This window comes from Pleomorphochaeta sp. (assembly GCF_050031695.1).
GTDB lineage: Bacteria > Spirochaetota > Spirochaetia > Sphaerochaetales > Sphaerochaetaceae > Pleomorphochaeta.
The window spans coordinates 57,672-109,068 of sequence record NZ_JBNAIC010000061.1 but is presented as its reverse complement, the minus strand read 5'-3'; the positions used below and the strand labels follow the sequence as shown (position 1 = coordinate 109,068).

Below are 51,397 nucleotides of genomic sequence, written 5' to 3'. Positions count from 1 at the left end.
TAAAATTGATTCAATTAATTGGCATATTAGGCAATTAGAATCAAATATTGATTTTAGAGAATGTCCTGGTAAAGATTGCATAAGTTGTCCATTTAAACAAGATTGTAGATTTGCTTTAGATGATGAGATAAATGATTAAATATTTTTAGAACGTTAGTTTTTAGAAGATGGAAGGTATTAATTTTTACTTTTATGTGTTAACTCTACAGATGTAATTTTATTTGAATTTATAAAAGTTCTTGTAAATCAATTTGTGTTAATAGTATAAAAAAAATTGAATTATATATTTTAAAATATTCTAAAATTTGTGATTATGTATAAAAAGATGAGATTTATGTATTATTATAATAAATTTATTAAATTATATTTAGAAAAAATCGATACAGTAATTACAGAAATAACACTCATTATTTTTATCAAAATATCTAATGATGGTCCAACTGTATCTTTTAGTGGATCTCCAACAGTGTCCCCAATAATTGAAGCTTCATGAGCTTTGCTTGATTTTCCTCCATGGTGTCCTTTTTCAATATATTTTTTAGCATTATCCCAAGATCCACCTGAGTTTGCAGTAAAGATTGCTAGCATTATTGCTGAAAGAGTTGTCCCAATTAATAAGCCTCCTACAAATTTAGGCCCAAATATAAATCCTGAGAAAAGTGGAGCTAAGACTGATATAAGTGCTGGCTTTTTCATTTCATGAAGAGCTCCTTTTGTGGAAATTGAAATACATTTTTTATAATTTGGAGTATCTTTTCCTTCTAAAATTAAAGGGTTATTATTAAATTGCCTTCTTACTTCATCAACCATTTTTTTAGCAGTTTTTCCAACAGATTCAATTAAAATTCCTGAGAATAGATATGGTAGAGAAGCACCTACAATAGCTCCTGATAATACAAAAGTATCAATCATATTTATTATAAGATTTTCTGTTGTGCTCGACTCTCCCATTTGTGCATACAAATATGAAGCAAATAATGAAAGTGCAGCTAAAGAAGCAGATCCGATAGCAAAACCTTTTCCTATTGCTGCTGTTGTATTTCCAACTGCATCTAATTCATCAGTAATGTCTCTAACTTCTTTATCTAGTTCACACATTTGTGAAATACCACCAGCATTGTCGGCAATAGGACCATATGTATCAACACTAACAGTAACTGCAACAAAACTTAACATTCCGATTGCTGCCATTCCTACTCCATAAAGATTGGCAAATTTATACGCTAATATTATACAAAAGCTTATAATTAATATAGGGAAAAAAGTGCTTTTCATTCCATTCGCTAGCCCTTCAGTTATTACAATTGCACTACCTTCATTTGCAGAATTTGAAACTTTTAATGTAGGTTTAAAATTATAACTTGTAAAATATTCAGCAAATAGTCCTATTGTAATTCCACTGATTATTCCGAGAATAGCAGCAGCCCAAGTAGATAAAGCTCCATACTGAAAATTTATAAAGCTTGAGTTAAAATATAGCTTTGATATTAAAAATGTTGATATAATTGTTAAGGTAGCACTAAAATATGTTACAAAATTTAATTCTTTATGAGGATTTTTATAATTCTTTTTTCTAGAAAATATAAAAATAGAAAGGGTAGATGATAATAATCCTAAAGAGCAAAAAATTAAAGGATATAAAATTAAATGAATTAAGTTGTTATAAGATATTTCTAAACTAGTGTTATTATTTGAATATGCAGTATATATGGCAAGTACTATAGCACTAATTATTGATCCTACATAACTTTCTAGTAAGTCTGAACCAAGTCCTGCTACATCACCAACGTTATCACCAACATTATCTGCAATAGTAGCAGGATTTCTAGCATCATCTTCAGGAATTTTATATTCAGCTTTACCAACTAAATCGGCTCCCATATCTGCAGCTTTAGTATATATACCCCCACCGACACGATTAAACATTGCGATGATAGAACAGCCTAAAGCATAAGAGCTTACACTCATTGTAAAAGGAATATCACTGATTCCAATAAAGTTTGTATGAAATGTAAGATTATCAACAGCAAGTTGATTATATATTTTGCCAAATACAATATAAACAATAAATAATCCTAATAAAGCAAAGGCTGCTACGCTTAAACCCATAACAGAACCACCTTCAAAAGCAATTTTTAAAGTTTGTCCCTTATTTTTTGAAGTTCTTGCTTTATTAGCAACTCGTACATTAGTTATCGTAGCTGTTTTCATACCTACCCAAGCTGCAGTTGAACTTAAAAAAGCTCCTAATAAAAAACAAAATGCTGCACTAATTGAAACAATAAAACTTAAAATTATAAAAATAATCGATACAACTATAATAATGACTTTAAATTCTTGATATAAAAAAGTTTTTGCACCTTCATGAATATAAGAAGAAATTTCAATCATTTTTCTAGTACCAATTGATTGATGTTTTACAGAATAATAATTAAAAATAGCTAAAATAATTGCTAAAATAATTGAAATAGATAATATAAAAATCATAGATTTGCCTTCTTTCTATATTAATATTTTAATTGATTAATATAAAAAGTCAAATCGATGGAAATTTATTATAAGTATATTACTCTCTTTTGTTTTATTTTTTGATAAAGTCGATAAATTCTTTATCTGTCAAAGGTTTACTAAAATAGAATCCTTGAAAATAATCTACTTCTAAATTAGATAAGTATTTTACTTGAGATTTAGTTTCTACACCTTCTACTATGATTTCAAGGTTTAAATTCTTTATCATGCTAACTAATGAAGATAAAAGTACTTTATATTTTTCATTTTGTAATGCTAGGTTTAATAAGGTTTTATCGAATTTAGCTTTAGAAAAAGGTAATCGTAAAACTGAATCAAGATTCGCATAACCTGTTCCAAAATCATCCATTGAAAAAGTGATACCTTCTTTTGCTAGTTCAATCATTGTATTTTCTAGTTGAGGAGCTAAACTTGCTGTAGATTCTGTTATTTCAAAAGTAATAAGTTTTTTGTCTATATTATATTGATTTAATATACTTAAGATTTTTTTTTGTATTGTTGAATCTAAACAATCCATAACTGATAAGTTAATTGATATGTTTTTTAAGCATTTAGGTATTTCATTGGTGGATAGAAAAATACAAACTTTTTTTATCATTGCTAAAGTTAATAAACTAATAATTCCTTTATTTTCTGCATACCTAATAAATATTTCTGGGTTAATGTACCCAAACTCTTTTGTATATATTCTAGATAGAATTTCAGCTGAAGTACATTCTTTTCTTTTAGCATCATATATAGGTTGAAATCTAATTTCTATATTTTCATTTAATATTGCATCTGAAATAGCATTGTTTCTAGCTTTATTATATCTATATTCTTCAATATTTTGAGAGTTAAGTTTTTGAGGTGCACTTTGTTGTTTGGATTTATTACTAATGAAATTAATTAATTCAATGATATCTGAAATATCTAGATTTTCATATAATTTTTCTGAATAAGCCAAGTGTATTTTGATAGTTAATGTTAATTCTATATTTTCAACAAGAAGAGGAAAGTGCTCTTTAATAATTTCTAAATTGTGTAATTTATCTTTTTCATTAGTAAAAATTAAAACAAACTTATCACCTTCTAATCTAAAAACTAAACAATTATTAGTTATAAGTGATAATTCTGTTGCTATATATTTGATTACTTCATTACCATAATCTTCTGAAACTAAACTATTTATTTTTGATGTTTCAACAATATCTACTACTATGAAACTAAATGATTGTTTTTTTGCATTGATTGTATATATATATTCGTTTAATGCAACTCTATTATATAAATTAGTTAATGTATCAATATAGGCTGTTGGTTTTAATAGTGTAAAGTACATTAGATAGATTGATACACAAACAGATGCACTAATTATTGATATGTGAGGATATAATATTTGGAGTATTATTGAAGTAATATTTAAAGTAATAAAACTTGGTATAATTAAAAATTGACTAATTGATAAATGCTTTCTTTTTATTATGGTATATCCTACACCCCAAAGTAAGATGCTACTTTCAATAATAATTGAAACATTAAACAATGTTCCTCTCATATAAGTAAGATCTTCTGTAAAATAAAAAACATAATGTGTTATAGGACTTGATAGTAAAATAGAATAATTAATAATAAGTAAAATTAGTGGAAATACTTTTACAAAGTAGCTTGTTTTGAATTCTTGCTTTGTTAATACCATTACATATTTAAATAATAAATATGGAATCATCCATTGGGTAATAAATAAAGCAAAATTTATTATATAATTTAATTGAATATTTACTTTATTATTTATGCAAATAAAAGATAATACATCTAGAAAGACTGAAATTGTACCTTCAATTAATATAGCTGAAAATAACTTATTTGCTCTATTAGGAAATATTGGTGATACATTATAGTATACAGTTAAAATTAATATAAAAACGAATGCTGTAGCATTAAAAGCATAATTAAATATCATTTACAGCCTCCATTAATAAATTAAATTTAATATCATTTTAATCTATTTATGTTTATAAGTATATTATTAATTATATTTTTTTCATAAATGTTTTTGTAGAAATATATATATTTTTGAATAAATTATATTTTTCATCGTAATAATCATTTTCAAAATTATTAGGTATGTAAGTTGTTGCATTGATTTTCATATCATTAAATGCTTCATTAATATTGTTTGATTTATAAATATTTTTATAAGCCATAGTAGCTAATCCTAATAATTCTACAGACTTTGTTTTATATACAATAATTTTCTTTCCAAGAATATCACTTTTTAGTTGATAGTAAAAATTATTTTTTTCTTTATTTGTTGTTGTATGTATTTCTTCGATTGAACACCCTAAATTCTTAAATTCTTCAATAACTGATTTAAAAGAAAAAATAGTACCTTCAATAACAGCTCTTGCAATATCTTCTCTTTTTGAATTATTAGTAAGGTTAAAAAATGAAGCTGTTGCATTTGTATCCCAGATAGGTGCTCTTTCACCATTTAAATAAGGTAAAAATATAATATTATTTTTGGTAGATTTTTCTGCAAGGCTATAAATTGTATCAAAATCTAAATCTTCAATACCTAATATATTTCTAATCCAATTAATAGCTATTCCTGCATTTGTAATTACACCAGATAAATTATAATATCCTTGTAATGGATGTTCATAGCATAAAAATCTATTGTCATCGATATAATTTTTTACACAAAGATTAACGCCTTCACTTGTACCATTTATATCTGCTATTATATTTTCTTTAGTAATATTAGATCCTATTAATGAGTAATAAAAATCAGATCCCCCTGCTATGACTTGGATATTTTCATTTAAATCAAGAAATTTAGAAATAGATGAATCTATATTACCGATAATATTTCCACAATCGATAAAAGGTGGGAATTTTGTTTCATCTAAATCAAAATGTTTTAAACTATTATCATTCCAATAATATTTTTTTAATAAATTTGCATTATTTACTGTATAAGCTTTCTTTGTTAAAAAGTAATTTATAAAACCATCAATAGTAAAAAAATATTTTGAACCATCATAAGTGGCAAAATCTTCCTCTTTTATTGATAAAATAGAAGGAAGAAAGAAACTACCATCTATATATGTATTATAATATTTAGAAACAATTTTTGAATATTTTTTCCCACGTTTATCCATCCATAATCGTGTGTTTGATTGATTTGATATTATTTTATTATTTGTAATTTTGATATCTGAATATAATGATAATACACTAGGACCGTTACTTGAAATGATAATGGCTTCTATTAGTTTTCGGTCAATTTTTTTTAAATAATTAATTAAAAAATTAAGATATATGGAACTATTAACTTCTTGTATTTCATTTTTTGAAATAAGCGGAACTTGTTCACTATAGTAATTAAAGAAGTCTCCTTCTTTATTTATCAGTGCTGCTTTTAAGTTTGTGGTTCCATAATCTATTGTTAATATCATTACTTTTCCTCAATACGTTGTTTTTGTTTATTATAATAACTTATTGTAATCATAACAATTAATGTAAATACACTTGGAATCATTAATGCTATATCAGATGGAATATTATTAATACCTTGAACATAATTTGATAAAGCTTCACTTAATGCAAAAATTAGTGTAGCAGGAATTAAATACTTAATATTTGAATTACATAAAAATATAATAACTAATGCAAACCAACCTTTATTTGCACTCATTTGTGAAATAAAGACGCCCTGTCTTAATGATAAAGAGCTACCAGCAAGCGCTGCAAAAAAGCTAGAAGCTAATAATGCAATTGTATCAATTTTATTCTTTGATATACCATATGCATCTAAAACACTTGGATTATATCCACAAGCTTTTAATTTTATACCAAAAGGCATTTTTTCAATAATAAGATAAACCACAATATATAGAAGAAATGATATAGGTAAAAATGGATTTATTTTTCCAACAATTGGGAAATTGATAAATTGTAAAGTTTCTATATTTAATCGTAATAATCCTTTTGAATTAAAAAAAGAATATGTAATAATTAAAGTAAGTGCTGTTGCTAACATATTACTTGCTAAAGCTGTGATAAAAGGATTTGTCTTTAAATAAGAATTAGTTAGACTTATTATTGTAGCTAAGGATATAGAAGCAATTATACCGAATAATACTCCTAAAAATAATGAATTAGTAAGGTTTGCTCCAATTACTGCAAATAGTGCACTAATCAATATCAATCCTTCTAATGCTATGTTAATAGTTCCTGAAACAGATGTAATTAAACCACCAATAGAAATTAAAAATAATGGTGTAAAGAGATTTAATGTCGTATTAATTATTGTTATCATTTTTTTTCTCTCCTAATAATAATTTACTTGAAATAAGTAAAAATATTATCGCTTGAAATAATAATGCGACATCACTACTTATATCACTATTTTGCATCGCAATTATTGAACCCTGGTTAATTAGGGTAATAAAGAAAGCTATTGGTATAATTAGTAATGGTTTACTAAATGAAATCAGACAAATTGTAAGTGCACTGAAACCTAATCCTGATGAAAAACCTTTAAATACACTTTCATAATTACTAAATATATAAAGAGCTCCTGAAAAAGATAGTAAAGCACCACTAATACTAAAGCTTAGTAAATAGTTTTTGGAAAGAGAAATTCCTCCATATCTAGCAAATTCTTTGTTATATCCTATTATTTTAGTCTCATATCCAAATTTCGTGTAATTAAATATTAAATAAAAGATTAAGGCTATTATGATGGCATATATTATAGATGTAGATAATATAGATGGAGGTAATATTTTATTTAACATGTATGTTACTTTTCTTGTTGATTGTAAATTAGAATTTGGATCTTGAAATGGGCCAGTAATTAAATAAGAAGTAAAATATGTGAGTGCAATAGATATTAAATATGATGAAATTAGTTCTGATGTATCAAATTTAACTTTTAAATAAGCACTTATAAATGCAATCAAAGCACCGATTATGCTCGCTGCGATTAATCCTACAAATATGCTTAACTTGCCAATAGATACAAAATTAATTGCAATTATATTAGCAACCAAAGCACCCATATACATTTGCCCATCTCCACCTAAATTAATTAAATTAGTTCTATATGCTACAGCTATACCGACTGAACCAATTATTAAGGGTGCACAGTGTGAAATTGTGTTTCCAAAAAAATATGAAGAACTTAATGGCCCTAAAAATATTTGATAAAGGGAATATAATGGATCTTTACTCATCATAAATATAATAAGAATTAATGATATACTACTAATTAATAGTATTGATATAATGCCTTTAGCTCTTCTCATTTTTTATCTTTTCCTAACATGTAATGTCCTATTTGTTTTTTATTTATTGAGGTGTCGTTTAAAAAAGTTTTTCGAATACTTCCTTCAAAAATAACATTTATTGTATCTGATAATTTTATTATTTCATCTAAATCTGATGATAATAATATTATAGCTTTATTTTGTTTTTTTAGTTCTATTATTTTTGAATGTATAAAGGATGTTGAATTAAAATCTAGTCCCCAAGTTGGATTAGAAAATACTATATAATCATTCATATTATCTATTTCTCTAGCAATAATGGCTTTTTGTTTGTTTCCTCCACTAAGTGTCCCCATCTTTTGATGAGCTAAAGCTGTTATATTGTATTTAGATATAAAGTTTTTTGTGATTTTTGATTTTTCTTTTAACTTATCTCTTTTATTGATTATCATGTTTTCACTTAATGATGCTTTACTTGCTGAACCATAATGATTCCTATCAGAGGGGACAAAAGCCAATCCCATTTTTCTTAAATCTGGAGCACTATAATGAGAAATATCACTACCATGATAATATATTTTTCCTGAAGATATTTTCATCATTCCTCCAAGAACTGCTTCAAGAACACCTTTACCGTTTCCACTTACAGCACAAAATCCTAATATCTCTCCCTTGTGTAATGAAAAACTTATATCGTTTAATAAGGGTTTGTTTTGGAAATGTTTTTTTAATACTATATTTTTAAATTCAAGAACTTTTTCACCTTTTGTTTTTTGATGAATAATTAAATCCTCTTTCTTTGTCTCATGACCAATTATATATTTAGTTAGTAAATTTTGGTTTAATGAAGTTGTTAAATATTCTCCTATTAAATTACCTTGTCTAAGAACAATTACTTTATCACTTATTTTTAATATTTCTTTTATTTTATGTGTAATTATAATAATACATTTATTATCACTTTTTAACTGTTTAATTGTTTTAAATAATCGTTTAGCTTCTGTTTCACTTAAAACGGCAGTAGGTTCATCAAAAATTAAAATCTCAGATTTTTTATATAGCATTTTTAATATTTCAACAATTTGTTTTTCACCTGTTGTTAATTCTTTAACTAACGAGTTAGAATTGATATTAAAATCATATTTATCAATTAAATGTTGGACTCTTTTGTTTATTTGTTTCTGGTTTGTGAAGAAGAAATTCTTTTTATCTTCATTACCTAAAGCTATATTTTGAGCAACTGTTAATTCTTCAACCAATTTAAAATGCTGAAAAACCATACCTAATTTATGGTTTATCGCATCTTGAGAATTATTTATGTTTATTGTTTTATTATCTAAAATTATTGATCCTTTATCAGGTTTTGTTATCCCGAAAAGAATTTTTACAAGTGTTGATTTTCCTGCTCCATTTTCTCCAGCAATTGCTGTTATTTCTCCACTTTTGAATGATGTAGAAATATTATTTAGTGCATGAATACCAACACTTGGATAAAATTTAGATATATTCTTTACTTCTAAATTGTTGCTCATTTTGAAATTGATATTTCACCTTTTCTAACTTTGTCTAACCAAGTAATAAATTCATCTCTTATATTAGATGGTAAATTTTCAATAAATAAAGGATCTTCACTGTAAAAATCAATAAATCCACTTTCTATTGATAAAATTTCAGCACTTCCCCAATTTATATTATCATTATATGCATCTTCTAGAATTTTGAAAGCTAAATCATCTTGTTTCATAGCACCACATCCTAAAACAACTTTAGGAGATTGTGAATATATATTATCGTTATGGAATACAATATAAGCTCCATTTTCTTTAGCACTATTTATAACACCTGTTGAAGCGCTACCACTAATAGTAGCAATTACATCACTATCATTATTTATTATAGCATTAGTTAATTCATTAGCTTTATCTGCATCATACCAGTTTCCAATTACTCTAGTATCTAATTCAAAAGCTTCATCAATACTATGTGCACCATCAAGATATCCAGGTAATATTTGTTCTGTTATTAATGGGTATACTTGAGATAATACAAATCCTAATTTATTTGTATTTCTAATACCATCCATATCGCTTCTAGCTATCATTGCAGCTAATCTGCCTAATATAAAGGATTGTTCATATTGATTAAATTCATATGTAGCTATATTTGAATTACCTTCAAAATAAGCATCAGTGATTAAGAATTTTTGATTAGGAAATTTTTGTGATATGTTATTACATATTTCAGGAAGAGAAGGGTTTGTTGTTAAAACAATATCATATTGGTTTGTTGCAACTAAACTTGTTAATTGTGATTCCCATTCAGCTTGATTATAACCTGCTTCGTATGTTTTTATTTTTACATTATCGTGTTTTTTTGCAAATTCTAATGCTCCATTATTTAGCTTTTGGTAAGGTGCACTTCCCGCTAAATTTCCACTGATAAATACCAAAATTGATAGGTTGTCATTCACCTCTTGAGTTTCTTTTGAACCACCAGCATAAATAGGTGATAATATTAATAATAAAAGTAATAGTGTTGTAAGTTTTTTCATTACATCCTCCATAAATGAAAATATTTATTGTAAAAAAAACTTACAAGTACAAGTTTTAAAAAATGAGATTTTTTTTCATATTTTATCTTACGTAATATAATTTACGTTAGCTTTTCTATATTGTATATTCTAAAAGTTCACAATTTTCCATCTGAAAAGTATTAAACTCATCGATTGTTTGTGATTTAAAATATGAGTTAATTAACTTAGAAGTTGTTTTATGGCTAACTATTAAAATAGTTTCATTTATATTAGATTTATTTATTAATTCATCTAAAAATGAATAAACTCTTGCAGCTGCAAGTAACATTGATTCTCCATTTGGGAAATGAATAAAAGGATCACTTCTTTTTTTTCTAAAATCAACATCATCAACAGCACAAGCTTCTTTGTCTCCAAAATTAAATTCTTTTAAACGATAGTCTACTTTTGCTTTTTTATTCAAATATTGTTCTATTGGTTGAGCTGTTTGTTTAGCTCTTTTTAATGGTGAAACATAAATTGTATCAAAAGTAAGTTCGTTTTTAATAATATTATCTCTTAAGTAGAGAGCTTGTTCTTTACCCTTTTCGTTTAAATCAATATCACTTAAACCACATACTTTGTTTTCTTTATTAAAGTCTGTTTGACCATGTCTTGTTATATAAATTTTCATATCGTGAGTATAAGAAAAAATGAACTTTTAGTCGATATAAAATAACCTTCTGTCTTAGAAAATGAAAGACAAAAGGTTATTGTTTTAAACTAAAGATTATTACTCCATAGTAAATATTATATTTACAGTAGTGGAAATAGTTAATTCACCACTAGGGGTTTCTGTTGAATATGATGAAGCTTCTGCCATCATCATTTTAGAATTTACTCTATCATATGAAACATAAGAAGAAGCTGAGCCTTCACTAATACTAATTGGAGTTAACAGTGTCATATTAGCAGCATTAGCAAGGGTTGTAGCTTTCTCTATTGCATTTTTAACAGCTAACTCTCTAGCTTTTGTATATGCTTCAGATTTATCATCTTTATCAAATTTAATAGAATATAGATTTATATTTTCAATCTGTCCGATTTCATCGATAATTTTACCAAGTTTATCTATATCTCTTAATTTGATTTTTAAGCTTTGGCTAGCATTTTGACCAATTAATAATTTTTTTCCATCTTCCCAATTATATTGAGGATAAAGATTGAGTGAATTTGTTGAAATATCTGTATCGTTAATACCATATCTATATAAAATTTCTAATACCTTGCTAATTTTTTTATTAGTTGTATTTAAAGCTTCACTTGTTGTTTTTTTAGTTTCATTAGCTTCAACATTAAAAGTTACAATATCTGGAGTAAGATTTACTTGCCCAATTGCAGAAATAGATATTATTTTTTGTTCCTTATTTATATCTTTAGAACTTAAACAAGATGTAAATAGTAAGGAAATAGCAAATAAACTGAAAATTATTAATTTGTTTTTTTTCATCGATAACGAACTCCTTAAAAATGTTCTTCTAATTTAGATAACACACGAGAAGAGTATAAGTGACAAAAAATCCCTACTGATTAAAGTAGGGATTATAAAGTTTATAAAAAATGCTATAGAGGTAATACTTCCATTGTTGGAACAACAGCTAATAAAACACCAGCTGCTACAGCAGAACCAATAACACCAGCTACGTTTGGACCCATAGCATGCATAAGTAGGAAGTTATGTGGGTCTTCTTCTTGACCAACTTTACTTGATACACGAGCAGCCATAGGTACAGCTGATACACCAGCAGAACCAATTAATGGGTTAATTGGGTTATTTTTATCTATCTTGTTCATTAATTTAGCAATTAATACACCAGTACCAGTACCAATTGAGAAAGCTACCATACCTAATAATAAAATACCTAAAGTATTTAAGTTTAAGAAGTGAGAAGCTTCCATCTTTGATCCAACAGCTAAACCTAAGAAAATTGTAACAATATTCATTAATGCATTTTGCATTGTGTCACTTAATCTTGTTGTAACACCACATTCTTTTGCTAAGTTACCAAATAGTAGAGCACCTAATAAAGGAGTTGCTGAAGGTAATAATAGAGCACATACAAATAGTACAGCAATAGGGAATATGATTTTTTCAACTTTTGATACAGGACGTAATTGTTTCATTTTAATTAAACGTTCTTCTTTTGTAGTTAAAGCTTTCATAATAGGTGGTTGAATAATAGGTACTAATGCCATGTATGAATAAGCAGCAACCGCAATTGAACCTAATAGTTCAGGTTTAAGTCTACTTGTTACATAAATAGCTGTAGGTCCATCAGCACCACCGATAATACCGATTGATGCAGCAGCATGTAAATCGAATGTAATACCAGGGATAAAAGCTAATGCTAAAGCACCTAATAAAGCAATAAAAATACCAAATTGAGCTGCAGCTCCTAAAATCAATGTTTTAGGATTTGCAATTAATGGTCCAAAGTCTGTCATTGCTCCAACACCCATAAAGATAAGTATAGGGAACAGACCTGTAGATAAACCACTATCAAATAATAATTTAATAAAACCAGAAGCACCATTGTTAGGGTCAATACCTGCAATGTATGCTAAAGGGATGTTACTTAATATACAACCAAAACCAATAGTAACTAGTAGTAAAGGTTCAAAGCCTCTTGCAATAGCAAGATATAATAGTAAGAAACCAATTAATATCATTGCTAAATTGCCAAGACCAAATTCGCTACCAGCCATTCCTAGAAAACCAACAATACCGGTTGTTTGCCATAATTGGGATAATCCTTGTCCAATCATATCTAATTATTCTCCTTAGCTGATAACCATTAATTCGTCATCTGCGTTAAGTTGGTCACCTTGACTTACACAAATCTTGCTTACTACACCATCACAAGGTGAGAAAATTTCATTTTCCATTTTCATAGCTTCCATTACCATAACACATTGGTTTTTCTTTACAGCTTCGCCTTCTTTAACATTGAAACGTAAAACTAAACCAGGCATTGGAGCTACAATAGATTCTCCGTTACCACTTGCTACAGGAGCAGCAGGTGTTGCGCTTGCACTTGGTGCTGAAGCTGCAGGTGCTGCACTACCAATAACAACTAAAACATCATCAGCTTGGCATTGGTCACCGTTTTCAGCTTTGATTTCTACAATTGTACCATCACAAGGAGCGAAAACTTCATTTTCCATTTTCATAGCTTCCATTACTAAGATACATTCATTTTTCTTAATTGTATCACCAACTTTTACATTAGTTCTTAAAATTAAACCAGGCATTGGAGCTACAACATTAACATTTTGAGTTGGAGCTGAAGATACGCTTGCACTTGGTGCTGCTTGAGCAATAGCTGCTTCATCAATACCGTCTTTAACTGAAAGAGGATAAGAAACACCATTAACTTTAGCATCGTTTTTACCAACTTTAACGCCATAAGCTTTTCCATTAACAGTAACTGTGAATTCGCCTTTTTTCTTAGCAGCTTCAGCAGCTCTATCAATTTTTCTAACACCGTTAGCTTTTGCTTTACCTGTTAGATATAAGATACCTTTTTCTTTACATGCTGAAGCAATAAAGATATTTTCTTCAGTTGTTTCAAGGTTTTCAGCTTTAAGCATTTTAATAGCAACATCACGACCTTTAGTAGGATCTGCATCATTGATATCAACTACTTTTTTAGTTGTAGGTTCAAGACCTAATTGTTCAGCTGCAATTTTAACAATTTCTGCATCTGGAGCAACAGGAGTTTTACCGAAGTAACCTAATACCATTTTACCGTAACCTTCAGCAATTTTTTTCCAAGGTCCAAACATAACGTTATTGAATGCTTGTTGGAAATAGAATTGAGATACAGGAGTTACAGAAGTACCGAAACCACCTTTTGCTACAGTTTCACCCATTGCATTAACAATAGCAGGATATTTATCCATTAAGTTATTGTCACGAAGCATTTGAGTGTTAGCTGTTAATGCACCACCAGGTAATGGTGAGAAAGGAATATTTGGGTTAACTTTTGAAGCTTCAGGTGGTGTGAAGTAATCTTTCATACATTCTTCAAATACACTTTCAGCTTTTTGAATTTTTGCAATATCAATACCTAAATCATAATCTGTTCCACGTAGAGCGTGCCACATTGTAATGATATCAGGTTGACAAGTACCACCAGAAACAGGAGACATTGATAAGTCAACTTGACTTGCACCAGCTTCAATAGCACTCATATATTGTTGAATTGAAACACCTGCTGTTTCATGACTGTGCATAACAATTTTAACGTCTTTACCTAGAATTTTTCTAGCTCTTTTAATTGTTTCAAAAATTACTTTAGGAGTTGATGTACCTGATGCATCTTTAAAACATACTGAATCAAATGGAATACCAGCATCTAGAATTTGTCTTAGAACTTTTTCATAGAAATCTGGATCGTGAGCACCAGTTGTATTTGGTGGTAGACTCATCATTGTAACTGTTACTTCGTGTTTTAGACCTGCTTCGTGAATAGCTTTACCACTATCAATTAAGTTGTTTACATCATTTAAAGCATCAAAGTTACGGATTCTTGAAATACCGTGCTTTTTAAACATTTGTGCATGTAATTTGATAATGTCACTAGATTGTGAATCTAAACCTACAACATTAACACCTCTTGAAAGTGTTTGTAAGTCAGCATCTGGTCCTGCAACGCGTCTAAATTCATCCATCATGTCAAAAGCATCTTCATTGCTATAGAAATAAAGTGATTGGAAACGAGCTCCACCACCTGCTTCGAAATGATCGATTCCAGCTTCTCTTGCTGCTGCTACAGCAGGCATGAAATCTTTTGTGAATACACGGGCACCGTATACTGATTGGAAACCGTCTCTAAAAGCGGTACACATAAAATCAACTTTCTTTTTCATTAACTTATTCCTTATTTATTCTCGGGACTTTGCAACAGCGGCTGCGATAGCGGCTGCAATTTCTGCGTCAGCACTTGTATTAGGGGTTGCTGCATTTACATTAGTGCCTCTAGTTGCTGTAGCGGTTGCAACTTGAGGTTTTTTTGCTTCAAATTTCTTAACAATAGCACTCATGGCTTTTGTTACGAAAATTAATACAACTAGGAACATTAATACTGTTCCCATACCTAATAGCATGAGTGTGACACCATTCATTAGCTGTTCGACGAGTTGGTCTTTTGGTAATTGTGTCAATAAAATCATACTAACTCCTGATTTATTTTGTATGTATAATAATGTATTTTCGTTAAAAAAATACTCATTAAGTATAATACTGATATGTGCCTATAGTTTCAAGGTATTTTTGCCCCAAAAGTTAATGAATAATTTATTGTATTTTTTTTTCTGATAAGAATATAAGTACTGCAACAAATTGCAACATAAATAGATTTAGATATACCTAAAAACAATACATAAACATTCAACAACGTTCAAAAATAAGCATATTTTAGATTGTAAAGGTTAATAAAAATACAAAAAGATATTATCCTTTTTTTTAGTAAATTGAATTTTTTTTTAATATAATAATCATAACTCTATTGTAGTGATAAAAATAAAAAATACATTTCATTAAATTATGCTATAATATTTTTATATATTCTTTATTAATGAAGTGGGTTATAAGTATGGAAAACAACAAAATGAATAAAAAAGAACTTCTTGATTTAAAAAAAAGAATCGATGAGTTAGAAACTTTAGTTGATGAATTAGTAAAAGAAAGAAATTCTAAAGAATTAACCATGTTGCCATGGATAGGTAATTTAGGACAATGGCAATGGTTAATTGAAAGTAATGAAGTTTTTTTTAATGATAAAAAGGTTACAAATTTAGGATATACTAAAGATGAAATTCCAAAAGATATTGGATTTGAGTTTTTTACGAATAAACTACATAAAGATGATTATGAATATGTAATGCAAAATATGAGAGATCATCTTATGGGGAAAAGAGATGCCTATGAGGTTGAATATAGAATAAAAGCCAAAGATGGAAATTATAAATGGTATTATGATAGAGGTAAAATTACTAAATACGATGAGAATCATAAACCTTTAATGTTAAGTGGTATTGTTTTTGATATTAGTAAGAACAAAAAGATTGAAGATGATTTAAAAATCGCAAATGCTCAACTAAAAGAAATATTAATACATGATGATTTAACAAACACATATAATAGAAGATATTTTAATGAAAGATTAACTACAATAAATAAAACGAAAACTTCTACTCTTGTATTATTAGATTTAGATTATTTTAAAAATATAAATGATGAATTTGGCCATGATGTTGGAGATAAAGTATTAGTAGAAGTTTGTTTAAAAATAAATAAAGTATTAGGTAATCAAGGTCAATTGTTTAGATGGGGTGGTGAAGAGTTTTTTATCTTGTTAGAAAATATTAAATTAAAACAGGCTATAGAAATAACAGAAAAAATCAGAATGTCTATACAAAAATGTCCTTTTAATAAATGTGAAAAAGTTACTGCAAGTTTTGGAATAGTTCAAATAACTGAGAAAGATGATATTAATAGTTTAGTTAGAAAGACTGATGATTTAATGTATAAAGCTAAAAAAGCAGGAAGAAATTGTATTAAGTTCTGAAATTAAAAGAAATAATTGTATTTTTTTTATTTTATAAAAGACAAATGTCAAAAATAACATTATATTTTATATTTGGTTTCTTGCCTTTATAATATATTTTTACTATTCTTTATTAAGAAATAAATTTAGGAGAAAATATAATGTCTCATGAAGGTACACCTGACGAACAAGCTATCCGTGAAGCAAAAATCAGAGAACGCTTAGATCGTATTGGTAGAAAGATAATTGTAATGAGTGGTAAAGGTGGTGTTGGAAAAACTACCGTTACTGTAAACTTAGCTAATGCATTAGTTGATGCTGGAAAAACTGTTGGTATCTTAGATACTGATTTACATGGTCCAAATGTTGCAAAAATGTTGGGATGCGAATCTGGTGCTCTAGAAAGTGCAGATGGGAATAACTTTTTACCTGTAAAAGTTAGAGATGGATTATATGTAGTAAGTCTTTCTTTTGCTCTAAATTCAAGTTCTGATCCTGTAATATGGAGAGGTCCTATGAAAATTGCAGTAATTAAACAATTTTTAGGGGATGTAGAATGGGGAAATTTAGACTATTTATTAATTGATTCACCTCCAGGAACTGGTGATGAACAATTAACAGCAATCCAAGCAATTCCAGAAATGACTGGATCAATTATTGTAACAACTCCACAAGACGTTGCTATATTAGATGCTAGAAAGAGTGTAAACTTCTCTAGAAAATTAAATGTTGCTGTTTTAGGTGTAATTGAAAACATGAGTGGATTAATTTGTCCTGATTGTGGTAAAGAAATTCCTATATTTGGTAAAGGTGGCGGAAAGAAAATGTGTGATGAGATGGATACTCCATATTTAGGAAGTGTTCCTTTAGAAATGCATTTAAGAGAATTTGAGGATGCAGGTCAAAGTACTTTATCTAATAGTCCTGATAGTAAAAGTTCTAAAGCAATTAGAGATATCGCTGCTTTCTTAGATGATAGAATCCAAATTTCAAATGTAACTACAGATTATAAAAATACATCAAAATGCTCTCCATCTTCTTGTGCTTCTTGTTCTAGTAATTGTAGTTCACGAAAAGAGAATTAATGAATATAGATAAATTTAAAATAGGAAATATTGAAGATTATAAACATTTAGTATGGAATGAGAAAAACCGTGATACGGTTATAAATACTCCTATATTTGATTTAATCGAAGTAAATAGAGAATCTAATGAAGGTGTAAATGCTAATTTTTACACCTTAGATTCCCCTGATTGGGTAACTATAATTCCATGGTATGTTAATGAAAATAATATACCATGTTTTGTTATGGTCCAACAGTTTAGACATGGTAGTGCAAAGGTAGTTAGAGAATTTCCAGCCGGTATGGTTGATAAAAATGAAAAAGCAATAGATAGTGCTTATAGAGAACTTCGTGAGGAAACAGCTCTAAGTGCAGATGAAATGAATTTTTTAGCACAAATTAACCCAAATCCTGCAATAATGTCTAATAAAGCAAATTTCTTTTTGGCAAAAAATGTATATAAAATATCAGAAAAACAACAATTAGATCTTACTGAACAGTTAGATGTAATATCTGTCCCTGTCAAAGATGTTATTGATAAAATGGGTAGTGATCCTTTGTATGATAATGGAGTTATGCTAATGGCTCTATCTTTATTTTTAAAAGAAACACAAAAAGATACATCATTGTTATAAAAATTCTATAATTTTCTTTGATAATAGAGTATTATATATATTATGATTGTTGCTATTCTAATTATTATTTTTATTATTATTTTATGGAGCTCAACTTTAGTTTTTTTTAAAGATAGAAATATCAATAATATTGATATTGATGAAACTAAAGTTTTTTCCTCAAAATGTCGAAGCATAATTTTAAAACATGAAATAAAAAAAGACACTGCTGTTTTAATGATTCATGGTTTCTTATCGACTCCAAATGTTTATCAATATAGTGCTCATTCTTTTTTTGAACATGGATATGATTCTTATGCTTATTTATTACCAGGTTTTGGAACTAGTATAGAACATTTTAAGAAAACTAATTTTTCACAATGGTTTAATTACATTTCTACTAGATATGAAGAACTCAAACAAGATTATTCTAATGTTATTATTGTAGGAATAAGTATGGGAGGAGCACTTACCTTAAAGCTTGGAGAAAAATATAGTAATACAGATTTAGAACCTTTAGCTATTGTACCAATTAGTGCTCCAGTTATTTATAATAGTCTTTTAAAAGATAGAAGAATAACAAAATTTAGTTTTTATTTTGCAAGGATTGTTAGTTTATTTAAAAGTTCTTTTAATGCTTCAATTTGTGATAGAACAGAAATTGAAGAAGAAGATGATAATAATAATAATTGGATAGGTTATAATGGTTTATTTTTAAAGCAATCTATGAGTTTAATTAAAGCAGAAAAAAAAATACGTAAGGATTTAAAAAAAATAACATGTCCTATGTTTGTTATCCATAATGTGAGTGATAAAACAGTCCCTTTTTTTAACTTTCCAATTATTGCAAAAGAAAATAATTCTAGATTTTTTGAATCAAAAATAATAAAAATGATTGGCTACAAACACACTATGCATGTATTATTATTATATTATTCAGTTAGAGAAGAATTAACAAACGATATTATTAATTATATAGAAGGATTATTTGATGAGTAAAAGAGAAGATTACATTAATTGGGATGAATATTTTATGGGACTTGCTGTTTTAAGTGGCATGCGAAGTAAAGATCCAAGTACTCAAGTTGGTGCGTGTATTGTTAATGAAAATAAAAAGATTGTAGGAATAGGTTATAATGGTTTTCCTATTGGGTGTAGTGATGATATTTTACCTTGGGATAGAAAAGGGGAATGGTTAGATACTAAATATCCTTATGTATGTCATGCTGAATTGAATGCTATTTTAAATAGCGTTAGTAGAGATTTATTGAATTGTACAATTTATGTTGCTCTTTTCCCATGTAATGAATGTGCTAAGGCTATAATACAAAGTGGTATAAAAAATGTTGTTTATCTAAGTGATAAATATGCTACAGCTGATAATACCATAGCATCAAAAAGAATGTTTGATGCCTCTAAAGTTGTATATCGAAAACTTAATCCTGAACATTTATCATTGTCGATTAATTTGGATGAAAAAAATATATAAAATAAGGATATATTTATGAGAAATAATATTGTTACTATTTTAATAGTTGTATTATTTTTGTTTGTTTCTTGTTCAAGTGTATCAGAAAATAATATGGATTATAAAGATGAATATTTAAATGTTGTTTGTAATATTGATTATGATGAGGGGAAACTATTTGATTTATTAATTTCAAATAAGAGCGATGAAGAAATTGTATTAGTTTTTGCTGAATCAAAAGTTTCAAACGCTGATGGGGATCTTGTTAATTTTATAAGTAAAGAAGAAGCTTTCTCCTCGAACAAAATAATAAATATAAATAACATAACATTAAACCCTAATGAGGGTTATAATAATCAGTATATGGCTTTGGGATATATAAGAAAACAAATATTAAAAAATGAAATTGTTTTAATTCCTTGGATAAATAAAGGTGAATTTTATTTAGAACTTCCTTATATTGTTAATGGTAAGAAACATTATATAAAGGTTAATAAATAATTAGTTTTAAATAAGATAAAAAAACTTGGGTCCTACATTATTAAAGAGCTAAGTTTTTTCATGAGAGTATTAAAAAAAAATTCCCTCTAAGTAATTTAGCAAAATTTATTTGTTTACTTTAGAGGGATTTTATATTTAATACTATTTATTAATTATATCTGTTTTTTTTTGCAGCCTTAATAAAACCATTAAAACAAGGATTTGTATTATTTGGTCTACTCTTAAACTCAGGATGGTATTGAACACCTAAGAAGAATGGGTGATCTTTTATTTCAACAGCTTCAACTAATGTGTTATCAGGGCTAATACCAGTAATTGTTAGTCCTGCATTAACAAGTTCTTCTTTAAAATTATTATTAAATTCATATCTATGTCTATGTCTTTCATAAATTATATCTTCATTATTATATAAATCTTTTAAAACTGTATTATCTATTAATTTACATGGGTAAGCACCAAGTCTCATTGTTCCACCCATATCAGATACACCGATTTGTTCTTCCATTAATGCAATTACAGGATATTTAGAATCTTTATTAAATTCTGTTGAATTTGCATCTTCCCAGTTAAGTACTTTTCTTGCAAAACTCATTACTGCTATTTGCATACCTAAACAAATACCAAAGTAAGGGATGTTTTTTTCTTGTGCATATGTTGCACTTAAAATCATTCCTTCAATACCACGTGTTCCAAATCCACCTGGTACGATAATTCCGTCACAATCTTTAAATACTTTTTCTAAATTATCTTTTGTTAATGTTTCAGAATCAACCCAAGATAAATTAACTGTACAACCAACTTCCCAAGCGCTGTGTTTTAAAGCTTCCATAACGGAAAGATAAGCATCATGAAGTTGTATATATTTTCCAACTAATGAAATATTGATTTCTTTATCAGCTTTATGAATTCTATCAATCATGTTATTCCATCTCTTTAAATCACATTCTCCACATTCTAGATCTAATTCTCTACATACAATTGTATCTAAATTTTCATCATGTAACATTAAAGGTGCTTCATATAATACTTCAAGAGTTTTATTTTCTATAACACAGTCTTTTTTTACATTACAGAATAATGCGATTTTATCTTTTATAGATTCTTCTAAAGGCATATCACTTCTTGTAACAATGATGTCAGGGAAAATACCTGTTGTCATTAGCTCTTTTACTGAGTGTTGTGTTGGTTTACTTTTATGTTCATTACTACCACTTAAATAAGGTACTAATGTAACATGGATGAATAAGCAATTTTTATGACCAACTTCGTGGCTGATTTGTCTAATAGCTTCTAAAAAAGGTTGAGATTCGATATCACCTGTTGTACCACCAATTTCAGTGATAACTACATCTGCATTAGCTTTTTTTTCAACTGAATAGATGAAATTTTTAATTTCATTAGTAACATGAGGAATAATTTGAACAGTAGAACCTAAATAATCACCACGTCTTTCTTTTTCAAGAACATTAAAATAACATCTTCCACTTGTAAGGTTCGAAAATTTATTAAGGTTTTCATCTATAAATCTTTCATAGTGTCCTAAGTCTAAGTCTGTTTCTGCTCCATCTTCAGTTACATAAACTTCTCCATGTTGAAAAGGACTCATGGTTCCTGGGTCGACGTTCATATATGGATCTAATTTTTGAGCAGTAACTTTAAGACCACGATTTTTTAAAAGTCTCCCTAGTGAAGCCGCAGTAATACCCTTACCAAGGCCTGAAACTACTCCTCCAGTCACAAAAATATGCTTAGCCATTTCTTACTCCTAATATATAATTATTGTTGATATGTTTTTAGAATTTCTATAGCAATCTCGCCTTTGCTTCTTCTTTGATCCATAGCTCTTTTTTCAATATATCTATGGGCCTGTTGTTCATTAAATTTAAGGCGTTCAATTAATAGAAATTTTGCTCTATTTACTATTTTTATTTCATCTAATCTTTTTCTTAATTTTTTATTCTCATCAGCAACTCCTCTTAACTTAATAGAAAGAGAATTCGCTAGAACAAGACTTTGGAATAATAATAAAGAATTTAGGGGTTTGCCTAGTACTAAAGTGCCATATTTATAAACTCTTGATGCAATATCTCCGAGATATCTTTCAGCAACCAATAAAAAAACTGTAGAATTAGTATCTTTTGAAAGGCTTATTGCTAAATCAATACCATTTTCATCATTTAACGGAGTGTCAATTATTACTATATCAAAATCTTTAGATAATGTTTCTTGTCTTGCTTTACTGCATGAAAAACAAGAGGTCATTGAACCTTTCACTCCATTATTTGTAAGAAGTGATTTTAAATTCATATGACCTTTTCCATTTGATGATACTAATAAAATTTTTTCAAATTCAAACACTATTAATGTTCCTTATTATTTAATAAATAGGGAAATACTTTTCCTCGGTTATTTTTTTAGTTTCTTTGCTTTCTGTATATTCTTTAAGCTCTTTTTCCTTAATCTTTATATAAGTATATAAAAGGTTATTAGGTAAAATTTCTTTTAAGAAGGTACTTTTTTTTGCTAATTCAATTGCTTCTTGCATTGATAAAGGAAGAGTTTCTCCAAGTATTTTATCAAATGCATTTCTTTTTATTTCAGCTGGGGGTTCAATTTTATTTTGAATACCTTTAAGAGCTGCTTCACAAATTAAAGTAAAAGCTAAATATGGGTTTGCAGTAGGATCCGGAGTTCTAACTTCTAATCTACTATATCTTCCTTTAGCTTTTGGTATTCTAATCGTTGTTGATCTGTTCCCAAAGCCCCAACCAATTTGAATTGGCGATTCAAACTGTCCTAATCGGTTATATGAGTTATATATAGGAGATGTGAAAATTGTCATCTCTTTTAGATATTTTAATATACCTCCTATCATATAATCTCTTATTTTTTCATTCTGCAATTCATTATTAACCTTAACACTCATATTTACATGCATTCCATTACCACTTTTATTTTCAAGTGGTTTTGGTAAGAATGAGGCAAATAAACCATTCAATGTAGCAGTGGATTTAACAACACTTTTAAATGTGATTAAATTGTCCGCTGAATTAAGTAATTCTCCATATGAAAAATCAATTTCCATTTGGCCTGGACCACTTTCATGATGAGATCTTTCAGTATGAAAATTCATTTCCTGTAGTGTTAAGCATATTTCTCTTCTAATGTTTTCACCTTTATCATTAGGTGCTATATCTAGATATCCACCTCTATCTAAAGGTTTAAATGTAGGCTCTCCATTATCATCTAATTTAAATAAGTAAAACTCACATTCACTCCCTATTCTAAAAGTGTATCCTAAATTTAGAGATTTTTTTTCAAAATTTTTAATTAATGCTCTAGCATCATTTTCAAAAGGTGTATTGTCTGGATATTTTATATCACAAAACATCATAACAACTTTTCCGCTAGAAGGACGCCATGGTAAAACTTGAAGAGTATTAGGATCTGGGAAAAGTAATAAATCACTCTCTTCAACATTTAAAAAACCTTTTACAGAAGAAGCATCAAAAGAAATACCAGTTGTAAATGCTCTATCTAATTCATCGCTACTAATGGATATATTTTTTAAATTACCTAATAAGTCACAAAAAGCTAATCTAATAAATTTTACATTATTTTCTTCTATAAAGTTTGAAATTTCATATTGCATATTAGCCATGGGCCCTCCCTTTTTCTAAACAGTTGTATAGTGCTGTTTATATGGTAGTGTAGAATTCGGTTCTAATATATAGAAGTTTGCATTAAATACGTCCTCTTTGTCAAATGAAAACTCTTTGCAAAATTGATTAATATCTGCTTTTATAAGCTCTAAATCTTTTTTCTTTGCTTTTCTTGTAACAACTTGTTTTGGTAAATCTTTTGGTAATTCATTAGTTCTTAAATAAATTTTTCCTCCATGCATACCTGTTCCACAAAAATTTCCCACAGGGCATTTCCCTTTTTGATTAAGTCCTAAAACGATGATTTTACCACCTGCTAAATATTCTCCTAAGAAACTTCCAGCTTTATCTCCAATAATGATAGTAGGTTGTTCCTCTTTATATGCTTTCATATGAATACCAGCTCTATAACCAGCTGATTCTTTAATGAAAAGTTTACCACCTCTCATTGAATATCCTGCTGTATCTCCACAGTTACCATGAACTATTATTTCACCTTTATTCATGGTATCTCCTGTTGCATCTTGGCAATCATTTTCTACATAGATTTTACTACCAGAATCAAGACATGCGCCTAGTGCATTACCAGGAATACCTTTAATGTTTATTTTTTTGTTTTTCATTCCTGCAGCGATAAATCGCTGACCATGTACATCTTCTAATTCAAAATCATTTTCATTCTCGTTTCTAATTAGTTGGTTAAGTTGTTTAAAACTCATATGATTAACTGTTATTTTTTGCATAATATCTCCTGATTGTTAAAAGCTATTCGCCTGCATGTTGGATTCCTAGAATTTCTAGTTCCTTTTCACTTAATCCAATTCCTCTAAGCATAAGTCTATTACCTTTTAATGCTTCAATTGAATTAATTCCCATACCACCCATCATTTCTTTGATTTCTCTTTTCCAAGCTGTAATTAGGTTAACTAAGTTCTTACATCCTTCTTCTGGGTCCAATCTATCTGATAACTCTTTTACTTGAGTCGCAATACCCCAGTTACATTTACCTAAGTGACAGCTTCTACATAAATGACAGCCAAGTGCTATTAATGCACTAGTTGAAATGTATACAGCATCAGCACCTAATGCTAAAGCTTTAATTACATCTGCAGAAGATCTAATAGTACCACTTGCAACTAAACTTACTTCATTTCTAATCCCTTCTTCTCTAAGTCTTTTATCTACAGAAGCTAGGGCTAATTCAATCGGGATACCTACGTTATCTCTTATTCTAAGTGGTGCAGCTCCTGTACCACCTCTAAATCCATCTATAGCAATTATATCTGCACCACAGCGTGCAATTCCACTAGCAATAGCACCAACATTATGAACAGCGGCGATTTTAACAATAATTGGTTTTTCATAATTTGTTGTTTCTTTTAGCATATAAACCAATTGTCTTAAATCTTCAATTGAATAGATATCATGGTGAGGAGCTGGGGATATAGCAGCACTTCCTTCAGGAATCATTCTTGTTTTTGAAACTTCTTTAGTAATTTTTCTTCCAGGTAGGTGTCCACCAATACCAGGTTTAGCACCTTGTCCCATCTTTATTTCAATTGCTTTACCAGCTTTAAGATAATCTGGATGAACTCCAAATCTACCTGAAGCTACTTGAACTATAGTGTTTTCTCCATAAACATAGAAATCTTCATGTAATCCACCTTCACCAGTGTTATAAAAAATTCCTAATTCTTTAGCAGCACAAGCTAATGATTTGTGGGCATTATAACTAATGGAGCCATAACTCATACCACCAAACATTATAGGAATACTTAATTCCATTTGTGGTTTAGTGTCAGTAATAATATTATTGTTTTCATCAAATTCAATGTCTAGTTTTTTCTTTCCTAAGAAAGTTCTAGTTTCCATTGGTTCTCTAAGTGGATCAATAGATGGGTTAGTAACTTGAGAAGCATTAATTAAAATTTTGTCCCAATATACTGGATATTCTTTTGGTGTTCCCATCGATGAAAGTAATACTCCACCAGTTTGCGCTTGACGATAAATATTAGTTATATCATGTTGGCTCCAGTTGGAATTTGTCTTAAAACAATGATCTGATTTTACTATTTTAAGTGCATGTGTTGGGCATACTGCAACACATCTATGGCAGTTAACACATTTAGATTCATCACTTAACATTACTTTAAGTTTTTCATCATAGTAGTTAACTCCGTTTGAACATTGTTTTTCACACAATCTACAATTTATACATCTATTTTGATCTCTTATTACTTCATATTCACTTTGAATTAAATTTACTTTCATAATTTATTGTACCTCCTTTTCTAGTTCAACAATGTAAGGTTCCCCACCTTTAGGGAAATATATTGAATCTAGATCTGGAGCTATAACTCTAATAGCTTCTTCTTCACTAGCCATGTAAACCATGTCATCTTTTTCACCAACAACAAGAGATCTAAGTTTTAATCTATCATTTAGAGCCATAAGACCATTTTCATATCCTACAATAATCGAAAAAGGTCCAGTAACTAGAAAGCTTTCATAGTTATTTCTTAAATATTTATATTCTGCTTTTTGTTGTTCATCCATTCTTTCTATTGTACTCCAGAATGGAGCTGCTAAAATATGAGCTACTCTTTTTAAATCAATTTTCTTTTTTCTGTTTAAGAAATCAATCATATAAGTGATTACTTCTGTATCTGTTTGAAGAGTACATTTATAGCCAAACATTTCTATGTAACGTCTATTTGCATCATAACTAGAAATTTCACCGTTATGTACTACTGAATAATTTAGTAGAGAAAATGGGTGAGCGCCTCCCCACCAACCAGGAGTATTAGTTGGGTATCTACCATGAGCTGTCCAGCTGTATCCACTATATTCTTCAAGCTTATAAAATTCTCCAACATCTTCAGGATAACCTTGAGCTTTAAATACCCCCATGTTTTTCCCGGATGAAACAATATATGCTCCTTTGATTCTTGAGTTTACTTTTATTGTGCATCTTGCAACATATTCATCTTCTTTTAATTGGCTTTCTGCAAGCTTAGTTGGAAGAGGAGCTAAGAAATATCTCCAAATCATTGGTTCATCTGTGATAGAAGGAATTTTTCTTGTTGGTATTTTTGATAAGTTAATCATATCAAAATGTTCTTCTAAAAAATCCATGCATTCTTTTTTTGCAATAGAATCCATGTAGAAAATATGGAAAGCATAATATTCTTTATATTCAGGATAAATTCCATAACCTGCAAATCCACCACCTAATCCATTTGATCTATTATGCATTACTCTTATAGAATCAATAGCAGTTTGACCTGAAAATCTCTTTCCCTGTTTTGAGAAAATACCACTAATTGCACAACCAGAGGGTATTCTTATTTCTCCTTCTTTTTTAATTCGGTCCATTACTTTTCTCCTTCTATGATTTATTATCAAAAGGCCTAAAATGAAAAAACGTCCGCAGTATCCCTATACTACGAACGTCTTTGTTCAATCTTTTTTTATATTTTAATTTTTAATTCATGCTTATTAAGACCTCATTGTCTTGTTTTGATATTATTAATTTAAGGTGATTTTGTCTAGCATTTTAGATATATTTATAAATAAAATATGTAAATTTATGCATAAAATGTATATTTAAAAAAATACTTTTTATTTTAATTTGTTTTATTATAATGAATTAATAAAATAATCTATATCTTTTTTATTTAAATAAATCTATTTTAGGTTGACAAAAATATTTTAATGTTGTATTTCTTAGATAACAGCAAAGGCGCTGTAGTTCAATTAGAGCTACAGTGTCTTTTTTTTATTTTAATCGTACGGTTGGAAAAAATTATAAAAAAATTGAGAGAGGTGCACAGGATATGCAAAAAATAACTGATTATTATGGATCAATGGTTTTTGGCGATGATGCTATGAGAGATAGATTGCCAAAAGATGTTTATAAAGCTTTAAAAACAACAATCAGAGAAGGTAAAGAAATAGACTTAAATATTGCAAATTCCGTTGCACATGCAATGAAAGAATGGGCTTTAGAAAAAGGCGCAACACACTTTACTCACTGGTTCCAACCAATGACAGGAATTACTGCTGAAAAACATGATTCTTTTATTACACCTACTAAAGATGGTAAAATGATTTTATCATTTTCAGGTAAAAATTTAATTTCAGGTGAACCTGATGCTTCTTCATTCCCTTCAGGTGGTTTAAGAGCTACTTTTGAAGCTAGAGGTTATACTGCATGGGATCCAACAAGTTACGCTTTTATTAAGGAAGAAACTTTATGTATTCCAACAGCATTCTGTTCTTACAGTGGTGCTGTACTAGATAAAAAAACTCCTTTATTAAGAAGTATGGAAGCTATTGATAAAGAAGCAAAAAGAATTTTAAAATTATTTGGACATGAAGTAGGTAGAGTACAAACTACTGTTGGTCCTGAACAAGAATATTTCTTAGTTGATAAAGAAGTATATAACAAGAGAATTGACTTGAAATATACAGGTAGAACTCTTTTAGGTGCTAGACCTCCAAAAGGTCAAGAATTAGATGATCATTATTTTGGATCATTAAAACCTAGAGTAAGTGCATTCATGCAAGAGTTAGATAAAGAATTATGGAAACTTGGTATCTATGCTAAGACTCGTCATAATGAAGTTTCTCCAGCACAACATGAATTAGCTCCTGTATTTACAACTACTAATGTAGCTTGTGACCATAACCAATTAACAATGGAAATCATGAAAAAGGTTGCAGATAAACATGGTATGGTTTGTTTATTCCATGAAAAACCTTTTGCAGGTTTAAATGGTTCAGGTAAGCATAATAACTGGTCAATTTCTACTGATACAAATATGAACTTATTAGAACCAGGTGTTAATCCAAAAGATAATGCTCAATTCTTACTATTTTTAGTAGCAGTAATCAAAGCAGTTGATGAATATCAAAACTTATTAAGAGCTAGTGTGGCATCTCCGGGCAACGACCACCGTTTAGGTGCAAATGAAGCTCCTCCTGCAATTGTAAGTATGTTTATTGGAACAGATTTACATGAAATCTTAGAAGCAATTGCATCAGGAAAAGAACTTGATAAGATGAAGAAAGAAAATATGATTCTTGGTGTTGATGTATTACCTGACTTTGTAAAAGATACTACTGATAGAAATAGAACATCACCTTTTGCTTTTACTGGTAATAAGTTTGAACTTAGAATGTTAGGAAGTTCTGCTAGTGTATCAACTCCTAATACTGTATTAAATACAGCTGTTGCTAAAGTATTAAAAGGTTTTGCAGATGAATTAGAAGGTGCAGATGATTTTACAACTTCTTTAGATGCTTTAATTAAGAGAACTTATAAAGAACATAAGAGAATCGTATTTAATGGAAATAACTATAGCAGTGAGTGGGTTACTATGGCTGAGGAGAGAGGCCTAAGTAATTTAAAAACTACTGTTGAAGCTGTTGGAGCATATACAGAAAAGAAAAATATTGATCTATTTGAAGAGTTTAAAGTATTAAGCTCAGCAGAATTGTATAGTAGAGCTAATATTTTATTTGAAAATTATGCTAAGACGATTAACATTGAGGCTTTGACTTTGATTGACATGGTTAGAAAGATGATTATTCCAGCTTGTAATAAATATTTAAATAATCTTGCTGATGAAGTATCTAAGGTAAAATCAGTTTTACCAACCATAGATCTTAAATCACAGTTGAGCTTAATGGAATCGATCGCTCAATTAGTAAATTGCTTGAGTGATAAATTAATGTTATTAGATGATGTATTGATTAATGCAAGATCTGTCGAGGATGAAAAAGAACAAGCTATTTTATTCCAAGATAAAGTATTTACATTAATGAATGAAATCAGATCTTTTGCTGACGAATTAGAACTTATCGTCGATAAAGAATGTTGGCCAATGCCAACTTATGGAGAGCTTTTATATTCGGTATAATACTTGTTGTATTATTAGTGAATATGTTCAATTTTTTTAGTTTTTGGTTGCTGCACTGTTAGTGCAGCAACCTTCTAGATTTTTAGACAAACAAATAAGATAATAGTATTTTTACTATTGAGGAGAACAAATTATGTGTGGTTTTGTTGGAATGTTTGATATAGAAGATGATTCTTCTTTATACCGTGAAAAAGTGTTAAAGATGTCTAAGAAGATTAGACATAGAGGACCGGATTGGTCTGGTATATATCAAGGTGAAAAAGTTATTTTATCTCATGAACGTTTAAGTATTGTTGACCCTTTATCTGGACAACAACCTTTATATTCTAAAGATAAAAAGATTATATTAGCTGCTAATGGTGAAATTTATAACCATTTAGAGTTAAGAGAAAAATATTGTAAAGATTATGAGTTTTTAACTGATAGTGATTGTGAAATTATTCTTGCTTTATATACTTTAAAAGGTAAGGATTTTATTGAAGACTTAAATGGTATATTTGCTTTTGCTTTATATGATAGTGAAAAAGATTTTTATCTTGTTGCTAGAGACCATATGGGTATTATTCCTTTATATCAAGGTTGGGACACAGAAAATCATTATTATGTTGCAAGCGAATTAAAAGCTTTAGAAAAAGCTTGTCCTTCTGTTTGTACTTTCCCACCTGCAAGTGTTTACGATAGTGAATCAAAAGAATTGGTTACTTGGTATAAACGGGATTGGATGGAATATGACAATGTTAAAGATAATGGTGGAAGCCCTCAAACAATTAGAGTTGCTTTAGAAGAAGCAGTAAAAAGACAGCTAATGTGTGATGTACCTTATGGTGTATTACTTTCAGGTGGTCTTGATAGTACTATTGTATCTGCCATTGTTGCAAAATACTCAGAAGCTAGAGTTGAATCTAAAGATACAGAATCTGCTTGGTGGCCAAGATTGCATAGTTTTGCAATTGGATTAGAAGGCTCTCCAGATTTAGCAGCAGCACAAATTGCAGCAGATTATTTAGGTACTGTACACCATGAAGTTCACTTTACTATAGAAGAGGCATTAGATGCAGTTGAAGATGTAATTTATCATTTAGAGACTTATGATATTACAACTGTTAGAGCTGCTACTCCTATGTATTTATTAGCTAGAGTTATTAAATCTATGGGTATAAAAATGGTTCTTTCTGGTGAAGGTAGTGATGAGTTATTTGGTGGTTATTTATATTTCCATAAAGCTCCAAACAAAAAAGAATTCCATGAAGAAACAGTTAGAAAATTAAGTAAATTACATTTATATGATTGTTTAAGAGCTAATAAATCTTTAGCAGCCTGGGGTGTTGAAGGTAGAGTCCCTTTCTTAGATAAAGAGTTTATGGATGCTGCAATGAGAATTAATCCTGAACTAAAATTATGTAATGATAGAATAGAAAAATGGGTATTAAGAGAAGCTTTTAAAGATATAGTTCCTGAAGAAGTATGTTGGAGACAAAAAGAACAATTCTCTGATGGAGTTGGTTATTCTTGGATTGATAGTTTAAAAGAACTAACAGATAGAGTAATAACAGACGTTCAGTTTGCAAATATCAAAAACAGATTCCCAATTAATACACCTGCAACTAAAGAGGAAGCTTATTATAGAATTCTATTTAATAGACATTTTAAGAGTGAAGGTGCTGCTTATACAGTTCCTCATGAAGCATCCGTTGCATGTTCAACAGCTACAGCCCTTGAATGGGATGAAAGCTTTAAATTGATGAATGAGCCTAGCGGTAGAGCTGTTAAAACAGTTCACGAAAAAGCTTATACATAAAATCTTATTTGTTCTCTTGTCCTTTTATTATCTATTAATAAAAGGGCATTTTTTTGTCTTTATATTTATAATTTTAGATTGATAAGTAGAAAAAGAAAAAAAATAATTAATATGATATAATACTAGAAAAGAAGAAATGAATTGATGAAAATTAAACGAATACTACTTATTTTTATTATTATTTTATATGCTACTCAGAATTTATTTTCTTATGAGTATTATTATCAAAATTTAAACAAAGAAGAACAAGAAACTTATAAAGTTATACTCAATGCGATTAAAAACAAAAAGAATGATATAAGTATTGATATTTTTGATTTTGATGAAGTTAGTAATATTTATTATTCTGTTTTAAATGATAATCCTGAGTTATTCTATGTTACTAATAAGTTTAATCTTTCAACTAACTCTATAAATAATAATATAGTTTCTGCTAAAATAATTGTTGATTATAAAGAAAGCATATTAAATGATTTAGATAATATTGATGGAAAATTAAATCAAATAAAATATGATTTGTATTTTAAGACTTTGGGATTTAGTGAATTTGAAATTGTTAAATATTGTTTTGAATATTTGTGTAATAAATCAACTTATAATATAAATTATGATGATCAATCCTTAATCGGTGTTATGCTAGAAAATAGAGGTGTTTGTGCATCTTATGCTAAATCTTTTAAATATTTGATGGATTTTTTTGATATTCCTTGCTATATAGTAGAAGGCTTTTTTATTTCATCGAATGAAAATCATGCTTGGAATATGGTTGAAATAGATGAAAATTGGTATCACATAGATGTAACTCAAGCAGATTCAAATGATATATTCATAGATTATTCTTATCTATGTATTTTAGATGAGCAAATAAGAAAAGATCATATAATTAGTTCACAAGTTAATAAAACTAAAAGTATAGATTATTTCTATCTTAATAATATAGGTTGTTATTTTAATCAATTTAATGAAAATGTAATAAAACAAATTCTTCTTAATAAGGTAATAAATTATAAAACACCATTAATTTTTACTTTTAAAAACAATATCGACTTTAATAAGTGTAAATCTTTTTTATTGGATAAAGAAAATCTTTTTAATATTTTGATAAATGAAGGATATATAGTAAATAATATTAATTATTATATTAACGATTTAACTGATACAGTAGTTTTTTTATTAGATGAAGTTGAAAAAGAGGATGATATAATTTTTATAAACACAGTTAGTAAAGAAGTATTATCTACTTTAATAAATCAAAAATATAATAAACAAATTAATACTTTTAAATTATTATTTTCTAATAAAGGTGATTTTGAAAAGGCAAAAAAAATATTATTAGAGGAACAATATATTTTTGAAATTATAGAAAATAATGAAACTATAGAAGTTATATATTATGATAATATTTATAGATTTGATATCTTAATATAAAAAAATCTCCAAACACTTTTCAGTGCTTGGAGATATAGAATTATCTTCTATTATTTTAATCGTCTTGAAGAGCATCATAGCCTTCTTCACCTGTTCTAACTTTAATAACGTTATCAACATTGTATATAAACATTTTACCATCGCCATAGTGACCTGTATAAAGTGTTTTCTTAACAGTATCAACAACAGTTGAAACAGGAACTTTAGAAACTACAACTTCAACTTTGATCTTAGGGAGTAGAGTCATATCAACAGGGGTACCTCTATACATTTCAGTAACACCTTTTTGCATTCCACATCCCATTACATTAGTTAAAGTTAATCCTGTAACTTCTATATCATGTAAAGCTTTCTTAAGTTCAGGGAATTTACTTCTCTTAGTAACAATAACAACTTTTGTAAGAGCAGAAGTTTTAGAATCACGCTTATCAACAACTTTAACAGCTTTGCTAGCATCAGCTGTTGGAGCACCTTCTTCATCAAGATCTAATGGAACCCCTGCGCCAGTTACAATTGGCATAAAGTCAGCATAAGCATTGTCTAATCCATGTTCTTCTAAGTCTAAACCTGCGATTTCTTCTTTTTCTGTTACACGTAAACCAACAGTCTTTTTAATTACTAAGAAAACTATAGTCATTGTAATAGTAACCCAAATTATTACGCTAACTACGCCTAAAGCTTGAATTCCTAATAAAGCAGTTCCACCACCGTAGAATAATCCACCATCTGTAGCAAATAAACCAACTAATAAAGTACCTAAAGCACCACAAACACCATGTACTGAGAAAGCACCAACAGGATCATCGATTTTAAATTTCTTTTCAACAATTTCAACTGCATATACTACAGCGATACCACAAACTAAGCCGATTATGATTGCTCCCATTGGGGATACAGCATCACATCCTGCAGTAATACCAACTAAACCTGCTAAAGCTCCATTTAAAGTCATTGATACGTCAGGTTTTTTATATTTAATCCAAGTAAGAGCCATTGAAGCTGTTGCAGCAACTGCAGCTGCTAAGTTAGTAGTAATAAAAATTTTAGAAGCACTAAGGATTGTATCATCACCAGATAAACTTACAGTAGAACCACCATTAAAACCAAACCAACAGAACCATAAAATAAATACACCTAAAGCACCTAATGTTAAACTATGACCTGGGATAGCTTTTGCTTTTCCATTTTCGTCATATTTACCAATTCTAGGTCCTAAAATTTTTGCTCCAATAATAGCAGCAACACCACCTACCATGTGAACAGCAGTTGATCCAGCAAAATCATGGAATCCAAGTTCTGCTAACCATCCTCCACCCCAAATCCAGTGTCCGCTAATTGGATAAACTAAAGCACTGATAATTACAGAATAGATACAGTAAGAAGAGAATTTAGTTCTTTCTGCCATAGCTCCTGAAACTATTGTAGCAGCAGTAGCACAGAAAACTGTTTGGAAAATTAAGAAAGCATAAGTTGGATAAGTTGAAGAATAATCTCCTTTAACAAAGAAATCTAATTGTCCAACAAATTTGCCACTACCGAACATCAAACCAAAACCAATAATATAAAAAACAATAGTACCTAATGAAAAGTCCATTAAGTTCTTCATAATTATATTTCCACTGTTTTTAGCTCTAGTAAATCCTGTTTCGACCATCGCGAAACCCGCTTGCATAAAAAATACAAGAACAGCACCGAGTAGTACCCATAATGTGTCAACTGAAGAATACATTTTTTCCTCCTGGTAATAAAAAAGGCGCGTGATCCTTATAATGGATCACACGCCATTGTGTGGTTTTTTCGAATGCATCGAAAAACTAACTGATAAAAAAAGATTTTTTTATAGGTGCAATAAAAAAATAAAAAAAGACAATGCAAAATAAATTTGCATCGCCTTTGATGTATGTTCTATTTTTATTATTTTTATGATTTTTTGTCAATATAAAAAATTAAAAAAAATAAGAAAAAATATTTTTTATAAAAATAATTGTTTACAATAGAAAGAAATATAATGTAATAAAAAATTTATAAGTTAAATTAATTTACATTTATTAATGTATCTATATTTTCTTTTAGCATATTAAAAAGTGCATCATCTGTATTAACATTAGGGAAATTCCTCCAAACTATTTTAGTAGCATTTGGATTAACTTCTTCTAATGGAGAGGCCAATTGATTGTGAACATTATCAATAATTAGAACGTTATCTAATTTTGAAACTTCTTCAATATTTTTTGTGCTAACTGAGTTTGGACCAAAGGATCCTACAACATTTAAACCAAGAGATTTAGCAAAAGCAACTTGATGAAAATGAACATAAGAATTTTTTTTATCCAATCCTTTTTTCTTTATTTCTTCTTTCGCATAGGCGTATAAATCTTCAATTTCCTGAACCCTAAAATTACTCTTTTCTTGTGTACCGTATTTTTCGCTAATAGCTTTTGCTTGGACTTTAATATTGTCTAAAGTATTTACAGTTTGAATTTGTAACTTTATATCTTCATCGATAATATTTTTACTTAAAGTGTCCATCATTACTTCGTAACCAGCAAAAATAAAAGCCTTACTTTTTTGTATTTTTTTTATGTCACTTGGTAATATTTCATATTCAGGTGGATGGACTAAATCTGCAGGTGCAATACTAATTACATTATCTAATCCTCCTACATATGCATAAGATGCTGTCCAACTTGTGCTTGCAACATAATTTGATTCAATTTCTTTTGTCCCTTGTGAAAAAAGCATTGAGCTGACACTTAATAATATTAAACTAATTGATAATATTTTTTTCATTTTTACCTCTGTTTATTTTATATTTTAATATTGAAATTACTGAATAAATTAATACTGCGATTATTGCTATTGTTGCACTTAGTGGAAAATCAGTGTAAAGAGTTGTAAAAAAGCCTGAAAGTGCTAAAATAAGACCCGTAATCGAAGATAATATAAATAATGATTTAGTACCTTTACATAATCTACTAGCTATTAATACTGGTAATATTAATAAAGCATCAATTAATAATGCTCCAATTAATCTCATTGCTAAAGCAACACATAAAGCAATGATTACTATCATAAAATTATAATAGAAATCGACATTAATTCCTAAACTTGTAGCAATAGACTTATCAAAAAAAATAGATAAGACTTTGTTGAAATTGAAATAAAGAAAAACTAAGATTGAAATTGTTAATACAGCTAAAGTAATAATATCAAAATAGCTTAATGCAAATGGAGATCCCCAAAGTAATTGTAGAGAATCTTTTGATGGTACATTACAAGTATGCATCAATAAAGACGCTAATCCCATAGAAAAAACCATTGCTGCAGCTGAGGAGAAAGAGTTTGTTGTAGGTATTTTTATTATTAAAAAAACTATAAATAAATTTACTAATATTATTACTAGTAAAGGGGAAAAATTTAGAGCTAGAGCAATTGCTCCTCCTAAAATAACACCATGCATTAATGCATACCTTAATGGGACTAAATCTAACCTAAGAATCATTACACCACAAAGTGGAAATGAAATACCAGATAAAATAAGTGCGATAAAAGCTTTAAAAATTGGAGCTAATGATAACAAACTAAGCATTTTTCTTCTCCATTTTATAAATATTCCAGTTAAGCTGTTCTCTTAATTCTTTATCATGCGTTATTAATAAAATAGTTGGCATTTCACTAATACTTAGTGATTTTAGCAAAGTGATTAGTTGAATTTTACTTTCTTTATCTAGAAAAGAGGTAGGTTCATCAAGAATCAATATTTTAGCTTTTTGACACAAACATCTTGCAAGAGATACTTTTTGCTTTTCTCCACCGGATAGTGAATAATAATTTCTATTTATTAAGTTAATAGCTTTACATTTTCTAAGACTAGTATCTAATAAATAGTTTTTTTCAGTTTTACTAAGTTTATTACTAATTCCCATAGAAACAACTTCTTTAACACTTATTGGAAAATCTTGATTTTCTTTTTCTTGTTTTATATATCCAATTGTTTTTGGAGGTAATTTATTAATAGGTTCATTATTTATTAAAATATTTCCTTCAATTGGTGCTATTTCTTGTAGAAGAGTTTTTATAAATGTAGTTTTTCCAATTCCATTATCTCCTTCAATTAATAATGTGTCCCCCCCCTCGATATGGAAATTATTAAAAGTGTATATAGCTTTATTATTATAACCTATAGTTAAGTTTTTAATACTTATAGATAATCCTTGAGTTTTTTTTGCTTTTATTTTTATTTTGGAATATATTCTATCTATTTCATTATCATTTTCTAAAATTTCTTCTGTTTTACATTGTAATTTATCAACTAATTCAGTGTAAGTTGTTAAGACTTTATAATCTTCAAATAAGGCTTTTGCACTTTCACTTAGCAAATTAAAATTAACTTTTTTTATATTAAATTTTATCATTAATGCAGCAGCAGCTTTTCCACCTGCTGTATCATGTGCACTTAAATTATTATACTTTTTACTTGAATTTAATAGAAAACTTTCAAATTCAAATAAAGGGTAAAGCCAGTTGCTTGAAGACTTAAAAATCAATTCATTATCGTTAAAGACGTTGAGTGTAGTTCCTTCAATAAGTGGTTTTAAATATTGTTCCATCATTTACTCCAAAAAAAAAATAGCTAGGAAGCTTTAAATATAAAAATATCTAAGCCTTCCTGGCTATCTTAATTTTAATAATTAGTGGTGCCTTCTTGACACCTTTTTAGTTAAAATAAACGTTAAATCTTTTTATGTCAATTTGTTTTATTAAATTATTTTTTTAATTGAATCAATAATATCATTAATTAATATATCTAGTCCCAATTTACTAGTTCCTGCAATAGTCAAATTACATCTTGAAATAGGAATAAATATTTTATGTGCTTTGCTTTGACCAACTGCTACAGCCATCTTTGGTGTAATTTCACCATGGAGAGCATCCGCTATTACTATACCAACAGGTCCAATTATTATATCAGCATCTCGTGCTGCTACAATGACAGGATTCTCACCTGTTGCTATACCATCTGCACCACTTTGAAGCATAGATGAAGTAGCTATGCTATTAGTTCCTATAGCAATAACTTCAATGTTAGGATAATTTTCTTTTATTTTTTTTACTAAGACCTTACCAAGACTTCCACCTTGTCCGTCTATAACAGTTATTTTTTTCTTTTTACTCATATTTTAATTATAGAGTATTTTTCCCATAGTGTAAAAACTAATAGTAATATTTTTAATTTTTTCTATATCTTATTACTGTGTAAGAACTTTATTATTAACTATATCTATAAAAATATATTGACAAGAGTTATTTAGGTATGGGATTATATATGTAGCGTTGTATCACAGACTTAACCAATCGTTAAACTAAGCGACACGCAGATTTTCACGCACAACGTGCAAACCGGGAGGAACGCTGTGCATACTTTCAGCGTTAATGGTAGACAAATATCAACGGATGTAGACAAATCTTTATTAAGATTTTTAAGAGAGAATCTTAATCTCTATGGAACTAAAGATGGATGTAGTGAAGGCGCATGTGGTACTTGTACTGTAATTATTGATGGTAAAGCCACAAAAGCTTGTTTAGTTAAGACTTCAAAGTTAGAAGGTAAATCAATTATCACTATTGAAGGTCTTAGCCAAAGAGAAGAAGAAGTTTACGGATTTTGCTTTGCAAATGCAGGTGCTGTACAATGTGGTTTTTGTACACCTGGGATGATTTTAGCTGCAAAAGCTTTAATTGATGTTAATAATAATCCAACCCCAACAGAAGTTAAAAAAGCTATTAGGGGTAATATTTGCAGATGTACAGGCTATGTTAAAATCGAGGCAGCAATTCTAGATTGTGCTCGATATTTTAGAGAGAACCTTTCTGTTTTAAAAAATGATGTAGAAGCTAAACTTGGCAATAGGTTAATTAGACCAGATGCAGTGGAAAAAGCTTTAGGACGAGGTGTATTCGCCGATGATATAAATATTGACGGTATGTTACACTTAAAGGTCTTAAGAAGCGCTTATCCTCGTGCTAAAGTTGTAAAATTAGATTTATCTAAAGCGGAAGCTCACCCTAAATGTGTAAGAATAGCTACAGAAAAAGATGTTCCTGAAAATAAATTAGGACATTTAGTACATGATTGGGATGTATTAATTAAAGAAGGAGATATGACTCGTTATATCGGAGATGGTATAGCAGTTGTTGCAGCTACTGAAATTGATGCATTAGATGAAATCTTATCTTTAATCGAAATTGAATATGAAGTATATCCTGCTATAACTGATGTACATGAAGCTATGAAGGAAACAACACCTAAAATTCATGAAGGTGGTAATATTCTTCAAGTTGAACATATCACTAGAGGTGATGTAGATACGGCTATCAAAAATAGTGCACATGTAGTAAGAAATACTTATAAAACACCATATACTGAACATGCTTTTATGGAAGTTGAGTGTTCGGTTGCTTTCCCACAAGGAAATGGTGTAAAACTTTATACTTCTTCACAATCAATTTATGATGATCAACGAGAAGTTGCTAGAATGCTAAAGCTTCCTCTAGAAGATGTAGAGGTTGAAGCTGCTTTAGTTGGTGGTGGTTTTGGTGGTAAAGAAGATATGAGTGTTCAACACCATGCAGCATTAATGGCATATTTAACTCAAAAGCCAGTTAAGTTACATTTATCACGTCAAGAAAGTTTAATGGTTCATCCAAAAAGACATCCAATGGAAATGGATATTACAACAGCATGTGATGAAAATGGTAAAATTACTGCTATGAGGGCCGAAATTATTGCAAATACTGGAGCTTATGCTTCTTTAGGTGGCCCTGTACTACAAAGAGCTTGTACTCATGCTTCAGGACCATATAATTATCAAAATATTGATATTGTTGGAAAAGCTGTATATACAAATAATGTTCCAGGTGGTGCTTTTAGAGGTTTTGGAGTTACTCAAAGTTGTTTTGCAATTGAAGCTAATCTTAATTTATTAGCAAAAGAAGTAAACATGGATCCTTTTGAATTTAAATATTTAAATGCATTAAGGGTTGGTGATGTAATGCCAAATGGACAAATTACTTCTGAAGATTGTGGAATTGTGGAATGTATGGATGAGGCTAGAGAAATTTATTATAAAAATCCTGGTAAGATAGGATTTGCAAATTCATTTAAAAACTCTGGTATTGGTGTAGGTTTTCCAGACTCTGGTAGATGTATTTTATCAATTGAAGATTCAATTGTTCATATTAGAACTTCAGCAGCATGTATGGGACAAGGCATTGCAACTATGGCTACTCAGATGTTAGGTGAAACTTGTGATATTAATAAAGAAAAAATATTAGTTGAACCTCCAAATACTAAAAGAACACCTGATTCTGGTTGTAGTACTGCAAGTAGACAAACAGCTTTTACTGGTGAAGCTATAAAAAGAGCTGCTGAAAAGTTAAGAGATGCTTTGAAAACTAATAGTTTAGAAGAGTTAGAAGGCAAAGAATTTCATGGTGAATTCACTTTTTATTCAGATCCAATAACTTCAGAGAAAAAACATCCTGTAAGCCATTTAGCATATAGTTATGCAACTCAACTAGTTGAATTAGATGATGATGGAAAATTAAAGAAAGTTTATGCAATAAGTGATGTTGGAACTCCTGTTAACTTAACAACTTTAGAAGGACAGGTTGAAGGTGGAGTTGTAATGGGCTTAGGTTATGGATTGAAGGAAGATTTTCCAACATATGGTGGCTATTTGAAAGTTAAATATGGAACTCTTGGTTTATTTAGAAGTACTGAAGTCCCTGAACTTGATGTAAGATTTGTTACAGGACCTGGTAAAACTAAATATTCATATGGTGCTAAAGGAATTGGTGAATTAAGCACTATAGCAACAGCGCCTGCTTGCCAAATGGCATATCAATTATATGATGGAATATTTAGGAAAGAGTTACCATTAGGTGGGACTCCTTACAAAAAGAAAAAAGAAGCTAAATAAAAGACATAATAAAAAAAATATGGTATCCTCTCAAATAAATGAGAGGATATTTTTACTTTGGAGGCTTAAATGAAAATAAGTAAGGTTAGCGTTATTGGCTTTGGTGCTGTAGGAGCTTTATATGGTGATAAAATTTCTTCAGTTGTTGATTCTTTTGAAGTAATTGTAAATGGAGAGAGAAAAGAAAGATATCAAAGAAATGGAATTATTATTAATGGTGTTAAAAAATCTTATAATTTTGTAGATTCTAAAAATGCTAGTAAGCCTCAGTTATTAATCATTGCCACAAAAAACAATCATTTGAATCAGGTGATAAATGATATAAAACACATTGTAGATGAAAATACTATAATTTTATCTTTATTAAATGGAATTGTTTCTGAGCGTATTTTAGAAACAGAATTTCCTAAATCAACAATTCTATATAGTTTTGCAGTAGGGTTAAGTAGTGAAAATTTGGTTCAACAAATTAATTATTCAACAGAAGGTAAAATTGTTTTTGGAAGCAAAAATAATGAATTAACTGATGAAGTTTTAGCAGTTGAATCTTTATTAAAATTAGCAAAAGTGGATTATTTAATCCCAAAAAATATACTTCATGATTTATGGAATAAATTCATGATGAATACTTGTTATAATACTATATCTTCAATATTGAGAGGTGGATATGGCATCTTTAAAAGTGAAGATGTTAAAAATTTATTATATAAAGTAGCTAAAGAAGTTCAATTAGTAGCTTTGAAAGAAGATATTATTATAACTGATGAAGATATAGATAGTAATCAAGCTTTGATAGTTACCCTCGATATCTATGGTAAGACATCAATGTGTCAAGACATTGAAGCTTCAAGAACTACTGAGAATAAATACTTTAGCAAAACAGTTATTGATTTAGCTCAAAAGCATGGATTAACAGTCCCATATTGTGAATCAATTTACTATTTAGCACAAGGGGCAGAATATAAAAATGAAATGATGAAGCAAAAGGTGAATTAACCTTTTGCTCTAATTTCTTTTTTAGCATCTTCTATAGCTTTTTTCATTAATGGATAAAGCATTCTTTCTATTTTATAATTTTTATTTTTTATAGTTTCTTTTAGTTTTGCTTCATCTTGATAAACTGATAAAAGAGTAACTAATTTCTTTTTTTCTAATATTCTCACAGCTGGAACATTCATTTTTTTAGCTACAATATCTCTTGCAATAAAAAAATGTTTTAAATAAATTTTATTCTCTTTACTTAGTCTTTTCCAATTAGTTATTTTTATCCAACCTGGTTTTGGCTCTTTAGTTATTATTCCTGCACGTTTCATTTTTCTCATTGATTGATTATAGGTATCTTCTTTTTTTGAAAGTTCAATTAAAACTTTTTTAAGTTGGTGAAGATATGCAACATCTTCAAGAGCATATTGAATTTGTGTATCTCTTAAAGGTCTTTTTAGCCAATTTGTCATTTGATTTTTTTTCTTTGAAGATTTATTTCCAATGTTTATATTCAAATATTTGTCAACACAGGCACTATATCCTTTATCAAAATCTAGATCTAAAGCGAGTATTCTTACATCAAAGATATTTTTTATTTGTATATTAAATTGTTTTTTTACTAATGATGAATCACTATCACAACTAAACATGATTTTCTCTATTTTTTTATTCTCTAAAAATAGTTTTAATTTTTCTTGTGAAACTTCAAATGGATCAATAATATAATAATCTTTTGTATCAAATAATTGAATTAAACAAAGATGTTCTCCGTATATGTGAAGATTAAATTCTCCTTCAAAATCCATAGCAATAGTAGTTAGTTTATTATTAATGAAGTAATTAATTAATTCTTCAAGTTTTGTATCACTGTCAATTAGTATATATTCATGCATATGATAACAATATACATTTTTTAATAAATAATAAAGACAAAAATAAGGGCTTACTTGAAGTAAGCCCAATATAGTTAAAATATAATTATACTAAATATAAGTTTGATCTGGATTTGCTTCAGGTAGTATTAAATTTAAGATAATACCTACTAATGTTGCTAAAGCTACACCACCTAAAGCGAAAGTAAGATTTTCATTAATATTGAAAGATATCATACCACCACCAATACCAATTACTAATATTACACTACTTATTGTAAGGTTTCTTTTGTTTTGGTAATTTACTCCACTTTCAACTAATGTTCTAAGTCCACTAGAAGCAATAATACCAAATAGTAACATTGAAATACCACCTAAAACAGGGGTCGGAATAGTTTGTATTAATGCTCCAAATTTACCAAAGAATGATAATAAAGTTGCTAATATTGCAGCACCACCAATAACCCAAACACTGTAAACTTTAGTAATAGCAAGAACTCCTATGTTTTCTCCATAAGTTGTGTTTGGAGGACCGCCCCAAAGTGAAGCCCAAGCAGTTGCAACACCATCCCCTAACAATGTTCTGTGTAAACCTGGTTTTTCATAAAAGTTTTCTCCAACAACATTACTTAATACAAGAATATCTCCAAGATGTTCACACATTGTAGCGAAAGATACAATGATAAATGAGAGTATAGCAACTAAATTAAATTTAGGAAAAGCGAAAGAAGGTAAGCTAATCCAAGCAGCTTCTTTGATGTGAGAGTAATCTATGATGTGGAAAGCAGGGAAGAAAGAGCCCATAATTAATGTGAATATATATCCACTAGTTAGACCAATTAAAATAGGAATTAAAGCCCAAAATCTTTTAAAGAATATATTTGCAATAATTGTAATAGATAGAGTGACTAAAGCTATTGTTAAGGAGGTCATGCTATATACACCTGATGCGTCATTCATTGCCATGCTCATTGCAGTTGGAGCTAAATTTAAACCGATTACAATAATTACAGAACCTATAACCACTGGAGGTAATGCTTTATCTAACCATTTATGTCCTGCTACTTTAATTATTGCAGCAACAATTGCATAAAAAATACCAGCACAAAAAGCTCCACCTAAAGCGTAAGGTAAACCAAAAGTTGCTGATACCATAATAATTGGTGGTATAAAGGCAAATGAACTACCTAAAAATGCAGGTACTTTTGCTTTTGTTAATACTATGTAAATTAATGTTCCTGTACCTGCACTGAATAAAGCAGCGCTAGGATTTAGTCCTGTTAATATTGGAACTAAGATAGTAGCACCAAACATAGCGAATACGTGTTGAATACTTAAAAAAATCCACTCTCCGACGGGTGGTTTTTCACTCGGGCCATAAACAGCACCTGAAATAAATTTATCCGACATAAAAACTCCTAAGAAATTGTTGGTTGTTAATTTTTATGACTTTATGATTAGTCATTATACGATACCAAATTTGTTATACGAAAGAAAACCCCCTATTTAAAAAGAATAGAGGGAATTAAGGTTTTTCTCCAACAGAGTGCAACAAAATTGAAGAAAATTGGAAAAAAGGAAGAAATTATTTTTTCAGAACAGGTAAAAATGCCCCAGTTAAGACAATTAATGGAAATAATAGAACAATTAAAAATAATAAAGTTATAAGGAGTATTTTATTATTTAATATATGATTAAGTGGTTTTTTGAATAAATATTTTTCTTCCATATGAGGCATCTCCTTTTTTCTGTTCTAAGAATAAGGTATACCTAAGGACATATAATGTCCCCTTAATATTTTTTTGATAAATTATTCATCTTAATAATTTCTTCTTTCCATAAATCAACTAGTTTGTCAGGACTTATTGGTATTGAGAGACAACCAAAAGATAATATTTTAGATAATATTTCTTCATATGATGTGAAAGGTAGAGTTAAAAAAATTTTATCCTCTTTATAAATGATTTTTTGATCTTTATGCCATATTTGTGTTTTAACAATTTGAGCAGCTGTACCTTTAAATTCAATTGTTGCTTTATGACTAATTTTATTCATAAATATTCCAAATCCTGATGAAATATAAGTTTGTAGTTCTGTTTCATTTTCTTTATAAGGATATTCACAAATATATTGATTAGGATTTTCCATTCTAGATAAATGAAAATTTCTTAATTCTTTTTTATCTAAATCATAAGCGATTAAATACCAAGCTCTTCCATCATTAACTAGTCGAAGAGGTTGAACTGTTCTGCTAGATTTTATATTCCTTAATGATGTATAAGAAAATTTTAAGCAGTAATTGTTTTTCATTACAAAGGAAACTTTTGAAAAAATATCCTTATCAGGTAAATCTATTATTGGAGATAAGAATAAAATTTTTTTAGATAATTCTATTGCCTCATTATCTAGTGTAGAATCAATTCCTTGTGAAATTAGAGAAGAAGAAAGAGGTTGAAGTCCATTAGCATGGCTAAAATTGTCGAAAATTGCTTTAAATATTAAAGTTTTATCATCATTAGGTGATGTTAAGGAAAAATCTTCTTCATATATATAATAATGATTTTTATGATCATATATGATTGGTGCATAAAAGCGATCTCTCATATATTCTATATCTCTTTTTACTTGACGAGAACTAATTTCGAATTTATCAACTAATTTTTTAACTGTTAATGGTGTTTTGTTTGTTAATTTTTGGTCAATGTATATTATTCTTTCTGTCTGGCTCATATATATAAATTATCATACAGTTAGTTAGAAATAAAGAATAAAATATTAGATAAATATATATGAAAAAAATAGCCGTCAAAAAGACGGCTATTTGTAGTATAAGAAATATATTCTTATTTGTATTCACCTGGTTTAATTTCTGCACCATATTTAGCTTTAGCATCAACAATTTTCTTAATGAACTCATCCCATTTTTCGAAAATTAGAGCTGGACAGAATTCGTCCATTTTTTTGAAGTAAGCTTCACTTCTTTCTAATTTAGCAATCCATTTGTCACAACGGAATGTGAATTGGTAAGTATATTCTTCTAAAGTATAATCTAAGTCTAAGTATTTTTTGAATAATGCTTTTAGATCTTCATATAGAGGAATTTTACCAGTAGGAGTATCTAAAGCTTCGTATTCGCCATGAATTCTACCTTCAGCCCAGTGTAACCAAACTTTCTTAGCTAACTTATCTGTACAGAAATCGCCATCAGCAGTTCTTAAGAAATAGTTAGTTGAGAATACTTTAGGAACATCTTTAAGATCTTTAACGAAATTAATGTTGTTTAAAGTATATTGGCCTAATGGGTATGATAAGAAGTCCATATTAGCCATTGGGCTAGGAGTTCTAACACCTTCAGCACCTAAAGTAGCACTAGTTGTTTCTGATTCTAAAGTACAAGCTTTTAATAAGATACCTTCTTCCCAAGAAGCTGATTCTTCAACAGGAACTGTAGTATCACTATCACGACCACCGTAAAGAACACCTTCTACTAATACACCTTTTTTATCAGTGAAACCAGCTTCATCGAAGTTATCTAAGTAGTCTAATCTCATTGTGTAACGAGCGTTACCATGAGCACATTTGATTTCATTACCAGCTGCGTCTTTTTTACCTTCAAACCAATTAGGACCTGAGAAGTTATCTCCTTCTTTAGGAGTATCTAAACCTGAACCTAACCAGTAAGGTTTGTTATCTGGTCCACGTAGGATGTTTGAGAAAATTACTTCTTGGTTTTTCATTAAGTTTTCAAAAATAACTGGGTCATCTTTAGCGTTTACGTCTTTAACGATACCGAAGATACCTTGTTCAACGTTAACAGCTCTGAATTCACCATCAATGTTTCTGAAATATGCAATGTCGTCACCAACAATTTGTTCACCAGGAATCATAGCTGTAGAAGTTTTACCACAAGCTGATGGGTAAGCACCTGCGAAATATGTTTTACGAGATTTATCTTCGTCTACACAAGCCATAACGAACATGTGTTCACATAACCAACCTTCTTGTCCACCTTTGTTGATAGCAAGACGCATTGAGTGTTTTTTTAGACCAACAGTGTTACCAGCATATTGTGCATTCATTGAGTAAACGATGTTGTTTTGAGTATCCATGTAGATTCTTCTTTTATCAACATTTACTGAACAACCTCTTTCATCTTGAGCACCAGCTGAGTGAATGAATCTGAAGAATTCATCTTTTTCTTCTGCAGGCATTTGTTTGAAATGTTCATAAGCAGGTCTGTAAAGGATAGTTTCTGAATGAGCAACATAGAATGAATCTGTAAATTGTACACAAGGCATTGTAAATTCACTGAATGCAGGACCTTCACAGAAGAATTTAACAACAGCTTCTTTACCTTCCATGTTATTTTTAGCAATAGACATGATTTCTTCTAAACCTTCATCATAAGCTACTGAGTTTAAGCTTTTCATTTTTTCTAGGTTTTCTGGGTATACCATGTAACGTGTGTTTACTTTGTCACGTGCTTGGTCTTTAGGACCGTCCCAGTGGATAGTTTGTTTGTCATTTGCTAATACAAATTCTTCGCCTTTAGCTACAGCTTGTTCTCTAATGTATTGTTCATCTTCTTTACTGTCGTCACATACATAGATACTTGCTGGATTACAGTGTTCAGCAAATTGTCCAACGAAATTAAAAACTTTTTCGTTTTCTAGTGCTGTTAGCTTTTGGTAGCTAGCTTCATTCATTTTGCTCTTAAGTAAATCGGCATACTTAGAATTCATTTAATTCTCCTTTGGTGAATCTTAAAAAAATGCACCATAAATCTTTAATTACATTTTTTAATTTGTAATTATTATGTTTTCTTAAATAGTTTAGATGATAACCATCTAACATAGATATTCTATCTCTTAATAGAAAAAAAAATCAATATAATATTAGTGTATAACTGACCAAAAATCTGTATACAAAAATTATTGTATTTCCTTGCCATATAATAAAAAAAAACATAATAAATTTCAATAGTATTAAAACTATTTTTTACTATAAACCTATAATTATATAACAATTTTGGTATATTTTTATATATCTATAAATAAATGAATAGAATATGAGTATATTTGCAACTTTTGTATATAAAAATATGAAATATTGTTTACTATAATTAATGAATAAATAGAATTATTATTGTATTATTGGTTTAAATTAATAATGGGTGGAAATAAGAATGATAGAATTAGCAATGCCGGCTGGATCAATTCAAAGTGGATTAGTTGCATTTAGAGATGGAGCAGATGCCATTTATTTAGGATTACAAAGTTTTTCTGCTAGAAAAAATGCAACTAATTTTAGCATTGAAGAATATTCTAAGATATATGCCTTTGCAAAAGAAAATAATAAAAGAGTTTATATCACTATTAATACTGTTATATATGATGCACAACTTCCTTCAATAATAAGACTATTAAAGAAAATTGAATTAATTGGAAGTGATGGTCTAATTATCCAAGACTTAGGTGTTGCTAAAATAATTAATAATTTTTTCCCGACTTTAGAATTGCATGGTAGTACACAATTAGCAGTTCATTCTGTTGAAGGTGTGAAAGCTATGCAAAAATTAGGTTTTACTAGAGTTGTATTATCAAGAGAATTAACAATAGATGAAATTTCAAACATAAGAGAGAAATGTAAGGATGTAGAATTAAAGGTATTTATTCATGGTGCTCTTTGTTATGGTTTCTCAGGTCTTTGTATGGCAAGTAGAATAATTACTAAAAGAAGTGCAAATGCAGGAGCTTGTGCTCAAATTTGTAGAACTTGGTTTACTAAAGATAATGACAATGGATATTTCTTTTCAATGAAAGATTTAGATTCTAGTGATTCTGTTAAAAAACTCAAAGATATAAATATAGATAGTTTAAAAGTTGAAGGAAGGATGAAATCCCCTTCATACGTATCTGCTGTAACTAAATATTATCGTGCCATTTTAGATAATCAACCTTATGAACATTTAATTGAAGATGTGAAAACTTCTTTTTCAAGGAATAGTTCAAAAGGGTGGTTGGATAACTATGATAATGACAAAATTAATTTGGTTGATAATTATTATCCGTCTCATAAAGGAGTCTTTTGTTCAGAAGTTATAGAAATTAAAAGAATATATAATGATTATTTTGCTCTTTTAAATTTAGAAACTGATTTATCATTGCATGATGGGTTAATGTTTATTAACGAGAATAATGAAATCCCACTTGATATTAAATTTAGTGTAAAAAGCCTTTTAAATAATAGAAAACAAGAAATAAAAAGAGCTAAGAAAAATCAAAGAGTTTATTTATTATTAACAAATAGAGAAGATAATCTTAATGTAGGGGATTCTTTATATTTAATAAAAAAGCATGATCAAGATGAGAAAAAAATTAATATTGATAGAATGCCGATTTCTAAAAATTATGCTAAAGCTCAATTTTTTATATATGACGATTTAATAAAAATAAGAGCAATTTTTCCATTTATTAATGAAGTTGATTGCAAAAAAGAATATAAAGTCCAAATTTCTCATAAAAAAAGTGAATATAAAACAAAGATTGAGAATATATTTAAACAATCTCAAAAAAGCAATTTCGAAGTTGATGAAATTGAAATTATCAATAATTCTACATTTGATACAGAATCTATTTTCTTGCCATTATCAGAGATAAAAAAATTGAGAAGAGCTTTTTATGAAGAAATTGATTTATTATGTGAAGATTATATAAATAAAGAAATAGAAATTGATAAGATTATTCATCCTCTTAATAATACTATAGATTTACCAAATAAATCTTTGCTTACAAAATATGAATTACCATTTTTTCAAGAAGTTCCAACCTTAGTAGAAGATTTAATTATAATTGATGATAAATATTATTTACCACTACCTCCTGTTTTTTTTAATGAATATGAACAAATTAATAATTTATCTGTACTATATAATAATATAAAGGAAAGACATTTAGAAAATTCTTTTTTTATAGGGCTAAATAATATAGCCCACATTAATTGGATAAAAGATAAAGATATTAAGGTTTATGCGGATATTTATTTTTATTTAGCTAATAGATTTTCAGCTCAAACATTATTAGATTTAGAATTAAATTTAGTTGGAGGATACTTGTTTTTGGAAACAGTAGTTGGAGATATTTCTAAATGGCCTTTTATTCCAACAAGAATAGAAAAAGATTTTATTCCACCTTTATTTATTTCAAGAACTAATTTTAATTTTGATTCATTAGGTGAAACGAAAAAAAATTGTAGATATAATATTACTCAAAGAGATCAAGAATATACCGTAATTTCAAATAATGAATTAACTTATTTAATAAAAAGAAACTAGGAGGATTACTCCTCCTAGTAACTTAGACATTTTTTTTATTCTCTTAATATTTTCTCCATTTGATTATTTATATTTTCATCTCAAGGTGATATATAAATAATTCTTTAGATTAATATGTAGATTACACTTCTAATAAGCCGTAGTTTTTAACAAATGCTTCAGCATTTTGAATAGAACCACCAGCTGCACCTTTAACGATATTGTTTACCATTAAAGCAAAACCTAGTTTATTACCTTTTTTCTTTACACGACCTGTGTAAACAACCATTCCTCTTGGGTTACCCCAGAAAGCATATTTAGGTTGAGGGAAAGTTTGTTCGCTACTATAAACTACAGGTTGTTCTGGAGTTGAAGGTAAGTCAGTTACAACTTTAAAATCTTCCCAAGCTTTGATTATATCGTCTTCGTTTACATTTTCATCACATTCAAGCCATACAGTTTCTAAGTGACCAAACATAACAGGTACTCTAACAGTAAACGCATATACTTCTGGATCAATTGATAAAATCTTTTTAATTTCTTTTTCAATTTTAGCTTCTTCACCGTTAATAAAAGGAATACAGTTGTCAGTAATATCTAGTGAAGATAAACCAGGATAACCTGCACCACTAACACTTTGGTATGAATTAATATGTATTGATTTAATATTAAATTGTCTTAGAGGCGCTAATGCCATTGCTAAACCTGTTGTAACACAGTTAGCATTAGTTACACAAAAACCTGTGTTTGGATAACCTTGATCTCTAATTAAATCTAGCTGTTCAAGATTTGTTTCAGGAATTAGAATAGGTACATTAGAATCATAACGCATTGCTGCTGCATTTGAGAAAATATAAAATCCATGAGCTCTTAATTGTGGC

General features: G+C 28.8%; 41 protein-coding genes (1 of these 41 running past the window's edge). 12 read left to right on the top strand and 29 right to left on the bottom strand.

What is annotated here, in order from left to right; genetic code table 11:
- Positions 1-342 precede the first annotated feature (342 nt).
- The 12 genes from ACPKM0_RS10935 to ACPKM0_RS10880 all read right to left on the bottom strand — a co-directional run bounded on the left by ACPKM0_RS10935 (position 343) and on the right by ACPKM0_RS10880 (position 15,483).
- Positions 343-2,487 carry a sodium-translocating pyrophosphatase gene (locus ACPKM0_RS10935; RefSeq protein WP_472475908.1) on the bottom strand — a complete coding sequence of 715 codons (2,145 nt, stop codon included), beginning with the start codon at positions 2,485-2,487 and terminating at the stop codon, positions 343-345.
- A gap of 94 nt (positions 2,488-2,581) precedes the next feature.
- Positions 2,582-4,471, bottom strand: a complete 1,890-nt coding sequence (locus tag ACPKM0_RS10930; protein ID WP_472475903.1) for an EAL domain-containing protein — start codon at positions 4,469-4,471, stop codon at positions 2,582-2,584.
- 70 nt (positions 4,472-4,541) lie between these two features.
- Complete coding sequence (locus ACPKM0_RS10925; RefSeq protein ID WP_472475901.1) at positions 4,542-5,969, bottom strand: FGGY-family carbohydrate kinase; 1,428 nt, start codon at positions 5,967-5,969, stop codon at positions 4,542-4,544.
- Positions 5,969-6,832: an ABC transporter permease gene (locus ACPKM0_RS10920; protein ID WP_472475899.1), complete on the bottom strand. Its 864-nt coding sequence runs from the start codon at positions 6,830-6,832 to the stop codon at positions 5,969-5,971. Before ACPKM0_RS10920 ends, ACPKM0_RS10925 begins: the two co-directional genes overlap by 1 nt.
- Positions 6,816-7,823, bottom strand: a complete 1,008-nt coding sequence (locus ACPKM0_RS10915) for an ABC transporter permease (protein WP_472475898.1) — start codon at positions 7,821-7,823, stop codon at positions 6,816-6,818. The genes ACPKM0_RS10920 and ACPKM0_RS10915 overlap by 17 nt, the downstream gene beginning before the upstream one ends.
- Entirely contained in the window at positions 7,820-9,316 is a 1,497-nt protein-coding gene (locus tag ACPKM0_RS10910) for an ABC transporter ATP-binding protein (protein ID WP_472475896.1), read from the bottom strand. The genes ACPKM0_RS10915 and ACPKM0_RS10910 overlap by 4 nt, the downstream gene beginning before the upstream one ends.
- Positions 9,313-10,335, bottom strand: a complete 1,023-nt coding sequence (locus ACPKM0_RS10905; RefSeq protein WP_472475894.1) for a BMP family ABC transporter substrate-binding protein — start codon at positions 10,333-10,335, stop codon at positions 9,313-9,315. Before ACPKM0_RS10905 ends, ACPKM0_RS10910 begins: the two co-directional genes overlap by 4 nt.
- A 115-nt stretch (positions 10,336-10,450) precedes the next feature.
- Positions 10,451-10,990: a histidine phosphatase family protein gene (locus ACPKM0_RS10900; RefSeq protein ID WP_472475893.1), complete on the bottom strand. Its 540-nt coding sequence runs from the start codon at positions 10,988-10,990 to the stop codon at positions 10,451-10,453.
- A 99-nt stretch (positions 10,991-11,089) separates the two neighbouring features.
- Positions 11,090-11,806, bottom strand: a complete 717-nt coding sequence (locus ACPKM0_RS10895; protein ID WP_472475891.1) for an SIMPL domain-containing protein — start codon at positions 11,804-11,806, stop codon at positions 11,090-11,092.
- Between the two features lie 113 nt (positions 11,807-11,919).
- Entirely contained in the window at positions 11,920-13,122 is a 1,203-nt protein-coding gene (locus tag ACPKM0_RS10890; protein ID WP_472475889.1) for a sodium ion-translocating decarboxylase subunit beta, read from the bottom strand.
- Between the two features lie 15 nt (positions 13,123-13,137).
- On the bottom strand, positions 13,138-15,228 hold the full coding sequence (locus ACPKM0_RS10885; protein ID WP_472475887.1) for a biotin/lipoyl-containing protein: 2,091 nt from the start codon (positions 15,226-15,228) through the stop codon (positions 13,138-13,140).
- Positions 15,229-15,243: 15 nt separating this feature from the next.
- Positions 15,244-15,483: an OadG family protein gene (locus ACPKM0_RS10880; RefSeq protein ID WP_472475885.1), complete on the bottom strand. Its 240-nt coding sequence runs from the start codon at positions 15,481-15,483 to the stop codon at positions 15,244-15,246.
- Positions 15,484-15,953: 470 nt separating this feature from the next.
- Here ACPKM0_RS10880 and ACPKM0_RS10875 point away from each other — a divergent pair, with 470 nt between their 5' ends.
- The 6 genes from ACPKM0_RS10875 (at position 15,954) to ACPKM0_RS10850 (ending at position 20,554) form a co-directional block, all read left to right on the top strand.
- Positions 15,954-16,928 (top strand): sensor domain-containing diguanylate cyclase, encoded by a 975-nt coding sequence (locus ACPKM0_RS10875; protein ID WP_472475883.1) that lies wholly within the window; start codon positions 15,954-15,956, stop codon positions 16,926-16,928.
- Positions 16,929-17,068: 140 nt separating this feature from the next.
- Positions 17,069-17,992: an Mrp/NBP35 family ATP-binding protein gene (locus tag ACPKM0_RS10870; protein ID WP_472475882.1), complete on the top strand. Its 924-nt coding sequence runs from the start codon at positions 17,069-17,071 to the stop codon at positions 17,990-17,992.
- Complete coding sequence (locus ACPKM0_RS10865; RefSeq protein WP_472475880.1) at positions 17,992-18,606, top strand: NUDIX hydrolase; 615 nt, start codon at positions 17,992-17,994, stop codon at positions 18,604-18,606. Before ACPKM0_RS10870 ends, ACPKM0_RS10865 begins: the two co-directional genes overlap by 1 nt.
- Positions 18,607-18,648: 42 nt before the next feature.
- Positions 18,649-19,584: an alpha/beta hydrolase gene (locus ACPKM0_RS10860; protein ID WP_472475878.1), complete on the top strand. Its 936-nt coding sequence runs from the start codon at positions 18,649-18,651 to the stop codon at positions 19,582-19,584.
- Complete coding sequence (locus tag ACPKM0_RS10855) at positions 19,577-20,074, top strand: deoxycytidylate deaminase (protein ID WP_472475876.1); 498 nt, start codon at positions 19,577-19,579, stop codon at positions 20,072-20,074. Before ACPKM0_RS10860 ends, ACPKM0_RS10855 begins: the two co-directional genes overlap by 8 nt.
- A gap of 15 nt (positions 20,075-20,089) precedes the next feature.
- A complete protein-coding gene (locus tag ACPKM0_RS10850; protein ID WP_472475875.1) occupies positions 20,090-20,554 on the top strand; it encodes a hypothetical protein in 465 nt (154 codons plus the stop codon).
- A gap of 148 nt (positions 20,555-20,702) precedes the next feature.
- Here the strand turns inward: ACPKM0_RS10850 and ACPKM0_RS10845 are convergent, their stop codons facing one another.
- From ACPKM0_RS10845 to ACPKM0_RS10820, 6 genes are read right to left on the bottom strand one after another with little or no spacing between them, the layout of a single operon-like run.
- Positions 20,703-22,310 (bottom strand): CTP synthase, encoded by a 1,608-nt coding sequence (locus ACPKM0_RS10845; protein ID WP_472475873.1) that lies wholly within the window; start codon positions 22,308-22,310, stop codon positions 20,703-20,705.
- A 20-nt stretch (positions 22,311-22,330) separates the two neighbouring features.
- The gene (locus tag ACPKM0_RS10840) at positions 22,331-22,912 is read right to left on the bottom strand and encodes an ANTAR domain-containing response regulator (protein WP_472475872.1); all 582 of its coding nucleotides are present in this window, start codon (positions 22,910-22,912) and stop codon (positions 22,331-22,333) included.
- A gap of 19 nt (positions 22,913-22,931) precedes the next feature.
- Entirely contained in the window at positions 22,932-24,215 is a 1,284-nt protein-coding gene (locus ACPKM0_RS10835; RefSeq protein ID WP_472475870.1) for a glutamine synthetase family protein, read from the bottom strand.
- 15 nt (positions 24,216-24,230) lie between these two features.
- Complete coding sequence (locus ACPKM0_RS10830; RefSeq protein ID WP_472475869.1) at positions 24,231-24,959, bottom strand: GltB/FmdC/FwdC-like GXGXG domain-containing protein; 729 nt, start codon at positions 24,957-24,959, stop codon at positions 24,231-24,233.
- 22 nt (positions 24,960-24,981) lie between these two features.
- On the bottom strand, positions 24,982-26,487 hold the full coding sequence (locus ACPKM0_RS10825) for a glutamate synthase-related protein (RefSeq protein WP_472475868.1): 1,506 nt from the start codon (positions 26,485-26,487) through the stop codon (positions 24,982-24,984).
- Between the two features lie 3 nt (positions 26,488-26,490).
- Entirely contained in the window at positions 26,491-27,591 is a 1,101-nt protein-coding gene (locus ACPKM0_RS10820) for a class II glutamine amidotransferase (RefSeq protein WP_472475866.1), read from the bottom strand.
- Positions 27,592-28,052: 461 nt separating this feature from the next.
- Here ACPKM0_RS10820 and ACPKM0_RS10815 point away from each other — a divergent pair, with 461 nt between their 5' ends.
- The 3 genes from ACPKM0_RS10815 to ACPKM0_RS10805 all read left to right on the top strand — a co-directional run bounded on the left by ACPKM0_RS10815 (position 28,053) and on the right by ACPKM0_RS10805 (position 33,366).
- Complete coding sequence (locus ACPKM0_RS10815) at positions 28,053-30,140, top strand: glutamine synthetase III family protein (RefSeq protein WP_472475865.1); 2,088 nt, start codon at positions 28,053-28,055, stop codon at positions 30,138-30,140.
- Between the two features lie 133 nt (positions 30,141-30,273).
- Positions 30,274-31,938 carry an asparagine synthase B gene (asnB, locus tag ACPKM0_RS10810; RefSeq protein ID WP_472475863.1) on the top strand — a complete coding sequence of 555 codons (1,665 nt, stop codon included), beginning with the start codon at positions 30,274-30,276 and terminating at the stop codon, positions 31,936-31,938.
- Positions 31,939-32,082: 144 nt separating this feature from the next.
- The gene (locus ACPKM0_RS10805) at positions 32,083-33,366 is read left to right on the top strand and encodes a transglutaminase domain-containing protein (protein WP_472475861.1); all 1,284 of its coding nucleotides are present in this window, start codon (positions 32,083-32,085) and stop codon (positions 33,364-33,366) included.
- A gap of 55 nt (positions 33,367-33,421) precedes the next feature.
- Here ACPKM0_RS10805 and ACPKM0_RS10800 read toward each other — a convergent pair whose 3' ends face one another.
- From ACPKM0_RS10800 to ACPKM0_RS10780, 5 genes are all read right to left on the bottom strand, one after another.
- Positions 33,422-35,095, bottom strand: coding sequence for an ammonium transporter (locus ACPKM0_RS10800; protein ID WP_472475859.1), 1,674 nt, complete (start codon positions 35,093-35,095; stop codon positions 33,422-33,424).
- A gap of 305 nt (positions 35,096-35,400) precedes the next feature.
- The gene (locus tag ACPKM0_RS10795; protein ID WP_472475857.1) at positions 35,401-36,156 is read right to left on the bottom strand and encodes a metal ABC transporter substrate-binding protein; all 756 of its coding nucleotides are present in this window, start codon (positions 36,154-36,156) and stop codon (positions 35,401-35,403) included.
- Positions 36,134-36,955, bottom strand: coding sequence for a metal ABC transporter permease (locus ACPKM0_RS10790; protein ID WP_472475855.1), 822 nt, complete (start codon positions 36,953-36,955; stop codon positions 36,134-36,136). Before ACPKM0_RS10790 ends, ACPKM0_RS10795 begins: the two co-directional genes overlap by 23 nt.
- Entirely contained in the window at positions 36,948-37,976 is a 1,029-nt protein-coding gene (locus tag ACPKM0_RS10785) for a DUF1893 domain-containing protein (protein ID WP_472475853.1), read from the bottom strand. The genes ACPKM0_RS10790 and ACPKM0_RS10785 overlap by 8 nt, the downstream gene beginning before the upstream one ends.
- Before the next feature lie 150 nt (positions 37,977-38,126).
- On the bottom strand, positions 38,127-38,543 hold the full coding sequence (locus ACPKM0_RS10780; protein ID WP_472475851.1) for a DUF3842 family protein: 417 nt from the start codon (positions 38,541-38,543) through the stop codon (positions 38,127-38,129).
- 237 nt (positions 38,544-38,780) lie between these two features.
- Between ACPKM0_RS10780 and xdh the strand changes: the two genes are divergently transcribed.
- Both xdh and ACPKM0_RS10770 read left to right on the top strand, forming a co-directional pair.
- Positions 38,781-41,348 (top strand): selenium-dependent xanthine dehydrogenase, encoded by a 2,568-nt coding sequence (xdh, locus tag ACPKM0_RS10775; protein WP_472475849.1) that lies wholly within the window; start codon positions 38,781-38,783, stop codon positions 41,346-41,348.
- 69 nt (positions 41,349-41,417) lie between these two features.
- Positions 41,418-42,344, top strand: coding sequence for a ketopantoate reductase family protein (locus ACPKM0_RS10770; RefSeq protein ID WP_472475847.1), 927 nt, complete (start codon positions 41,418-41,420; stop codon positions 42,342-42,344).
- Here ACPKM0_RS10770 and ACPKM0_RS10765 read toward each other — a convergent pair.
- The 5 genes from ACPKM0_RS10765 to ACPKM0_RS10745 all read right to left on the bottom strand — a co-directional run bounded on the left by ACPKM0_RS10765 (position 42,341) and on the right by ACPKM0_RS10745 (position 47,946).
- A complete protein-coding gene (locus ACPKM0_RS10765; RefSeq protein WP_472475845.1) occupies positions 42,341-43,225 on the bottom strand; it encodes a ribonuclease D in 885 nt (294 codons plus the stop codon). The two genes, ACPKM0_RS10770 and ACPKM0_RS10765, sit on opposite strands and share 4 nt — an antisense overlap.
- A gap of 90 nt (positions 43,226-43,315) precedes the next feature.
- Entirely contained in the window at positions 43,316-44,614 is a 1,299-nt protein-coding gene (locus tag ACPKM0_RS10760; protein WP_472475843.1) for a uracil-xanthine permease family protein, read from the bottom strand.
- A gap of 175 nt (positions 44,615-44,789) precedes the next feature.
- Positions 44,790-44,933, bottom strand: a complete 144-nt coding sequence (locus ACPKM0_RS10755; protein ID WP_472475841.1) for a hypothetical protein — start codon at positions 44,931-44,933, stop codon at positions 44,790-44,792.
- Between the two features lie 62 nt (positions 44,934-44,995).
- Positions 44,996-45,934 (bottom strand): helix-turn-helix transcriptional regulator, encoded by a 939-nt coding sequence (locus ACPKM0_RS10750; protein WP_472475839.1) that lies wholly within the window; start codon positions 45,932-45,934, stop codon positions 44,996-44,998.
- A gap of 113 nt (positions 45,935-46,047) precedes the next feature.
- The gene (locus tag ACPKM0_RS10745; protein WP_472475837.1) at positions 46,048-47,946 is read right to left on the bottom strand and encodes a phosphoenolpyruvate carboxykinase (GTP); all 1,899 of its coding nucleotides are present in this window, start codon (positions 47,944-47,946) and stop codon (positions 46,048-46,050) included.
- A gap of 443 nt (positions 47,947-48,389) precedes the next feature.
- On the opposite strand from ACPKM0_RS10745, the gene ACPKM0_RS10740 reads away from it, so the two are divergent.
- Positions 48,390-50,537: a U32 family peptidase gene (locus ACPKM0_RS10740; RefSeq protein ID WP_472475835.1), complete on the top strand. Its 2,148-nt coding sequence runs from the start codon at positions 48,390-48,392 to the stop codon at positions 50,535-50,537.
- A 121-nt stretch (positions 50,538-50,658) separates the two neighbouring features.
- Here ACPKM0_RS10740 and asd read toward each other — a convergent pair whose 3' ends face one another.
- Positions 50,659-51,397: the 3' portion of an aspartate-semialdehyde dehydrogenase gene (asd, locus tag ACPKM0_RS10735; protein WP_472475833.1), read on the bottom strand. The gene runs 287 nt beyond the window's last position; 739 of the gene's 1,026 nt are visible here — the last part of the coding sequence; the start codon falls outside the window, past its right edge; it ends in the stop codon at positions 50,659-50,661.

Bases quoted from the DNA above. Each gene is read 5' to 3' on its own strand.
- ACPKM0_RS10935 (WP_472475908.1), bottom strand. From the start codon at position 2,487: ATGATTTTTATATTATCTATTTCAATTATTTTAGCAATTATTTTAGCT.
- ACPKM0_RS10930 (WP_472475903.1), bottom strand. From the start codon at position 4,471: ATGATATTTAATTATGCTTTTAATGCTACAGCATTCGTTTTTATATTA.
- ACPKM0_RS10925 (WP_472475901.1), bottom strand. From the start codon at position 5,969: ATGATATTAACAATAGATTATGGAACCACAAACTTAAAAGCAGCACTG.
- ACPKM0_RS10920 (WP_472475899.1), bottom strand. From the start codon at position 6,832: ATGATAACAATAATTAATACGACATTAAATCTCTTTACACCATTATTT.
- ACPKM0_RS10915 (WP_472475898.1), bottom strand. From the start codon at position 7,823: ATGAGAAGAGCTAAAGGCATTATATCAATACTATTAATTAGTAGTATA.
- ACPKM0_RS10910 (WP_472475896.1), bottom strand. From the start codon at position 9,316: ATGAGCAACAATTTAGAAGTAAAGAATATATCTAAATTTTATCCAAGT.
- ACPKM0_RS10905 (WP_472475894.1), bottom strand. From the start codon at position 10,335: ATGAAAAAACTTACAACACTATTACTTTTATTATTAATATTATCACCT.
- ACPKM0_RS10900 (WP_472475893.1), bottom strand. From the start codon at position 10,990: ATGAAAATTTATATAACAAGACATGGTCAAACAGACTTTAATAAAGAA.
- ACPKM0_RS10895 (WP_472475891.1), bottom strand. From the start codon at position 11,806: ATGAAAAAAAACAAATTAATAATTTTCAGTTTATTTGCTATTTCCTTA.
- ACPKM0_RS10890 (WP_472475889.1), bottom strand. From the start codon at position 13,122: ATGATTGGACAAGGATTATCCCAATTATGGCAAACAACCGGTATTGTT.
- ACPKM0_RS10885 (WP_472475887.1), bottom strand. From the start codon at position 15,228: ATGAAAAAGAAAGTTGATTTTATGTGTACCGCTTTTAGAGACGGTTTC.
- ACPKM0_RS10880 (WP_472475885.1), bottom strand. From the start codon at position 15,483: ATGAATGGTGTCACACTCATGCTATTAGGTATGGGAACAGTATTAATG.
- ACPKM0_RS10875 (WP_472475883.1), top strand. From the start codon at position 15,954: ATGGAAAACAACAAAATGAATAAAAAAGAACTTCTTGATTTAAAAAAA.
- ACPKM0_RS10870 (WP_472475882.1), top strand. From the start codon at position 17,069: ATGTCTCATGAAGGTACACCTGACGAACAAGCTATCCGTGAAGCAAAA.
- ACPKM0_RS10865 (WP_472475880.1), top strand. From the start codon at position 17,992: ATGAATATAGATAAATTTAAAATAGGAAATATTGAAGATTATAAACAT.
- ACPKM0_RS10860 (WP_472475878.1), top strand. From the start codon at position 18,649: ATGATTGTTGCTATTCTAATTATTATTTTTATTATTATTTTATGGAGC.
- ACPKM0_RS10855 (WP_472475876.1), top strand. From the start codon at position 19,577: ATGAGTAAAAGAGAAGATTACATTAATTGGGATGAATATTTTATGGGA.
- ACPKM0_RS10850 (WP_472475875.1), top strand. From the start codon at position 20,090: ATGAGAAATAATATTGTTACTATTTTAATAGTTGTATTATTTTTGTTT.
- ACPKM0_RS10845 (WP_472475873.1), bottom strand. From the start codon at position 22,310: ATGGCTAAGCATATTTTTGTGACTGGAGGAGTAGTTTCAGGCCTTGGT.
- ACPKM0_RS10835 (WP_472475870.1), bottom strand. From the start codon at position 24,215: ATGGCTAATATGCAATATGAAATTTCAAACTTTATAGAAGAAAATAAT.
- ACPKM0_RS10830 (WP_472475869.1), bottom strand. From the start codon at position 24,959: ATGCAAAAAATAACAGTTAATCATATGAGTTTTAAACAACTTAACCAA.
- ACPKM0_RS10825 (WP_472475868.1), bottom strand. From the start codon at position 26,487: ATGAAAGTAAATTTAATTCAAAGTGAATATGAAGTAATAAGAGATCAA.
- ACPKM0_RS10820 (WP_472475866.1), bottom strand. From the start codon at position 27,591: ATGGACCGAATTAAAAAAGAAGGAGAAATAAGAATACCCTCTGGTTGT.
- ACPKM0_RS10815 (WP_472475865.1), top strand. From the start codon at position 28,053: ATGCAAAAAATAACTGATTATTATGGATCAATGGTTTTTGGCGATGAT.
- asnB (WP_472475863.1), top strand. From the start codon at position 30,274: ATGTGTGGTTTTGTTGGAATGTTTGATATAGAAGATGATTCTTCTTTA.
- ACPKM0_RS10805 (WP_472475861.1), top strand. From the start codon at position 32,083: ATGAAAATTAAACGAATACTACTTATTTTTATTATTATTTTATATGCT.
- ACPKM0_RS10800 (WP_472475859.1), bottom strand. From the start codon at position 35,095: ATGTATTCTTCAGTTGACACATTATGGGTACTACTCGGTGCTGTTCTT.
- ACPKM0_RS10795 (WP_472475857.1), bottom strand. From the start codon at position 36,156: ATGAAAAAAATATTATCAATTAGTTTAATATTATTAAGTGTCAGCTCA.
- ACPKM0_RS10790 (WP_472475855.1), bottom strand. From the start codon at position 36,955: ATGCTTAGTTTGTTATCATTAGCTCCAATTTTTAAAGCTTTTATCGCA.
- ACPKM0_RS10785 (WP_472475853.1), bottom strand. From the start codon at position 37,976: ATGGAACAATATTTAAAACCACTTATTGAAGGAACTACACTCAACGTC.
- ACPKM0_RS10780 (WP_472475851.1), bottom strand. From the start codon at position 38,543: ATGAGTAAAAAGAAAAAAATAACTGTTATAGACGGACAAGGTGGAAGT.
- ACPKM0_RS10770 (WP_472475847.1), top strand. From the start codon at position 41,418: ATGAAAATAAGTAAGGTTAGCGTTATTGGCTTTGGTGCTGTAGGAGCT.
- ACPKM0_RS10765 (WP_472475845.1), bottom strand. From the start codon at position 43,225: ATGCATGAATATATACTAATTGACAGTGATACAAAACTTGAAGAATTA.
- ACPKM0_RS10760 (WP_472475843.1), bottom strand. From the start codon at position 44,614: ATGTCGGATAAATTTATTTCAGGTGCTGTTTATGGCCCGAGTGAAAAA.
- ACPKM0_RS10755 (WP_472475841.1), bottom strand. From the start codon at position 44,933: ATGGAAGAAAAATATTTATTCAAAAAACCACTTAATCATATATTAAAT.
- ACPKM0_RS10750 (WP_472475839.1), bottom strand. From the start codon at position 45,934: ATGAGCCAGACAGAAAGAATAATATACATTGACCAAAAATTAACAAAC.
- ACPKM0_RS10745 (WP_472475837.1), bottom strand. From the start codon at position 47,946: ATGAATTCTAAGTATGCCGATTTACTTAAGAGCAAAATGAATGAAGCT.
- ACPKM0_RS10740 (WP_472475835.1), top strand. From the start codon at position 48,390: ATGATAGAATTAGCAATGCCGGCTGGATCAATTCAAAGTGGATTAGTT.